Raw genomic sequence first — 57,671 nt, forward strand, 5'->3', positions numbered from 1 at the left:
GTTACCGTTGTCGGTTCCATCGTTACCGTTGTCGGTTCCATCGTTACCGTTGTCGGTTCCATCGTTACCGTTGTCGGTTCCATCGTTACCGTTGTCGGTTCCATCGTTACCGTTGTCGGTTCCATCGTTACCGTTGTCGATTCCGCTGTTACCGTTGTCGGTTCCGCTGTTACCGTTGCCGGTTCCGCTGTTACCGTTGTCGGTTCCGCCGTTACCGTTGTCGGTTCCACCGTTACCGTTGCCGGAGTTGCCGCCAGAACGGATCGGTTTCATTGGCACGTCGTATTTTATTATGTCATAATCGACAGAAATCGTATCGCTCCTGTGCGTCTCATATCCGTCCTTCGTTACGATCAGATAGTAATCCGCTTCAGGAAACACCATGTACGCATAGAAGCCATTGGCGTCGCTATCCTGCTCCGGGCTCGCGTTGTCGTGCGGCGGAAAATTCGGAACTCGAGGAAGCGTTACTTTCGTATCCGGAATGCGGCCGTTATCTCTATTCCGCTTCGTATCCGCATAATACAGGGTAACTTTGGCTCCGTCAATTTTCTTGCCAGTGATGGCATCTCCTGTCGTTTCATCATAAACCGTACCGTAAGGGTCGACCAATTCCTCGGAAATATTCAGCTCTCCGTTAGCTTTCACGTCCAGTTGTGTCACTTTGAGGAGCAGTTCCTCGCCGGTCTCAGCTTTATAGCGAACTTCCATTGTGTACTTCTGCTCGCTTAGCCCTTCCACGGAGAAAGTTCCGTTCGAAGCCATCGGGAACGCCTTGGGACGACCGTTCTCCTTAATATAATTGCCGTCCTTGTCCTTCAAATAGATATGCATCTGGCTGGTAAACGAATCGTTGAATAGCGCTTTTGTTCCATTCAGCTGCTTGAACAGAACGATCCCTACCGCCGTAATGTCCGCCGGAACGGTCTCGTCCGTCACGCTGACGTCCACAGTGGCCTTCTGCGTGAATTCGACAGGGAAATCCTTCCCGCCTACCTGATACACCTTCGTATACGTGATCGTATAGTCGGTATCCGCTACGGCAGGGAATGAATATTCACCCTTCTCATTTGTCCAAATCGTCTTCTGTTCGTTGTTCTTCTTGTTCGTCACGATGATTTCCGCGTTCGGAATGACTTCGCCTGTGTTGTTGTCACGCAGCACGCCTTCCAGATACGGGCGGGTATTGACAAAGTGCGCTTCGGCCACTTTTTTCTCCGGAATGGTGCCTGTGCGAACGAGACTTTCAGGATCCGTCACATAGCCGTCTTTCGTATAATCATCCTGGGCCACCTCATACTGGAGATACGTCGGAAGTCCTTGCACAACGAACGTCTGGCCATCTATAAGCTCGAAGGTCTCTCCGCTCTTAATCATGCCCTTGCTGCCGTCCGACTTCTCATAGGAGTAGGATTTGTTATCTCCCTTACCTGTGAAGGTGATTGTGTACTTGAACAGCTTTTTCTTGTCGTCGTCTTTACCTTTAACCGTGTTGCTGATGAGCAGGCCGCCCTTTATGACTCGCACGTTCGTGAACGGGGCATTTTCATCTTTGCCCTCCATGACTCCGGTATAATACCGTTCCTCAGGGTTTGTCACGTATTCGTCGGCTGTGTAGTCCTTCTGGGTAACTTTGTATTTCAGATCCTTAGGCAAACCCACAATTTCCAATGTCTCTCCATGCTTGAGTGTGAAGGATTCGCCAGACTTGATCGTGCCCGGTGTACTTGTCGCGCCATCCGACTTCGTATACGCGTAGCTTCCATCCTTGCCTGCTTCTTCAAAGATGACGGTGTACTCGAACTCCTTCGTCTTGTCGCCGCCGTTGCCCATGACCGTATTGCTGATCGTCAGCTTGTTGACGGTCCGATCATTGGTGAAGTCCGCTTCGCGATCGACGCCCGCCATGACTCCCTCATCAGACAATCCTGCAGGGGTGGTCGCGTAGCCGTCGTTCTTGTAACTGTCCTGGGTGATCGTATACTTCAAATTGTCGGGAAGATCCTTAATTTTAAAGGTCTCACCATGCTTGAGCTCAAAGGAAACGCCGGATGTGATCGTGCCCGTCGTGCCGTCTGAATGCTCATAATCGTAGGCTTGATCCTTTCCCGCACCGTCAAAGGTCACCGTGTACTTGAACGGCTTGTCCAGTTCTGCGCCGTCCCCCGTTACGGTATTGCTGATGGTCAGATCGTTAACGTATCGCTTGTTGACAAAATCTGCCATGTGGTCGCCTTTATTCTCGATTGTGCCGAACAGCTCTCTCGTTTCCGGCATGGTCGTGTAACCGTCTGGAGTATAATCTGTCTGGATTACTGTATAGCCCAGATCTGCAGGCAGAGCCGGAAATACAACAGATTCTCCGTCCTTGAGGAAGATCTTGTCTCCGCTCTTGATCGTGCCAGACGTATTATCCGGCTTCTTATAGGTGTACTCCCCGTCCTTGCCTTCGCCGGTGAAGGTCACGGTATATTCAAAATCCTTGGAAGAATCGCTGCCGTTGCCTTCCACCTTATTGCTGATGGTCAGCTTACCTTGGGCCGGCGTAGGCACGACCAGCGGATTATCAGAGGTTGCTTTTACGCCATCTACCCAGATAGGCTTGCCTGGCGTATTTCCTACATACACCTGATACACATGGGTGATCGGCAGCCAGGTATTCAGATCAATGTAGGTTTCCTTCAGCTCGTAATAGCCCGGATCCGGGAACAGCAGATTAAGTTTCCCTCCGCTATCGGTTGTTCCTTTTGCAACTTCCGTTCCATCGCTCTTCTTATACAGTGTAAACTGTACACCCTGCAGCGGCTTACCTTCAGGATCAACCTTTTTCAATGGTAATAGAGCATTCGAACTTGAACTGCCGGCTACGTCTGAACTGTCCAGCGTGCTTTCGCTACTGGCACTGACAGATTTCAGCTTATCATCGCCCTCCAGCTTTACCTCGTTGCCCATCTTGTCTCCGGCTTTCGCTTTAGATGGATCAACCTCTGTTTGGTACACAAACTGGTAAAACTTATTAGGGTCGTTCATTTTGAATTTTAGAACTGTGGTACCTCCCGCGCCTGGTGCAGCTTCAACCTGAACTTCGGCATTCGGGTCACTTAGGTCCAGTGCTGGGCCCTCTCGTTCCAGAGCACCGCCGGCAGTCAGTTTAGCAGGATAAACTGCCATACTAGGCGATGTCAGCACAAGCTTTCCGTTTTCTTCATAGCGCAGGTTCATGTTAGCACCTATCGTATCCTGCAAAAACACGCCCTGCTCCATGTTGAATGGCGGGGTATAGTTCACTGTCCATTCCAGCACCCCTGGAACTGGCTTCGTTACCGACTTGCCCAGGGTCTGAATAGGTACAATAACTTTGCGCTGTTCGGTGAGGACCTTTTCCACACCGCCCCATGTCATATGTAGGTCGGCTTTGTTATACAGCACCTGCCTGTCTGTACCGTTTGTAGTGTATTCCTCCAAATATTTCTCCAGAGCTGCATTGGAAGGTCTCGCCTTCACCAGAATGACATAAGGACTTTCCAATTTAGAGAAGGTGAACGTTCCTACGTTTCCGCTATGGGAGAAGTTTACTACATGAGCATTAGTGCCTGGTTCAATAATTGTTCTGGCATCATTTCTAATACCATATTCGGTACCACTACCATTGTCCGAATAACCTTTCCAAAGCTCAAAATCTTTGCCTTCAGAAAACGGCACGAATTCCCAGCCTTCAGGTAGTGTATCCACTAGCTTGATGTTGCTGATTATCCGGCTACCGCTGTCTTTAGCCATTTCTTCTGTGTTATATCCAGGCATATTTACCCCTAAACGGAATGTGACCGTCTTGGTTGTCCTGTCATAGCCAGAAATTGTCCACGCTTCATTGCTGTCGTTTCTAATGTAGCTACCAACATTATTTGGGGTTACATTTTCAGGTGTACCATCTGCCTTCAAGGGCTTCGAAGCAAAGAGCATATCCTTGTTCAGCATACGCACATGAAGATTATTTCCACCGTCCGCTGTCTTCACTGTTCCGCCGTCGAACAGCAAGGCCCGGTTAGTTTGCCCCTTGGATACGTTAATATCTTGTCTGAACAGAATATCCGGATTTGTTACGACAGAGCGGAAGCTGAAAGAAGCCGGCTGATCCGTGTATCCTGTTACCTTGATCAAGTCGGCTACGGTCTTGCCGTCAACGGTTAAAGGAATCGCCTTCAAAGTCAGATCTTTATTTGCGCTATTAAGCGTATCCTTTCGATATTGCTTCCATAGCTGGTTGGCCGTCACATTCGCTTTAATCTTGGCAATCGTTGCTGCGTCAACCTCGCCCGTTGCATCCACTGCACGGTCCAGGACGTTCAGATCTCCGCCATGAACGAGTACATCGTAAACTACCGCGTCCGGCAGCGCATACTGTGGATTTAAATTAACGGTCCATGTGACGCCGCCTAGGTTATAATCCTCCATCGAAATTGAGATTGATTTAGTAAAATTATGCGCGCCGATGTTGACAATTGCCTCATCCGTCACTGCGTTAGGTCTTGTACCGGTCATGACATCGTTGTTCTGTATGCCATCTGGCGTATCCAAATTCCAGTTGGCACGTGGGTCGATTCTAAAGTTGGAACCGCTTTGTACTTTGGACTTAATGATTAGTTCCACTTTACCGTCAACATCGCCAAAGGTATAAACGCCGTTCGTATCTGGTTTAATTGATGTTTCTCCAGATGCAACGCCATCCACCCATGTCTGCCATGTAGCTGATTCAAACTCCAGCCCAGCAGGTAATTCATTTGTGATAGTAAAGTTCTTTAACCCTTTTTTGTTATATTGGTTCACAACGACTGTCCATGTGATTGTTTCATTAGGATGGTCATAAGAAGCGCTAGCTTGAATCCAGTCTGGAGCAAAAGAAATCTCCTGACCTGCATCCACTAACTTATCATCACCCTGATTCAATTGCACTTTACCATGCATGTCCCGATAGCTACGACCAAGATTGCCTGGTGGATTCTTATGCTCGTAATAATAGCCTTCCTTTGGAATCCATGTTTTATATTCGACTTGCGGATTTTCACCTGTTCCATTTGGGAAAGTATAGGTCAGCGATCCGTCTGCCCCAATGTCTGGAGTTACATTTTGACCATTTACTTTGAATGAATCCTCCATATAGATACCGCGGACATTTCCAAAGCCTGTATTATAGGATGCAGGGTTCGTATAAAACGTCTTCCCGTCCAGCCCCAGTTTGATTGTATTATCAAACTGATCAAAAGCAGATACGGTTGACTGCCAAGTAATTGCCCCCTCAACAAATTGCTCGCGTTGAATTCCACGATAACTATACTGATCCCACCTAATCATTCCCGGCGAGCTTAAAGTAATGCTATACGCTGCTGTAACATCTGGGTTATTTAGCTGATAAGTTGTCCCAAAGATGTCGATAGGCTTTGTTTTGCCATAGTCTATTCCCGTTACATCGGCATCGGCAGTAGTTTCAAAGCTGAAGTTAATACCACGTCCGACACCGTTGAAAAAGTTGTCATCACCGTTAAATGCAATCTTGATGCTATTCGGCGTGAAATAGGCGGTACCGAGCTGTTTCATACCTGAATCAGTCTGTGCATTCAGGGTTTTAGTAGCTGTCGGCAGCACCACTTCCTTGAAGTAGTCTTCTTTTTTCAGCTCAATCCAGTCACCCTTCTGAATGTATAGGTCTGGATTCGCATTTGTCGGATTAGCGTCATCACCATTCACTGGTACCTTGAGACCTTCCGACTTGAGCGTGAATTGCTGTCTACCCTGAATAATACCGTTTGGATCAATAACAGCATTTCCCTGTGTCACCTTCAGTGGAAAGTTTGAATTAGCATTCATAAACACCGCTGTTTTGTCCGACGGGGCTGCCGCCATCACTATGTAATTGTTCGGCACGTCGTACACCGCCTTGGTTACTGGCGGCGGTTCGTCCACGCTCGGCGAATCGGCTTCGATAACAGCCTCCGCCCCGGAATCGCTTAGAGCGCCATCCGCATATCCAGTTACAGAGAACGCCACCGTCTGCAAGACAAGCATAATTGCCAGACAGAAAGAGAGTATTGCTTTACCTATGCTGCGTTTTCGTTTCAAGACACATTTCTCCTCCATTCCCGAAACTACTGAAATTTTTAGCGACAGTAAGATCATCGACCCGATAACGCTCAACCGAATAGACATCTTCTATTTGCTTGATCCCAGCAGCCCTTTGCATCATCGAAATCTTGTAAATTCCCTCCTTTTCACCTCCTCCATAGATACTGATTGACTTGTTAGTACATGTAGTAGGGCTCTCTACCTGTTATCATAGTTTTGCTGTGATTTATCTCACAAAATCTACTCAGGTGTAGGACACCGATAATAGGATATCTACATATGACCAGCCTGTTTTAGTTCTATTTATAATATTTATAATTGAGAAGATTTACCTGATTAGTGTACGTTATAAGTCTCTACAAAATCTCTACAAAATCTCTACAACGTGAAGAATTGCCTTCTCCTTGTAAATCTCAATAAAAAACAACCACCGACAGACTTCAAAGCAAAGCGTTATATATAGTTCGCAATAATGGCTGCCTAACATCGCAGTAATTTTGAGACACTCCCCGAAAAAATGGCGCCTAACGATTTGAGGATCTGATTTAATAGAATAAAGATATTCTCCTACGTAAGTATTTTCCTTTGTTGCATAGATTGGGGGAAATCGTTATTTGATGTACTTCCGAAGAGAAAGCACCTTTCACCGCTGCCTCCTTCTGCCGATATCATTTGTTCAGCTTACGCTCCGTTTCGTTCGGCCACCTGCAGATCGGCGACGCATGGATAAAGAAATAATAGCCGGGATGAGTCCAATTGCGACGCCGACTCCGCCAAACCAACCAACTGCTGCAAGAGAGATGCTGTCTACAACGATACCCCCAATTACAGCCCCTACGGCCATTCCCAACTGCACGATAGAATTGTTCAAACTCAGGATGATCCCCGAAGCCTGAGGAGCCATGCCGATTAAATAAACTTGTTGAACCGGCCCCGTCGACCAAGCGAAAAAGGACCATAACATAAGCAAAGGCAACACGACCATGGACGAATGGGAGAACGCCGTCAGCAACAATAATATTCCCGAGTGAAAGAGCAAGCCTCCAATCATCGTACGGGGGATACCCCATTTATCTGCACCGTAGCCGCCAACTTGGGAGCCTATGAGACTGGCCAGCCCAAACGCAAACAGCCCGACGTTTACCATCCCTTCGCTCATTCCTGTAATGTCCAGAAGAAACGGCGTTACATAGGTGTACAGCATCGTATAACCCAATATCCAGAAAAAACTGATGGAAAGCGCGACAGTGATTCGTGGGCTTTTTAATAAGGCGAGCTGTTCCCGAATAGGAACGGGAGCCTCTCCTTCCGATTTCGGAATTGTCAGCAAAAGGACCAACATCGCGACCAAGCTCAGGGCTCCGACTCCCGTGAAGATGATTTTCCAATCATGTGAGCCCGCAATGATCCTCCCAAGCGGGACCCCTAGAATAAGTGCGAGGTTAAAGCCCACCAGAACTGTGGCGATAGCGCTACCCTGTTTTCCAGGATGAGATATTTTGGCGGCAACCGTCAGGGCGACGACCATAAATACCCCCGTGCTGATCGCCAAAATAATTCTTGCTCCGAGCAGCATGGCGTAGCCTGTAGTTGTGACCGTGATCAAATTCCCAACGAAAAATAATCCCAAAGCCGACAGCATAAGCTTTCTTCGATCCATTTTTGCCGTGAGTGCAATAAGAATCGGGGTGCCGATGGCATAAGCAAGCGAGTAGACCGTAATCAACTGCCCGGCCGCCGCTACCGACACTCCAATATCACTTGCAAGCATATCCAAAATGCCAGCAATCACAAACTCCGAAGTTCCGACTAAAAAGCTGACAATGGCCAGAATATAAATTTTCCATGAATTCCCCATCTATTTCTCCTCTTTTCATTTCAACAGATCTAAATCTATAGAAATAATATTTAAAAAATAATGCTCAATTCGCCGACTTCATTTCTCGGCTCAATCAAGACTCCTCGTTCCAAGCATTGGTACTCTGCTTTAAGCGTTATAGCCCTACGTCTGACGGGCGAGCTCCTTACGGACAATCGGCGCTACTTTGGTGCCGAGAAGCTCAATCGTCCGCAGCAAGTCGCGATGCGGCAATGAACTGAAATCGTTGTACATCATGAATCGAGTCAAGCCTAGGTTCTTATGCAGCAGCACGATTTTCTCTGCGACATATTCGGGATCTCCGACATAAAGAGCGCCGTGCAGGCTGCGGGCTGAATCGTACGAGTCACGTGTATAGGTAGACCAGCCTCGTTCCCGTCCAATGTGGTTCATTTGGCCAGCCATGACAGGGTAATACCGCTTGGCTGCCTCTTGTGTCGTATCCGAAATAAAGCCATGCGAATGCGAAGCAATTTGCAGCTTATTCGGATCGTGACCGGCTTTCACGGCGGCTTCTTTATAAAGCTCCACCAAGGGTGCAAATCTCTGCGGCGCTCCACCCAGGATAGAGAAGACAATCGGAAGTCCCAGCAAACCGGCCCGAACAGCCGATTCCGGGCTACCCCCCGTACCGATCCAGACAGGCAAAGGCTCCTGCTGTGCACGCGGGTAGACGCCCATGTTGTCAATCGCCGGGCGATGGCCACCGCGCCAGGTCACCTTTTCGGAAGCACGAATCTTCAACAGCAGTTCCAGTTTCTCTTCATACAATTCCTCATAATCTTTCAGGTCATAGCCGAATAGTGGGAACGATTCGATGAACGAACCCCGTCCCGCCATGATCTCTGCTCGCCCGTTTGACAAACCGTCCAGCGTTGCAAAGTCCTCATATACCCGCACCGGATCGTCCGAAGATAGCACCGTCACTGCGCTCGAGAGCCGAATCCGCTTCGTTGTAGCGGCAGCGGCGGCCAGAATGACAGCTGGCGACGAGCTTGTATAGTCGATGCGATGATGCTCGCCGACGGCATAGACGTCGAGGCCGACTTGATCTGCTAATTGCACCTCTTCGATTGCCTGGCGCAGCCTCTCGGCATGCGAGACACCGCCATTTCCGGGATTCGCATGGAGAAAGGTGCTCATTCCAATCTCCATCGTATTCGTTTGACCGCTCATAGTCATTCTCTCCTTTTTAATCTACTCGTTCGCTAAAACTTCATTCAAGTATAAGTTCTATCAATTCTATCGTTCTAGATATATAGAAATGATTTTTAAAAAAATTACGCCAACAAAAAGGGCGCAAATTTTTCCGCTATTTCTCGATTGACGTTATAGTGAATAAACGATCCATTCTTGCGAGAATCAATCAAGCCAGAGTCCGTCAATTGCTTTAAATGATGCGATAGCGTCGAGCCTGCAACCGACTCAAGCCTTTCACCGACGGCGGTAAAGCATAAATTGCTCTCTTTCGCGAGCAGTAGAGCGATTTTCAGCCGGGTTGGTTCCCCCAAAGCTTTATACACTTTAACCGCTTGCCCGATATCTTCTTGATTTTCTCCCATGATAATCACCTCCCCGTATCCCTTCTGCAGTTCTATAACTATCGAAACCAATATTAGCACCGCTTCGTTCAAAAGTAAAGGGGGAGACATTGATTTTGCGCCCGATCAGCGCCGATAGATCGTAACCAGCCCAGGCCGCGATCCTGCTCATGGTAAATAAGTGCATAAAACGGATGATGGTTTGGTGACTTCACCATTATACCTCTAAACAATCTTCTCGAATTAAATATTGGATAATAAAGCCATCCCTTTCTTTGATACGTCTAATTAGATATATGAACTAATAAGTAGGTGAGGAGAATCGAAAATCTCGTACATAAAGCACGATCAGGTGATCACCATGCGTACATCACGCTATTTCAGCAATATGAGCAGCAATTGTATCGAACAGCCTTCGTGTACGTGAACAATCAACAGGACGCTTTGGATGTCATCCAGGAAACGGCCTATCGCTCATTCAAGCTAATTGCGACCCTGAGGGAACCAAAATATTTTAAAACGTGGTTAATCCGAATTTGTATAACTTGTGCAATCGATCTGCTTCGTAAGCGGAAAGAAGTCGTTCATCTAAAGCCCGAACACATCGATTTCGCTGTCAGTAATGAGGATTACGATGTGCCGCTTTCGATTTCATTAAAACAATTAATTGAACAGTTGGATGAGGATGAACGAAGCGTAGTCCTGCTGAGATTCTATCATGATTTCACGATCAAGGAGATTGCCAAAGTCCTGCAAATCCCTCTCGGTACCAGCAAAACGATACTATACCGCGCCTTGCATAAGCTAAGGAAGGTAGTTAAGGAGGAGTCTGTATATGAGCAATAATATAAAACAAGCCATTGAGGAAATCCCTATTCCTGCAATGCTTCATGAACGAAGTTTAATGGGCATTCATCAAGCGAAAGAAGAATGGGATGCGGCATTAGCTGCTCCAAAAAAGAGGAAGCGGGTTATGAATCGAGTTGTTGCTGCTTTCTTGATCGGCGTACTCTCCATTAGCGCAGCAGTTACATTCAATCCGCATCTTTCAGCGGCAATTCAAAGGGCTCTTCAATTCATTCCAGGAATCGGTGTGGTTCAAGAGAGTAGCACAGATTCTTATATGCTGACAGAACCAGTTGATATTAAACTTAGCAATCATGACGTTACCATAACTTCTATGTTGGTTCAAAAGGATATGACGACAATTGAATTGAACGCATATACAGAGAGTTCTTTTAAGATTAATATCATAAGCGAGTCTGGTGAGGTGTACGAAAGCTCATCTGTTTCAACATATGGTAGCGGTGGCTTTTCAAAAATCACACATAAGTTCTATGGTCATGTTGATATTAAAGATTATGCACAGTTGTCTTTTGATGATTACAAGAAGGAGTTATTTACCATTCCACTTAGCAAGGTGGATAGCATTGACAGCCTAAACGCTATCGGTGATTCCATGGAAATCCATGATCTCGAGATTACGGCTATTCCAACTCCTGCAGGTCATAAGGGCAGAATATTTTTAAGTACGGAACACTCAAATGCATTCAGATATTTTAATCATTTTCCCGAGAAAGGCGATCTTATACTGAATGATAATATCAGCATTGCAGATGAATTTAGTAATGACTATCCAATTGATAACAAGGGTATACAGACGCCTTTTAAAGACATTTATTTCAACTTGGGAAGCTCAGATGTTAGGAAATACACGTTAACCATCCCGCAATTGATGAGTGTCGGTCATGAGGAAGCCAATTTCTCGATCAACGTTCCGGACAGACAAGAAGGACAATTAAACCAATCCTTCGACATAGCTGGTTACTCAGTAGAACTGACTAAATTCAAAAAATTCAAGTCGCCAGATAACAGAGACCTGATAGAGATATATGTAGAGATGCCAAACACGCAACAGTTGAATCGTTCTTTAAAGGATTTCGATGTTTCCATAGATACTACACTTGGATCGTACAAGGCACGTGATGCAACAACTGGCGTGTTGAAATCTTTCTCGGTTAGTTATGATCCTAACGACTCGGGAAAACTGGATGTTACTGTATCCAAACCGATTATTGATATGAAGGGGCCATGGAAATTTGAAATAGCAGCAGATAAATTTAAGAGCAAACAGGTCGTCGAACACGAATAAGAGCAGAGATCTCTGGTCTAAATGATCATGGCGACTGTATGTACTAAAATGGAAGTTTGAATTCCCGTCGTTAAGAAGCCTAGTATTTAGAAAAGAGAGCAACACGAGTGACTGCCACTACGTGTTGCTCTCTCTGTTTTGTTTGTACGAAAAGCTTCCTTACATGACGATTCAGTCGGCCGATCGGGACACCTCACGGGACTCTTGGCGCGAGGTGCTCGATCATACGTCGGCCGGACTTATTCCCGTTCTCCTGCCGCATATTCGCCCGGACTGACGTCCATCACTTCTCTGGAAGGCTGGATCAGCGACATTTCGAACCTGCAGGGCCAATACACGTCCGGCGCCATCTCCCCATTCAGCAAGCCGGCGATCGTTTCGCCGTCGCTCACCGGCACATCCGCTTCAAACAAGTAGGCTGCGACATTGAATGCATGCCGTGACACGTCATTCGGATCCAATGTATGAAAGTGGTACTGGACATCCGGAAGGCCGAGCGCAAAGAGACCGAGTGAATCGATCAAGCTGTCTTCGGTCCCATGAATGGTAAAATAGCGGATATTCATGCCGAACTGCAAGAACCGCGCAGCTCCTTCGTACGGATTATCCGCAATTTCGGCCGTATGCAGCAATTTCCCACTTGATGGAATCCAGATCGCTTTGCAGGTGGGGAATAGACTTACGGCAGCCTCCAGCCAATCCGCCAATAAGGCGCTGCGCGATTTATAGTCCAGCCCCGCCGCCATGAAGTCGCTGATCAGCAGCTTATAGCGGCATTTTTCCAGAACGTCCTCGGCATCCGGCATCGTCCAAAACTGGGTGCGCTCCAAGTCGGTAATCGTCTCCGGTTGAAAAGGAGTAACGTCTGCCATCATCACCTGAGCTGGCAAGTTCCCCTCCTGGTAGGCTACTTTATAGGCCTCTACGGCAAACGACGACAATGCGCCATCTGCCGACACGGTATCCGTTTTCCCGCATCGGGTTTCTAACGCATTCCGGACGGCTTCCACATTCGGCCGTTCCACTTTCTCCTCAAACAGCAGATACATTTGAAATAACCGCTGAAACTCACTTTTTTCATTCAAATCTTGCTGAAGCACGTGTTCGCTCTCCATTTCTCCTCTACCTCTCCGTTCGTATGTCGTTCCCCTATACTATAGAGATTGCCGCATGATTCACGCAAGTCCGAAATTGATTCCAAAGTCGGATCTATGGGGGTTACAGCCTTTCCCAAATCCGAAATTCCATTTCCGCTTTACGCCTATCAAAGCATTCGGGTGAAACTGGACCTTCTGTAGCCCCGTCAACAAATAGCGAAAAACATGGGAGAGAGGACGAACACCATTTATTACAATGCGGAATATACAAATGAATAGGCACTTATCCCAATCATGCTTATTCTGTAAACTTTGCGAATCGGAATAGGCACAAAGGAGTGTTTCAGGTTGGTAGTAAAATCATCTCACTATTTTGCCCACGGCAACACTGCGCACGGAGCTCATTTCTTGTATACATCCGCATTTGAAGGGCTGAACAAGATATTTGTCCTTACGGGACCCCAAGGTACGGGGAAATCGACGGTCATTCAAAGCTTGGCGGATAGCCTGCTGGATAAAGGCTTGCATGTGCAATGCTTCCACTCCCCTCTTCGTCCCGACGAACTGGATGGCATCATTTTAACGGAATTGAAGGTTGGTATTGTCGACGGGCGAGTCTGTAAGGGGATTTCGGATAGCGGGGCCGGTGAAATTGTCTTTATCCACTTCGAGGAAGCGTTTGATAACAGCCTTGTTTTACCGGAACACTTCATAACGATAGAAGATCTTAGAGGCAAGCTTGAGAGCGCCTATTCAAAAGCGTATGAAACGTTCGCAACTGCATTGCGGATTCATGACGAGTGGGAAAAATATTATATCGAAAATATGGATTTCTCGAAGGCTGACCAAATTGCGCAGGATTTGATTCAAGAATTATACGCCGGTCATGAAAGCGATACGCCAACCGCTTCGCGCCACTTATTTTTCGGAGCTGCGACTCCGAGGGGGGCATTCGATTTTATTCAAAGCTTGACCGCTCAGCTGGAAAAACGGATTTTCATCAAAGGAAGGGCGGGATCCGGCAAATCGACGCTGCTGAAAAAGCTTGCCTCCGCTGCCGAACAGAAAGGAATCGAAGTCCAAGTGTTTCATTGCGGCTTTGATCCGAACAGTTTGGATATGTTGATATTCCCGAAGCTTCGAACAGCTATCTTTGACAGCACCCCTCCGCATGAATACTTTCCGGATCGGGACGGGGATGAGATCCTAGATATGTATACACGGACTGTAGCTCCTGGAACAGATGAAGCTCATGCTGCCGAAATAGCCGGTATTAAAGCACGCTATTCGGCAAAAATGAAAGAGGCCACCTCCCATCTGGCGGAAGCCGAAGCCATCGATTCTCAAATTAAGGCCTACTATGTTGCAGCCACAGATTATTCGATCGTAGAGAAACTCCATCTGCAATTACAGTCCGAATTGAATGAACTGATCAACTCAATTCAGCTTTCAAAATAAACATACAACCCAAAAGCGTTCTATTTCTGGCGGGGCTCAGCAGTCGAATGCAAGCTGAGCCCCGTTTGAAATTGAATCTGCTTCCACTTCTCCTATGGCCTTCTCCAAAACGACTGTGCGTATGGGACTGCAACGAAGGGCTCTCCCTTTATCATGAATACATCTCTATTATATGCGTGTACATTCGCCATTTTCTCGTAGATGCGAGACACACTATAACGTTTGTCGTATATGGTTACCGATTTGCATCCAAATTTCGACCTACTTATGGTACGGTTCCCCGTATCATCTATAGGGCGAATTTTGGTGCGACTAAACGGTAAGCCTTTCGAAACCGCCCATCCGATCACCGGATGGGCGGTTCTTACTTCCTACTTCTCCTGCTCCTTTATCACCTGCTCAATCCCGAGCAGAATCAGCTTCAAGCCGAACTCGAACGCCTTGTCGGTCCCCATCAGTTCGAACAGCCCGTTCGTGAACATTCTCCGGAACAGTCCCGCATCCGTCTCGCTCATGGAATCCAGAAGGCGAGTCATTTCCTCACCCGGAAGCGCTCCCGCTCCATGGTCCTTAAGAATCGCGGAGACATTGCGCTGGTGCTCATAATCGTCCAGAACGAAGTTGTAGACATAATTCATAATCGTAAGAACCGCTTGTATTTTTTGCTCTTGCTCAAGAGGCGTCGATTCCACGCAGAGCAGCATACGGTTGGTGAACCGGATGATGTCCGGTTCGTGGGGCAGCGTCGACATCATGAGCTGCGTGGAGCAAGGATACCGGCTGAGCACGCTTCGGACCGTTACCGCAAGTCCCTTCAGCTGCTCCTTCCAGTCCCCCTCGGAGTGGTACTCCTCCAGAATGATTTTCGATACCTGGTTGGCCAGACGCTGGTAGAGATTCTGCTTGCTCTTAAAGTACCAGTATATAGAGGGAGCCTGAATCCCTAGCCTAACGGCCAATCGTCTCATGCTGAATTTCTCGATCCCCTCCTCACCAAGTAACTCCCACGAGGCTTCCAAAATCCTATCCTCCGAAATCTGAGGTTGCTGTTTTTTCATCGTTATCCGCCCTTTTATCTAACAGTGTAAGTTTATGCTTTACAGGTTCATAGGTTCATGATATCATCTAACACTGTAAGGTTCAAACTAACACTGTAAGATTGGACTCAAAATAAATAAAGAAAGTAGTGACCCGCATGGATGCAGAAAACCTCTATTACTTTGAAAAAGCCCCGGTCGGAAAAGCCGTAGCTCACTTCGCTGTACCTATGATGCTAGGCACGTCATTGAGTGTCATCTATTCCATCTTGAATGCCTATTTCCTTGGTACACTTCACAATACCGCCATGTTAACCGCACTCGCGCTAACCTTGCCGCTATTCGCAATTATCATGGCGCTAGGCAACTTGATTGGCATCGGTAGCGGTACATTCATCTCTCGATTGCTGGGAGAGAAAAAATATGATGACGTAAAGCAAGTATCGTCATTCGCTTTTTACAGCAGTTTGGTTCTCGGTCTGATTGTGATGGCCGTCGGTCTCCCGTTGATCGATCCCATCGTTTATGGCCTCGGGGCAACGCCTGACTCCTTCGGATTCACGAAGGACTATGTCACGATTATGCTTATCGGTTCACCAATCGTCGTATTATTCTTCACGTTGGAGAATATCGTGCGCTCGGAGGGTGCAGCCATCACATCGATGATCGGTATGATTCTCAGTGTGGTTGTCAATATTATTCTCGATGCGTTCGTCATCTTCGTGTTCCATTGGGATGTGATCGGCGTTGCGTCTGCTACGGTCATTTCCAACTTGGTTGCGAGTGCATTCTACGCCCTCCATATTAGATACAAGAGCCAATTCTTAACCGTCTCCGTAAAATGGTTCAAAGCTTCCAAGGAGATTCTGAGCAATGTATTCAAAATCGGAGTTCCCGTCTTTATTATGAGTATCTTTTTGGGTGCAATGTCGCTTATCTTAAATCGTTTTCTTGTTGAATATGGAGAGCCGGCCGTAGCGGCTTACGGAATTTCATCACGTTTATTGCAATTTCCTGAGTTTATTCTGATGGGCTTGTGCGAGGGAGTCGTGCCGCTCATTGCCTTTTCCTTTACAGCGAATAAATTACGGATGAAGCAAACTATTGGATTTACGATCAAAGCGATTGTGGCGTTAGCCGTCGTGTTCGGTGTCATCGTCTATCTGATTTCCGATCACTTAATCGGTTTATTTACGAATGACCCGCAATTAATAGAAATGGGCAGCTACATTTTGCATGTGACGTTCTTATCCTTGTTCATTACAGGAATGACCACGTTGTTTACGGGGATCTTCCAAGCAACAGCGCAAGGAACGGCCGCGTTTATTATGTCCGTTATTCAAGGAGTTACTCTGATTCCTGTGCTCTATATCGCCAATCGGATGAACGGCTTCCACGGGGTGGTCTGGTCGCTCGTCATTGCGGATGCCGTCGCATTCCTTGTCGGTGCCATCATGCTGTATGTTTTGCGGAACAAATTGCAGCCGGATTTTGATAGTTTAGTACAGTAGAAACCTAAAACACGTAAGAAGGCAGGATAAGGGAACCCCCTGCCTTTTTTATATACGGTGAAGCCAAAAATTTCACCGAATACAAGAAATATCTGATCATTTGATTTATTTTTATTTACATTGATGCGGTTTGGAAACTATCACGAACAATTCATTCATTCACGGCAAGTAACTGCGCATCGAATTGTTGAATCACTTCATTCTTTTTTGATTTTATTAAAAGAAGAGAAGTATTCAAGCCCAAAACAATTTTACTGAATTTGAAAATGATTTGAATAAAATAGTCACTGAAACCTATGTTGATTGGAAGCAATATAGCTTAAATGGTGATTTACAGGAATATCGAGTGAAAGATGGTTTTTTTTATCCCAGCCCTCAAATGGGATACAGTGATACAATAATAAAAATAGAGACAAAAGGTTTGAAGCGGTATCTCTAACGGGCAAGGCCAACCAAACCGGTCGTCTATTTATTTCTTCATCGCTTCGATTGCATACTCCAACTCGACGTCTTGCCCGTCCATCATGCTTGCTTTGAACGTTTCTTCATTTAGGGGGATTTTGATATCGGGAACCGCGCCCCCCACTCCGGTTTGGTCGGCGTCTCCCTGGACCTTCTTGTTCTGATTGAGCGACCTTCCATCGGGGAACTGGATGACGTAGCCTTCCGGCATCTTGATCTCGATCGGGCTGCTCATAAGTCCGAACGAACCGGCCGTTGAGGTGAACCCTACGATTTTGACATTGGGTACGCCTTTTAGAACAAGAGGCATCCCTTCTCCCGAGCTTCCGGTCCTGCTGTTGATCAAGATGGCCACCTTCCCGTCGAAATAGGGCTTTACGGGCTTGACCTTGACGACTTCATTCCGATTCAGTTCAAATTTCCCCGTGTATCTGTTGTAATAACTGACATATTCGTAGTGTTTCATCTCCTTGACGAAGAAACCGGCCAGATTGGCGGCAAGCTGATCGTCCCCGCCGGGATTGTTCCGCAGATCGATGATCAAGCCTTTTGCGTGCCTGTCCTGGAACATTTTCAATAGGTCCGCCAGGCTTTTTTCCGGTGAGGTGGCGTTTGAGTCGGGGAGAAAATGCTTGATTTTCACATATCCATAGCCGTTGCCAAGAATTCTCCCTTCGATGGGGGAAGCATCCAGATCGGCTTGGGTGAGTTGGATTCTCGTCTTCTTCAACGTCTCGAATTGATCGTCATAAGCCGTCAGCTTCGTACGGATATGCTCGGACTCCCCCCAATTGCGAAATTCGACCTGTACTTCCTTGCCGATCGGCGCGCGCACCATAAATCGCCCCTGATTGAACCTCTTCACCTCATCCGTAGCCATGTTGTTCTCGTTCCAAGTCGTCTGGTCGAACGCTTCCTTCCCCGTTTTTCCGTCCCACGCGACGATTTCCGCACCTAGCTTTATTCCGCTCTTGGCCGCGGGGCTGTTCTCCAAAACCAGACTTACGACAACTTTGCCGTTATCCAATTGAACGGTGCTTAGTCCAAAGCCGCCGCCAACTTCCTTTTTAAATACCGTATTCCCATCGTACACATTATCGTTAATAATTTTGATATGTCCGTCCCGCAGCGAAAACAGATATTCTCTTAACGTTTTATAGTACAAATCGAAGTTTTCGTCTTTCTCGGCCTGTTTGAATATAGGCTCATACTTGCTTTGGCGCTCATTCCATTCGATCTTCTTCCATTCCCCGAACGGATATTCCCGCGATAATCTTTCATTCATGGCCACGAACGCCTTGGAGTAGCTCATGCCGCTAAAATCGCTAACCGGGTTGTACCGTAATACTCCCGCGTTTGCTAACGCAAACACAATGGGGACAACTCCGCATACGCAGATTACGCTCCTAACGATCCTGAATGCTTTCTTCTTTGGAGCCGTCCAGACTTTGGGCTTTAACAGTCTCCTTATTGTGCATAAAAACACGATTAGCGTCAGCGACTCGATGATCAGAGCCAAAAGGGTCATATCCCCGGACAGGATACTTGCAATGGCTGCGAGCACACCCACACTGGGTAAAAAATCAAACCATCTGGAATATTTCTTGATAGGTACCGCGTAAACCGTCAATACGAATAAACTGATGATGCACATAACCAACTCATAAACCGTCAGCCATTTTACCGAATCGATCGTGCCAATAACGCTCATTTTCCGTCTCCTCCAATTCCTTTTCTCCTGTAGTCGTTGCGATACATTCGGAAGAGTATGGGAGAAATATGAACGGAGCGTGAACTGGTTTACGCTTTGACAGGCGGAATGGCGGGTAGATGAACGACGACTTTCGTGCCTTGTCCGACTTTGCTTTCCATATTAATATCACCCCGGTGAAGAACGACAATTTTTTTGACGATAGCCAGTCCAAGGCCGTTGCCACCACCACTGCGATTCCGGGACCTGTCCGTCATGTAAAAACGCTCAAAAACGCGGTCCAGTTGTTCAGGTGCAATACCGATCCCGGAATCGGATAAAGTCACGGTATATCCGTCCATGCGAGTCCTTAATTGAAAATGGATAAGTCCGCCTTCCGGCGTAAACTTGATGCTGTTGCCGAGCAGATTCGTCCATATTTGATTGAGCTGATCCTTATCGGCCGTTATTGCAGCAGCCTGAGGCAAATCCAGATCAATATCCATGTTTTTCTCTGACCATAGAGGTTCGCAGTTCACGACAACCTGCCTGATTTGTTCGTCAAGATGAAACGTGGCGTACTCCAAAGGATGGTGATTGGAATCGAGGGACGCGAGCTTGAGTAAATTATCGCTGAGCCTGGATAATCGGCCACTTTCGGCCAAGATGATATCAAGATACTGAATGCGCTCGTCTTCGGCAATTGCTTTTATGTCCTTCAGCGCTTTCGCAAAACCGGAAATGGACGTTAAAGGGGACTGAATCTCGTGCGACACATTCGAGACAAAGTCCTGACGCATCTGCTCCAATTGTTTAAGCCCAACCGCCATCTCGTTAAAGCTCTGAGCCAAAGTTCCCAGCTCGTCCTTGCGCTTCACTCCCAATTCCACGTCGAAATCGCCCTTCGCAAGTCGTCTAGTCGCGGCAGTAAACGTCTTTATCGGTTTTACAACATAGATGGCGGCTATGAGAATGCAGGCGCTTCCCGTAATCAGAACAAATAAAAGGATGGTAAACATCAAGTGAATGAGGGTCGATTCGTTCCTGGATGAGGGCCGCAAAAATAAAGCTTGGCGCTCACCGCCGATTTGGAAAGGCAGCCCGATGAACGTCTCCTTATCCTTGGAGGAAGACCGGTATATCTCGCCTTCCCTTACTTTCCGAATGGATTCCTGCGAAATCGGAAGATCTTTCGAGTCGGAGCTGTACTTGAAGGATCTCATGGCTCCAGAGTCGGCGTATAGTTGAACGGAGTAGGAGGTCAGCTTCACCATGCTATCCATAAACCGATCCAAATTTGCCGGCCCCGTCTGTTCGTAGACGCGAATGATTTCCTCGCCCGCGGCTATCAAATCGTTCTGCCCGATTCGGTCTATTTTTTTCTCGAATAGGGCGAGCCCCGCCAGAACGGAGACAATCAGGCCTATTCCCATGGCAGCCAAAAACGTTAGCACGACGCGGATGTATAAAGACCTTGTCATTTCTTCACCTCTAGCCGGTATCCGAGACTGCGGACCGTCTCGATTCTGAAATGCTCGGAATCCTCGGTGAAGCGCTCCCTAATTCTCTTAATATGGACATCGACGGTTCGGTCGTCGCCTTCGTAATCCATCCCCCATATTTGCATGATTAGCTGTTCTCTGGTTAATATCTGTCCAGGGTGACAGGCCAGTTTGAACAGAAGCTCAAACTCTTTTAACGGCAATATGAGCTCTTCGCCTTGTCGAATCACTTTGAAGGCCCGCCGGTCCAACACGATTCCACCTAATTGAACGATCTGGGAGGAAACGATTCGATAACGCTTTAGCAGCGCTTTTACTCTCATCACAAGCTCCAAGGGATCGAAAGGCTTGGTCACATAATCATCCGTGCCGAGCTGGAAGCCTTTCACCTTTTGCCCCGATTCTCCTTTGGCTGTTACCATAAGCAGCGGAATTTCCGGATATAGACGACGGATCTCCCTGCACAACTCCCATCCGTCCATATGCGGCATCATAATATCGAGAATAACGATATCGACAGTCGAATTCTCCATGATGGATAGCGCCTCGACACCGTCTGCTGCCTCGACAGTATCGAACCCTTCGTTCCGCAAATACAAGGCTATGAGCTTGCGAATATGGGCATCGTCGTCTGCGACAAGAATTCTGGTCATTTTCCTATGGGCCTCCTTTGAAATTCACCTAAATTCACGTGAGATGACGGGCTTTTGATGGAATTATAGCTCTTCCGCATTAAAGGGTAAATCGCCCAAACTGTCATTGCCTACGGAGGAAGGATTAAAAGGTGTAATACAGCTTATCAATGACGTTGATAATTTGATACATATTTACTCCGATAATAAAGCAACGTTTACTCTGCTTTAGAATTATGTCCCTTATATCCTTTATTTCGAGTTTGGTGAAATTAACGATTTGGTGGATTACTTGAAAGGCCTTTTCTGCTCATTAATACTCTTGCCTCGAAGCCTATCCACGGTTTCTGATAGTGTAGACTCGCTTCCCTCTCCGCTCACTGGTTGGATATAACTAAAGAACTCTACCATATTCTCCACTTTAAAACGCGATGTTTCCAAAGGCTTGGCCGCAAACGCAATATCGCGTTCTTTCAAAATGCGGTTCACATAATCAAGGCTCTCTTGACTCTCGCTGGCGGGTGCAACCGTAAATTCATGCTTGTATTTGTTCATAAAGTAGCGAGCTTCATTAGCACGTAAACCAGAAAGCGCTTCTGCTACAGGCGAAGACTCTAAACCAATCGTAGCACATTGATGGCGCAGAAATGTGTGTAAAGTAAACTTGACAAATGATCTGGTTTTAATTACATTATGTATAGTTTAGTTTACATTTTGGAAATAATTCCTTTAATGAGGAGGTCAATATGTCCTATCAAGAAAAAAAAATTTTTGTTTCCATCATCAGCAGTTTACTCATCTTCACGCTCTACACTTTATACGCTGTAAACAAGGCCGAGGAAGGCAGCATCACTTCGGCCAGCGACTTCAGTTTTTGGGGTTCCTTCATTCTGGTGCTGCTCCCGGTGTCGATTGTAGCTAAGATTATTATTCATGTCGTGTTTGTCATCATCAATAAAATCGCCACGAATGAAGATGGGCCTTCTTTTGAAGATGAGTTGGATAAGATCATCGAGTTGAAGGCAGACCGGATTTCGCTTTATGTGTTTTTCTTCGGGTTTATATTATCCATGATTCCGCTCGTTACGGATCTTCCAACTTACTTAACGTTTCTTGTGTTGATCTTCTTCGGTTTTTTATCCGATCTACTGGGACGTATCGTTCAATTCTACTTTTATAGAAAGGGAGTCTAACATGGGAAAGGATGCGATCAGCAATCATATACGGAATCTTCGCTTTCATCATAACGAGATGACCCAGCAGCAATTAGCTGATAAGGCCGGGGTCACCAGACAAACGATTGTTGCTATCGAGAAGGGGAATTATTCACCTTCATTGGAGCTGGCTTTTCGCATCGCGCGTGTCTTCGAAAAGACCATCGAAGAGGTCTTTCAATATGATGATAAGGGCAGGTAAGGATGAGGAGGCTCATGGATGATGAGGAAGAATACAAATTCAGGCAGAAGGTCTGCAGTAATTACCGGGGTGTTATTATTAGCCGGGTTGGTTACAGGTATATTTAGTGTTGTTCCAGTTATAGATGGAGCAGACTACCTTGTTCAGGCTTCTACAAATGGAAATCAGGTACTGATAGGAGCGTTTTCCCAGTTGTTAATGGTTGTTGCATATGTGGGTATTCCTATTGCGTTGTATCCGGTTCTAAGTAAGCATAATAAAGGTTTAGCTCTTGGATCTGCTGCTTTCGGCATCATTGCGGGTGTGTTCATTATTATTGGTGTAATCATTCTTCTGTTGCTATTGACATTAAGCCACGAATTTACAAAAGTTGGAACTCTGGATGACTCGTATTTTCAGACCTTGGGTGGATTGTTACGGGAAGGACGTGATTTGGTGAATCATGTAGCCACGACACTGACATCTGTTTTGGCGATGTTCTTGTTTAACTGCATATTTTACCAAACAAAATTCGTCCCACGCTGGTTGTCCGTTTCGGGTCTTATTGGATCTATATTGTCCATATTGGCGAGCTTATTATTTATGATTCGCTTCATCGGTCTCGATGCAACCTACATGACGTTGAACGTTCCAATAGCCTCTCAACAATTGGTTTTGGCTATATGGCTAATCCTTAAAGGATTCAACCGGGCGGATGCTCTAGAAAAGAAGGTGTAACGGAAATGAATGCATCAGAACGTTTCTGGGACAAAACAGCAAGTCAATATGATCAAATCGAGATGAAGGATGAACAGACTTACATCAATATAATAAAAAGAACGAAAACGCATCTTAAAATAAGCAGCATTGTTTTGGATTTCGGCTGTGGCACTGGGTTGATAGCAAATGAAATTGCCGAATATGTGAAAGGGATTCATGCGATTGATATATCTTCGAATATGATCGCAATTGCAGAAAAAAAGGCAAAAGAGCGAAACATCGCAAATATAAACTACGCTCATGCGACCATTTTCGATGAAAGGTATAAGAAAGGCTCATTTGATGCCATCTTGGCCTTCCATGTTCTGCATTTGTTGGAAGATGAACATATCGTTCTGCAACGAATGAATGAACTGTTGAAACCGGGAGGATTATTGATTTCTGCAATACCATGCATGGGAGAAAAGAAATTTCTAAGCAGCTTGTTATTCATTGCAGGTAGAGTTGGTCTAACGCCGAATATAAGATCATTTAAAATACGAAATTTAATCGATACAATTGAGAAAGGGAGTTTTTCAATTGTCGAATCGGATTGCTTGAAGAAAAGCTCTCAGGAATATTTCATTGTTGCTAGGAAGATTTGATATGTTACGAAAGAGCCATTTCACCAAATATTTCGCCGTTACTTATGATACGGTTCAGCTTAACGGAGCTATCGACGAAAAAACAACCATCGACGATCGTAACTCGTCAATGGTTGTTCGGGTAACTTGTTTACTTGTCTATCAAATTGGTTGTTTTAAGCAATCTTGCAATCAATGCCGTCGTTTCGGCACGTGTCATATTCGATTGCGGACTGAGCAGTTGCGGCCCGTTGCCCTGAACGATTCCCGCTTCGATCAGCCGGGCGACTTCCGCTCTCGCCCAAGCGGATACGCTTGCCGCGTCTTTATAATTCGCCAGCAGTTCAGCAATGCGATTCTCGCTGAGCGAGGTTTGCGGGTCGATCAGATTGTATGCCCGCGCGACCATCGCGATTCCCTGTTCTCTCGTAATCTGTTGGTCACCATAGAAGTTACCGTCGTCATAGCCTCGGACGATATCGAATTCAGTAGCAATCGCAACGGAGTTTCGATACCAAGCGGAAGCCGGAACGTCAGGGAACATGTTTTCTGGTGCGTTCTGCCGCATCAAGCCCAAACCGAGCCCAACAATTTCCGAAAACTCGGAGCGTGTCACGTTCCGATCCGGCGAGAACGTATTGTTCCCGGTACCCGCAAGATCAAGCCTTGCGGCAATATTGTTCACGTCCGCTTTGCCCCAGTGGTTCTTCACGTCGTCGAAATCCTGCGGATTCCAGATGACCGAGTAGGAACCGCTGCTGCGCAAATCGTTGATCATCGCATAGTAGCGATTGTTGATCTTCGTCACGACCGTCGGAACGTGGAACACGCTGCCGTCCGGATTGACGATAACGCCTGTCGTAATGCGGTTCGGATCGATGTCTTCCGGCAGAGCGATGTATTTCGCCGCATATCCGTTCAATTGTTCCGATCTGACCGTCTTGCTGCCATGCGAGAAGGTGAGATCCAGATCGACCGGGTTGACCAGAAGTTCGTAACCTTCCGCTGACGCTTTGTTCTTTGCGTTATTGATCAAAGTATCCGAAGAACGCTTTATGTCGATATGAACCGCTATATCGCCGAGCGCCGCGTTGTCCAATTGCTTGGACACCCCGTTGAAGTCCATTTTTCCGCCAGGAACCGGATAGATCGCTAGCGGATTGCTGATCTCTAGGGTTGCGCCCTTATCGGCGATTTGCTTCACGGTCTCTGCCGTCAATCCGTCAACCTTTAAATCGCTGTCTTGCGGAGAAAGAATCTCAAGCTTTTGTCCGTTGCCTTGATTCAAAGCATTGTTCAGCTTGTCCAGATCGACTTGAACCGACGTTATCGTGCGGTCTCCCGAAGTTGACGTTTTGCCGGTTGCAAACGAATACTCCTTCCCGTTCACGGATGTACGAATGTCCGAGCCATCCGACGGTACAGGTGCAGTCGCGCTTCCCCCTTCATTGCCGCCATTACCGCCATTACCGCCATTGCCGCCACCACCGCCATCGCCAGGCGTAGGTGCACTGGCTCTGGTTACGATAACGGTATACAACCTTTCAACGCCATCCTGATCCGTCACCTTAAAGACGACCGTGTTGTCGCCGACTTGAAGCGAATGAAGCGGAGTTGCGGTTCCGCTGGCGACCCCTGCGTATGCCCCGCCATTTACGCTGAACTCGATCGTAGCGGTCGAATCCAAGGTTACCGGCGTCCAATGAAGCTGATAGACGCTGTTCGTAACGCTCATCTTATAATTTTCCGTTAGCGGATCGAATGCAGGCTCCAAGACACCGGTAGAAGGCGTCAGCGATATGAGCTTGTTGGAAACACGATAAACTTCAACCCGATACACATTCGTATTGCCATTCGGATTGGTCACTTCTACCTTGATGGTATTGAGGCCTTCCTGGAGCGGCAGGCGATCCCATTCGGCGGCGTCGACCTCTTGTCCATTGAATGTCACTTTGACTGTACTGTTCGGATTCAATGCTTTCAGTTCAATGCCGACTCCATAGACGGAATTCGAAACCGTCGTATAATTCAAGTATCGATCACCGTCGAACGGCGGTTCGAAGTCAAGCGGGCTTCTGTCGTCGGCATTGAAGACGTTCAGCGATTCAAGCTCCGCTCCCGCCATTACGAGGTTTCCGCGCGCGGTCTCAAGCGCCTTTAATGCCGCATCGATCTCCGCCTTCGTTGCGTTCGGATTGTCCAGAACGGTTTGGGCTTCGCCCAACTTGTTCTGCAACTCGGTCCAGCTCGCCGGCGTATAATCCGTTTCCTTCAACGTTCCGCCGGTAATTTCGCCGTTAATCTCATCCACTTTCTCCTGAAGTGCCGCTATGCTTACTAGCGCTGCACGAGCATCCTCAAGAGCCTTCAAGGCTGCATTCACTTCATCTTGCGTTTTATTCGCATCCGTAAGAATGCTATTAGAATCAGCTAATGCTTGCTGAAATGCCTGCCAGCTGGCTTCGGTATAATCGGCCTCAGCCAGGGTTCCGGCATCAATAACATGAGACTCCAACGACCTCTTATCCACATACTCCACAAATGTAAAATAGCTGCCGTCAGACAATACGCTGCTGTTCAGCGTGATTTGACCCGTCGAAGCATCCAGCGGCAGCGCGGTTACATCCGACGAGAATGCGCTATCCGGACTTACGAATAAGAACACTTGATTCTCGCTTGCATCCGCGCCGTCCACTTTTAAGGTAATCGGAGCATCGCTCCAATCGGCGCTTTTGTCGACCTTGTATGCGCGATTCATCATCTTGGCCGACGTTACGCTGGTTGCGAGCTGTAATTGATGGCTTGCGGGAAGATCGTCATTATCGATGACTTTGGCGTACACGGTCGACAAGTTATTGTCGCTGAAAACGAAGAAGCTTTTATCGTTTGCAATCGGGTTCGTATTAGCATCGTTAGTCGCTGTGATCGCATCACCCAGCGCAATCGTTACATTGGCGCCAGCAGCCTGCGATTTCGATTGTTTCTGATACAAAGTGCCGTCATCATCACGACCAATTCCCGTAATGCGCTGAACATAGCCAACGTTGTTATTTCTGGTCCACATTCTGGTCGAGCCGTCGCTGGCCAAATAATCGTCGGTGCCTTTCATCGTAATTCCGTATTTGAGGGCCAGATAGCTATTAACCTGTTGCCGCTCCGTAGGAGTCAGTTTGCGATTATATACAAGTACTTCCGCAATGCTCCCACCTTTAAAAGGTTTTTCTTTAGTTCCTCCGATCGCATGGTACCCGTCACCTGCCCCGGTCGTCGCCCAATTCACTATATTACCCGTCTGGTTATTACCTGACGCCCCGTTCCAGGAAATCGTCCAACTATCCGCGCTTGAGACATTCAAGATGCTAGGAGCTAATAGTACTGTTCTATCGAGAACATCCGCCCCCCTCACTCCAGCAGAACCGAAACCTGATGACCATCTACTTCCGTTACCGGTTTTTAGGCCACAATAATCCGAACCAGAGCTCCCCCCCATTGCCCAAGGAAAGCCGCTATTGTTTGACGTGTCAAGAGGAGGCTTTACGCACGTTGCATCCGGATCTTTTGTCTGAACGGAGAATACTTCCCGTGCATTTGAAGCTGGATCGGCAAATGGCGAATTTGTCTTATATTGTACGGCAGCATCGGAACTTTCGGGAACGGTCACGAGGTGGAAGTTGATCATTTTATTGCCGATATTCTCCACCTTCTGTTCCTTTGTTGCAAAAGGGGTCCATTTCCTTCCTTCATCCGCCAAGTCTTGCAATTCGGTAACAAGGCCGTTTTCAATTTCCCCCTGCTCCATGCTCTTCTCGAACTCTACCCAGGAGATCAAATCTCCGCTAACCCCGCCTGGAGCAGGAGCAGCCGCTTTCGCCGTTTGTGGCGCAAGCATAGTGAAAAATCCTTCCGCTACTAGCATAAAAACAAGCAGCAGGATCAGTTGTTTATTCCAATAATTCCTGGATCCATGGACGCGCATATAAAATCATTCCTCCAATTCATTGCGATTTTAAAGAAGTGGGTTAAGCCCCCATCCTCATAGCTGACTTTTTCGATCCTCCTTTACGATATAATAAAAAAACTTCCGTCCTTTAAGCGGCATGCGCTAATAGACGGAAGTTTCCGTCGTATTCGGCGGCTGGCTGGCATTGACATTTGCGTTTTCAGCAAATCCTTTAGCCCCTCTAGCTTTGCGTCCCCGTCTTTCAACGGGTTTGCCATTATCGTACGAGTATGTATACAGTATTGAATTTAAACACTTGCGTAATTAGGATTATACTTCGAAAAAAATGGACGGTTAGGCCCGATACTCCAACTTTGTTGAAACCTACTTTTATTTGCAGAATTTTAGGAAAAGTGATCACCACTATTTTTTTTATTCGGGACGATCATGTCGGATCCGCCAAAAATCTACTTATTTCTTCATTAACTTATAGTCTACTAGCTGCTCCTATACATTTTCTATACAACCTTATCTGACTTGCAGCGGTTACGGCCTTGAGGGGCTGTTTGTCAACTTTCTTAATGCTTTTTTTCTTCTTAGGAGGGATAGTCCTGCAAGCAGCATGATGCATCTCGCCAGCAAATAGCTGTACATATTCGTAGCTGTGTTCGGCAACTTGATACCTGTGCCTTTACTGTCTCAGGACTCTACATTCACCGAATCATTCGAAGTATCGGATGGACCAGGTTTATCAGATACACCTAATATATCCGTTTCATCGGACCCACTTAATCCGCCGGGTTGGCTGAAGTCTGGGGATTCAACATCCGAATCTTCCCCTCCTGGATTGTTCGGCTTAACCGAAGAAGATCCATCACTTTTTGATATGTATTACGGGAAGTTTAGGGTCGGTATTTGAGCTATTTTAAATGCATAAATTTCCCCCAAATCGAGTATTCACCCCCACATTAGGATAGTCCCCCCCAGTATCAGGGGCCGATCATGTCCGCCAATCAACTCTTACATCGCCGGACCCGAACTCATCTGATCTATAGACAAGGTTTATAGTGGTAAAATATAGATATGAAATATTGGGGTGAAGTTGTGTATGGCTGAGTACAAAGATAATAGGAAGTTGAACTTTCTATTACGGCACCTAGAATATCATAACACCTACAAAAAACGTTCAATAATGAGGAAGAAAAAGGAAAGAAACTCCTCCATTTTATAGTTGATCGTCCCGGCCGCGACGTGGGGAATCCCCCTCCGCCGCTCAGGGTGCGAGTATCTTCCTCGGGAGGGCGATGTCGATGAGGGATGCTGCGGAGGGTCAGCAGAAGCACGGGCAGCAAGAACATATCGAGACGCTGCCGCTGTTCTCCACCACGGATAAGAACGGACGAATGACTATGCTCCGGCCGGGACATCGCGTCGGACGCGCGGCTCCGCTGATACCGTGGCTGCTTTCAGTCGCTGCACTGTGGGCGCTGACAGGCTCCGTGCCGTTCGGCGCACTGCTCGGCATGGCGCCGACACCGGCGATCAGCATGCTCCTCGGTCATCCGGTCACAGTGGGCGTCGCCGTTTTGCTGCTGTTCGTCGCGATCGGTACGACCGGTGGAGTGTACTCGCGATCGATTGAGCATTTCGGACAGACCAGGGTGGCGGGCCTGTTCGCGACGCTATCGGTAGCAGGAGGGCTGGGAGAAAGGATGTACGCGCGGAAAATGGTCGGCCTACTGCTCGGCTTCGGCGGAGTCGCCTCGATGAGCATCGGTGGATTGGAGGCATCTCCATCTTCGGCATTCTGCTCGCCTTGGGATCCGCACTAAGCTGGGCGCTTGGCACAGTCTATATCAAACGGCAGGCGGCCAAGGTCGATTCGCTGTGGATGACCGCTATGCAGATCGTGATTGGAGGCATCGTCATGACGGCTTACGGCTCGACTGTCGAGAGCTGGTCAGAGGTGCGCTGGACGGCAGCCTTCTTGTACGATACGCTGTTCATCTCCGTATTCGTCATTGCGCTCGGTTGGCTCGTATACTTCAAGCTAATTGGTTCAGACGAGGCATCGAAGGTCGGCTCGTACACGTTCCTCATCCCGGTCGGCTCAATCATCTGCAGCATTTTGTTCCTGAATGAACATTTGACGATGAACCTTATCGTGGGCATGGTGCTTATCGTTGCCAGCATATTGCTTGTAAATGTAAGGCCAAGACAGGTCTAACGTGACTTAATCGTAAAATACCGCACGCTCAACGCAGCCAAAATCAGCGTCGCGAAGATTTCAGTTCTGCCCTTAAAAGTACTCTAATTCGTTGCCTCCATCCACCACGGATGGTCCCTACATCTGGTGTTTTCGTGCAAATTTCGCCCTACTTATGATACGGTTCAGCTTAACGGGGCTATCAGCGAAAATTAAGAAAGGAGCAGCCAAGGATGCTCCTCATGCAATCACTTATTTATCACCTAGCTTTATCCCCGCTATTCAACCTGTTATGTACATGAAAAGTTACCTTTGTCCCTGTACCTAACGTACTTGTGATATGAAGTCCTGTTCCGAAGTGCCGTTTTAATCGCTGATCCGTATTAATCAATCCGACACCTGAACGACTATCCGCTTTTCTTTCTAATATTCGTTGCAATTGAACCTCGTCTATTCCGTCCCCATCGTCTTCAACGGTTATCTCTGCATGCGTCTCATAGACAAAAATCCGAATAAGAATCGTTCCTCCACGATTGCGCTTCATTATGCCATGTCTTATCGCATTTTCAACGAGAGGCTGGATCGTAAGAAATGGGACTTTTAAGTCCCCGTAGCCATCTATCTCCCAAATAACCTGTAACCTTTCTTCAAACCGAGCCTTTTCAATATATAGATAAGAACGCACTAGACTTAACTCCTCTTCGATCGGAACAAGCCTATCCATATTTTGAAATTTAAATTTATTCCTCAAAAAATTGCTGAATTCATCGAGCAAATTACGCATCTTATCCAAATCAATATCGCTTAAAGCTGCTACAGCATTCAACGCATTAAATATAAAATGAGGCTGGATTTGCGCTTGCAGCCATGCAGCTTCTAATCGCAGTTGTTCCCGAACGGATTGTTTAATCGTAGTTAACGCCTCGATCCGCGATTTTATTTCTATTGCTTCCACTGGCTTCGTCACATAATCGTTTGCCCCCGCTATAAAACCGCTCTGAATATCTTTCGGTTGGCTTCTTGCGGTAAGGAGCAATACAGGGAGCTCCGTGAGTGTAAACCGCTCACGAATCATTCGTGTCAGCTCATAACCGGACATCTGTGGCATCATGATATCGGAGATGACCAGATCCCATTCCTTTGTATCTAGTACAGCCAACGCTTCTTTACCGCTCGTTACCATCATTACCTCATATTCGTCCGGTGGTAGTATGGCTTCAAGAACTTGAAGGTTGATAGGATCATCATCAACAATTAATAGGATCGGACGGTCACGATTCATTTCTAATAAAGTTGTTGGTTTCGCAGCCATCGGGATATCTGCCTTTTCCGCTTTTATCGAAACATTTTCTTGAATCGGCATGAATTGTAATGGTAAAGAATCAAATGAGTTCGTCACATCATTCTCTTCCACCGCTTTCAAGTCTGCTAGCTTTAATGAAAATGTAAATGTTGAGCCTTCTCCTAAAGTAGAGGACACATCTAACGTACCCCCATGAAGCTCAACCAGTTGCTTGCTTATGCTTAAACCCAACCCAAAGCCACCATCAATCATAGTCTCACTCGTGCTGGCTTGCTCGTACGGACGGAATAGGCGCTTAAGCATGTTCTCATCCATTCCGATCCCGGTATCAGCAATAACGATATAGGCTCGTACATCCTTTACAAAAGCTTGAATCGAAATGACCCCATCATTCGTATATTTCACAGCATTATGAAGTAAATTGAAAACGATTTGAACAACCCGGTTCTCATCCGCATTTACTGGAGGAAAATCTTCAGGAATTTGATTTGCAATTTTTACAGACTTCACTTCTGCATTTAATTGCAGCATATCAAGTACTCCGGTCACAATTGGCTGAATAAATATGACTCTTTTCTGTATACGCGGATTGCCTTCCCGTAAACTCATCACATCAATCAAATCGTTTAATATCAATGTCATTCGACGTCCTACAGATAAAACCGTTTCAAGCTCCTTGATGCTCCGTTCCTGCAATAAATGCTGCTCCCTTTTTAAAACGGATTGTGACATGTTAAGCATGCTATGCAGCGGATTTTTAAATTCATGCGAAGTGTTTGCCAGAAATTGATCCTTATGGTCATTCATTCTTTGCAAGGTTGCAGCAAGCTCTTTGGTGTTCGCATGCATGATAAAGTAACCCTTAAACCATTCAGAGGCTAAACAACCCATCGCAATAATCATATCGAACGGATAGTAGACAAGACTTAATCCGCTATCCAGCAAGATTAACGACCAAAGAAAATGGTTCATCAACGCAAGAAAAGAGAAAAGCAGTAAAAGATTGCTCTTTAAACCTTTGATTACTTTTTTAAACATTGTAATCAACGTGATAACTGCAGCAATACCAACCAATAGATAATAAACCGGAAAGAGCATAATCACTTGAGGTGGATCTAAAAACAAAGTGATGCCGGCAGTCCCTAGATTCAATACTTTATAGACAGGGTACATCCTACGCCAATATGGAAGCTCGCGATGATTCGTACACTGGAGCAAAGCATAGGCTGCCATAACGAGGGCAATGTTCGCTATCCGGAAATCCCAAACACTTCCAATATAAAATATTTGGTGGAACAACTTCTCATCAACACTAAATACACTCATGATTGTTACACATAATGCAAGCAAACTGAAATAGAGCAGCTTCTTTTCCTTATTTCCTAGTAAATACAAAATAAGTGCATAGACAGCATGCATAATAAATATAATCGCTGCCAAAAACTGCATATAAACGGAAGCTTTCATCTCTTTGGCAATGGCTTCTTCTGAACCAAATTTAATGGATCGGACAAGGCCCCCGCTTCGACTATCCACATAATTTGCCGCCTGAATGACGAGTTCGATTACACCGTTTTCGTCTGCTGTAAAGGTTGTAGAATAAGGTAGGTCCTTCGAAATATATTCACCCTTTGTTGTCGCCACCTGTCCTGATTTAGTAAGCAATCGACCGTTTACATATAATTCTGATGCAGTGCGTACGCTGAGTACACGAATACTATAATTAAGGTTCTTTGCCGGGTCTACATAAAGACGCAAACGATACGAGCCATACCCGTATGGAGATGGCTTGTCAGCATGCAAAGCTTCATTCCATCCTCCCGGTACCTGAATATGCCTTGGCGCAATATCGCCTAACAATTGTTGCCGACTACCATCTATCAACCATTGCGAAGGATAAAACTCCCATTCCCCGTCAAGTAATAGAATGCTGCCATCTTCTGCATTCCAATTGCGCAAATCGAATTGCCCATTATGAATTGACGCCTGTTTGGGATCATGAAACGTTTCCATCCATAAAATACGCAAACTAGTTAAAACAACTAATATGGACACTAGCAATAATATAATATAGCTCTTTTTCATTTGATATTTGGATGAGTGAGTTTCCAAGAAGTATTTCTCCCCTAGTCATTTTCTTCTAAGACATTTAAATAAGCTCTCTCCATAATTTACCACAGTTAATATAGCAGAGAAACGGACGATAGAGATATCTTTATGTCTATTATATAGAAATATCTACTTGGAATTTCGCGAGTTTGTTGTTCAAAGGTACTTTCAAGGTGCCGTCAAGCCGAGGCCCTCGAGCACGCAAGCGAGTCTCCCGAAAACCATACTGCACACTCCTTTTTACTACTAATGAAGTTCCTTATCGAGTATATGTTGTGACTTCCTTTGTACAAAACCCATCCGAGCATAGATATGAAGAGCGACAGCCTTGCAATCTCTCCTGCATCACTCACTACTGCTGTTATGATAAGAATAACCACACACCTTGGGGGATTAAGCCAATTAATTCGCCCTACTTGTGATATGGTTCCCCCCGATTAATCTTCACCGCTCGGTAAATCTGCTCTACCAGCACCAGGCGCATCAGTTGGTGCGGCAGGGTCATCCGCCCGAAGCTGAGCTTCGTTTGGGCGCGCTTCAGTACGTCCTCGGAGAGGCCGTTAGAGCCGCCAATGACAAAGGCGACGTTGCTGGTGCCGTACGTCCCCAGCTTGTCGATGTGGGCCGCCAGGTCCTCGCTGGACCACAGCTGGCCGCCGATCGCGAGGGCGATGACGTGGGTGTCCGGCTTGATGTGGCCGAGAATTCCGACGCCCTCCTTCTCCTGCACTTGCCGCATTTCAGCTTCGCTCATGTTCTCTGGGGCCTTCTCATCCGGTACCTCGTGCACGGACAAGCGCACGTAAGGCGCAAGACGCTTACTGTACTCCGCAATGCCCTGCACCAGGTACTTCTCCTTCAACTTGCCTACGCATACTATCTGTATATTCATAGCGTTTTTCGCTCCTTAAACTCTGCTGTTATGACGTTCATTCTAACATTGTACCGCTGCCAATTAAAGGACATACCCAGACCTGACCCGCCTTCCTACAGCAAGCTCCCTTATTTCCTTGTCAACGCAAAAGCCAGTAGAGCATTAGAGTTTGAGATTGCCAACTCATTTACTTCTAAGCTTGTTCGACTGTGTTTGACCAACTTACAGCGATTATCGAAAAAAAGAGCCGCTCTCTGAGAGTGACTCTTCTCTTCGTGTCTATTTTAAAAAGACCGGCAGCTCCTTCAGCGCAAACATCATCGTGCTATCCATCCGTTTCAGCTCTACGGAGCGATCACGGCGATATTCGGGGTAACGATCCAGCAGGGTCTGGAGGGCAATCCGGGACTCCATCCGCGCCAGCTGTGAGCCCATACAGTAGTGGATGCCGCTTCCGAGGCCCAGATGCGGGTTCGGATTCCGGTGGATGTTGAATACGTCCGGCTGCTCGAACACATCCTCGTCATGATTGGCCGAAGCCATCCAGATATAAACGAACTGTCCCTGCTTCAGCTCCTGCCCGCGCAGCACGGTGTCCTGCTTCACGCTGCGGAACATCAATTGAACAGGTGAGAAGTAACGGAAGACTTCTTCGATTGCCCCTGGAAGCAGCGTTGAATCTCCAAGTACCTCTGCACGGACCTCAGGCAGGCTATCAAAAGCAAGCACCGCCGATGAGATCAGATTGGTTGTCGTTTCATTACCCGCTACGAGAAGGAGAATACAGAACCCGATAATCTCCAGGTCGGTGAGATGTTCATTGTCGATACGCGCCTCCACCAGTTTCGTAATCAGATCGTCCTGGGGATGACGACGGCGATTCTCCGCGATTTCGGAGAAGTATTCGCTCATCTCACGCTGACACTGATAATAAGCATCCCCATTGTTACCTACCAGGGCGTCCGACCACGCCTTAAATCGCTCCCGGTCCTCCATCGATACGCCGAGCATCTCGGCAATCACCGTGATCGGCAGCGGACTTGCGAGATCGGCAACGATATCCATCTTCCCCTTCTTCTCCGCTTCGTCCAGCAGGGATGTCGTGATCTCCTGGATCTTGGGGGCAAGCGATTCTATGATACGAGGCGTAAAAGCATGGGATACCAGCTTACGCAGCTGACGGTGCTTCGGCGGATCCTGCCGCAAGATGCTGGATTCAATCGGATCATCGGAAGAAGAGGACCCTTGAGAAGAGAACAATTCGTAATTCGTGAAGACGGCTTTAACATCCACGTATTTATAAACGTTCCAGCCTCCATTACCCTCAATTGCCTCCACCGGAGATTCCGTCCGCATCTGGCGGAACCATTCCAGCGGAAGTAAACCGTTCTTATTCCATTCCATGCTTAACACCTTCGCTTTCCATCGCTAATTTGAACTGACTGGTCAGTTATACATACTTAAAAAAAGAAGGCCTTGCTTATTCAAGCGATATAAACAGGCCTTGGGTAATCATCGTGAAGGCAAACCGCTCCAGATCCTCGCGTGAATACGTATCCTGATGATTCAGGTAATAATTACATGTGCTCTCCAGCGTTCCGACAATACTGGCAGCGGCCAGATTAGGATCAACGGCACGGCACAGGTTCTCTTCGCACTGACCTTCCTCGATGATGCTTGCCAGGAAGCTTAAATACTTCCGTTTCAGCTCCTTCAACTCGTCCAGAACATCCTGCTCGATGCCGTTCGAAATCTCATTAAATACGATGTGCGAGAAATGGCGGGATTCGAGAAACAGATCCAGATGATGGCGAATCGTGCGCTCAATCTTCTCCTTCATTGGCAGGGAGGAATTCAGGTCTGCCTCCGTCCGCTGCATAATATCTTCGAAGCCCTGCTTCACCACCGTCTTGAAGAGCTGGGATTTGCCCGGGAAGTTATAGTACAGAGTCCCCTTGGCAACCTGTGCGCGGGCGGCAATCTCGTCCATGCTTGCGCGGTGATATCCGTTCTCGGAGAATACTTCAACGGCTGCTTGGATAATTTTATCTTTGCTCACAATCGAATCGGCCCTTTCACAACTAAATTTCAGATCACCGTTCTTATTCTGACTGGTCAGTTCAAAAATAAGATACCATGCTGGCAAAAATTAGTCAACCGAAGACATGCCTCTACTTATACCGAAATCTCAATCTCCATATAATTCGATTCTTATGCTGATTTCCGTGGTATCCTATACATATGGCCTAATACAGTGTATATTTCAACAGTGCTGGTAAACAATCAGCATATAGGGACAAGAATATACCGTAACGGAGTGATGGGTTGAGTAAATCCAAGGGCAAGGGCGGAACAGGCAGAGGCACAGGCAAGAAGGGCTGGAGCCGCTGGGATGCAAGTGCGAGAAGAGCGAAGAGTAAACCCAAACCTTATACCAGTAAAGGGGCCAAGCAGGCAGACGGTACATCGGAAGCCGAGAATCATAAAGGTACCCCGAAATGAACATATGGTACAGATCGACCTGATACATCATATTGAAGGAGATGAACAGATTGGACAGTCAAGAATTAATAACGGACATGCCCGAGAATTACGAGGAGCTCAAAAGCTCCGCCAACCGGAATGCCAATTGGAGAGAACGGTTAGACGCGGTGGAAGCGTTGGGAAATTGGAAAAATCAGAAATCCATTGATATTTTGCTGCATAGACTGAATACGGATGCGGTTTATCAAGTGCGAGAGGCAGCCTATCGTAAACTCCTGGCCTTTGGTGAGGACGTGCAGATGCCGGAAAGACCCAAAGGCGAACTGATGAAGGACGTTTCGAAGGTGTTGCTCCGCATTAAAAAAAGCCTTCCCCGTGACCACACGTATGAAGACTTCAAAGAGAAATTAAAAAAGATGAGAATCGACATCTACGATACGTACGAAGGTGACAAAGGCGATGACTTTGATCACTGGCTGGAACAGACTTGGTCTTCATTATTAAGAAGATAACAAGGCGTCAAGCCTTCCGGAGCTGACTCTGTATATGAGAAATCCGGTTATGTTATACTGAACACAAATATTAGTTATAGGAGTGGTACTCTGAGAAAGCAAAAGCCCATGTCGTTTGATGATCTGTTGAAGGAATTACAAGGCCAAAAATCGGTACAGGAGGATCCGGATAACATCTCTCTGGAAAAGCTGTTCAATGAATCGTTTATGCGTAAACATTCATCGCACAGCAGTTTTGGAGATTTTGTGGTAAAAGGTAACTTCCAAGTGGAAACGCACGAAGATATCGATAACATTCCGGATGAACTGTTTGACCGTCATGTTTCAAGAGAAACCGATTTCCCAGATTGGAAATCGATGCTGGAGCAGGCAAAAGCCGATCACGCTGCGGCCATTAAGTAAATCATGATAATGTCGCTGCAAATGACGCAGCTATGATCAGGGGCCGATGGCCCCTTTTTCTATTTCCATCCGTTAGATATGGTATGCATTCGACATCGTCTTCCTTACTTCGACTCGGACTTGTATTCCGATTCCGATTCCGTCTCCGCCCTCTCCCTGAACCTCTTGTAGAGCTTCGTAATATTCGCCGTATTGATCTCGATGTTGTGCTCGTAAGCGTATTTCACCGCATATCCCAGTGCCAGGGTAGTGGCACCCGCTACCGTTGCTCCGGCGACCGACCCCGCTCCAGGGAAGACCTTCACAATCTGCCGAAAAATACTCTTGCCGATATTCCCGAATATCGTGGCAATGACCAGCTCCTTCGCCGTCTCCTTGCTGATCGGCCTATTGTACAGCACCGCAAGCCTGGTGAGCAGACTCACCTGAATGCCGGTAATCGGAATGATATCCGACCCCGGAATGGGTGATGCGCCTACCGCTCCTGCCGAGATCGAGGCTCCGATGATCCATCCGTTGGCAGTCGCTGACTTCTCCTTGATACTTTTGGCAAAGAGAATGTCTTTAGACTTTTTTTTAAGCATCTCCAGAATGCTGCTCCGCAGCCAGTCAATGTTTTCTCCCGTCCGTGAAGATACCGGCGCAACCTCATAATGCCCACCGGTCTCCTTCTTAATCCGTGCTACCAGGCGGTCGATTTCATCTGCAGCGTCTATTTTGTTCAGCACGATCAAGATGTTCGAGTTCACGTCCCGAATCTTCTCGAAGGACTTCTTCTCCGCCTCGGAGAAGACCGTACCCGCAGCGTTCAGGAAGAATAGAACGATATCCGCTTGTTTAAAGTATTTCAAGGTGATCTCCGAGTTCGCGGTGTTCACATCATTCAACCCGGGTGTATCCATGAAGTAAATATGCTCCTTGTACTTATGCGGTTTAATTTCCGTCGTTTCTCCAGGCTCTGCCCCGACACCAGCGACCTCTTCACCGACGATCCGGTTCATGGTGGAGGACTTGCCTGTATTCACATCACCAATCAGAGCGATGAGAATTTCCTGCTTCAGCTGTCGGTTGATGCCATCCATTTCCTTCTCATAGGCCTCATCGGCTGCCCGACTGATCTCGTCTTCCCATGATCTTCTGTAGTCACCCATTTCTGATCGTCTCCATTCACGCTAGGTTACCCGCGCCTCCGTGTAATCTATACATCCATCATACACTACGGAGGACTGTCCATCGAAGCTTTGTTTCTTCTATTCACTTCAACATCTCTTTAAACAAAAAAAGCGTGAATTCATCACGCTTTCTCATTTGGATTATTTATTTAATTTAAATATTCACGTTACACAACTAAAAACTCAGCATGCTTCTCGCACTCCGCGCACTTCACCGGTGGGTCCCAGTCCGAAAACTCGGTCTCCTTCAGATCAACAATATCCGGGGCATCCTCATATTCATCCACGAAATTTTCGATCGCTAGTTCCACATGTTCCTTGCATACGACGTACATTCTATGCATCCTTTCTATCTTTCGCCTCATGTTGTGTTTTTCTTCAAACCAGTATAGCCACTCTTCTGTTCTACCACACTCTACGAGAAAAAGAAATGTTTTTAACCCATTTGCTCATCCCGGCCGTTTTTCAATCCACAAAAGCTTCCTATCTATCCATGGATTTCACATCCAAAGTCCTTATACCCACCATCATTTCGATGCAGACAGCAAAAAAAGAGCGTAATCCACGCTCTTCTTCGCGGCCGTTTCACGGCTCATATCTAACCCTTTTCAATCTCTCTATATTGGATATTATTCAACGCTAACCTTAATATATACCCATGAACCTACTGCATTAAACAATGGACAAGCACATTTACTCCAAAAAATCCGCAGTGACTTGGGCCAAGCAAGTCAGCCAATATCCAGCCGGCATTATTCTCCAGGCTTCTCTTCCAGCATCACCTTCAGCGACTGCAGCTTGCCGTCACGATAGAAGGTCACGTCCAGGTCTTTGCCCACCTTTGTGTTAAGGTAGAGATGCTTACGCAGTTCCAGCGTTGTCGTGATCGGTTTGCCGTCCAATTTGATGATCACGTCGTTCAGCTGCAGGCCGGCATCCAGCGCAGGTCCAAGCGCATCCAGCACGACCACGCCTTCGGTTACCGTCTTCGGCAGCTTGAGGTTCTCCTTCTCCTTCTTGCTTAGTGGAGCATATGGGTTGCCCAAGTCCACGGTGTATACGCCAAGATAAGGGCGTGCAATATGCCCCTTCAGCATTAACTCGGTTACAACCTCCGTAATTTCATTGACCGGAATTGCAAACCCAAGCCCTTCTACGCCGGTGTCCGCAATTTTCATCGTGTTGATGCCGATAACTTTACCGTTCAAATCCACCAAAGCGCCCCCGCTATTCCCCTCATTAATGGCAGCGTCGGTCTGAATGACCGCCTGCTCCCAATCGTAGATGCCGTCCTGGTTCAGGGATACCGGTATCACACGGTTCGTGTAGCTGACAATCCCGGACGTGAGCGTGTCGCCCAGGCCCAGCGGGTTGCCGATAGCAATGACCGTTTCGCCGAGTCGAAGCTTGGAGGAATCCCCAAACTCTGCGACCTCTCCGATGCCTTTACTGTCAATCGACAGAACAGCAATATCGCTAACTTTGTCTGTTCCGACCAACGTCGCCTTCTTCTTCTCGCCACCTACCAGCACAACCTCAAGGGAAACGGCACCTTGAACCACATGGTTATTCGTAATCACGAAGGCTTTGCCTTCAAGTTTCTTGAAGATAACGCCAGAGCCCAGGGTGTCTTCCTGTGAACTGCCGAAATCATTTCCGAAATCAAAATCCTCACCGAAGTCGAATCCCTCCGGAAGCTCAAAGTCTCCCTCTTCCTCTGGCAGGGTACCGAAATCCTCTTCCAACCCTTCTCCCCCAGGGCCTTCCTCTTCAGGCACCGCGCTCTCTTTATGTGTCAGCACACTGACAACAACCGGTCGCACCTTCTGAGCAACGCTAATAATCCGTTCATAGGGATCCCCATCGGACGTGGACAGCTGATGGCTGCCATTAATCAGGGTAATCGGTGAAGAGGTTGCAGGATGGCCCGTTATGAAGCTGAACAGCATCACCGCAATCAGAGCACTGCACACCGAACTGATCGCGGAAATCTGGAATGTCGATAAACCCTTTTTACGGCGGGTCGTCCGCCACTTCGTTCGCTCAGGTCGGTCCTCGCTGGTATTTTTGCTCCGTCTGGAAATTTTAGTTGAATAGAAATCATCGTCAAATAATCCCATTGCGATCCCTCTCTCCCCTTGGTTGCTACGCGTCAAGATACTTTACCAGCTTCAGACCCTCCGCCATTACCGACTGACCTATGAAATCATCTTGTCGTCATAACAACCTGCCCTGTACCGAGTGTATCTAGTTTCCTATGAAATCGGCAGCGTATCACCTGTTAAATATCTCTCTATTGTAAAGACTCTTCAGCAGCTAAAAAAGTTGCATTTTTGAGCATTCTGCTTGAACTTTTATCGAAATATGGCTTTACATTGAATATTTCAATCCATAGCCTGAAATGTAGTTCCAAAAAAGGTATGTATTGCCACCCAACAGTTCAAAAAAAACCCTGTATTCTTCTATTACCACAAACAGGGCGACTTAAGCGCAAAACATCTGTTTTTTCTAAAAAAAGATGGGAAAACCTGGGCTGGCCGCATTTTAGAAATGCAAACTCCCTGGTACTTATTCGATGCAAGTGCTTAACAGAAGCATTCAGACCTTCTAGGTTTCTATTGTACCACACGAACAGAGGTTCACGTCAGCTTTCTTTAATAAAAACAAATGCCATATTGATGGCAATTTTGAGAGTCAGTACAATGAGAGATTCTTCATTTCATAACAACGAATTGCCCGAATGAACCTGTTAACCTTGTATACGTGCAGACAACCAAATGGTTCCATTATGCAGGGATTTTCTTCAATCCAACTCTTCTCTTCCGGCATATCCTCTATTCCTAACAGCCTGCAACCCTCATTCGCGCATTTCCCCCTTAAACAGGATACCGGACAATTATGTAAAGAAAATGGCAATATTGTCAGTCTCTCATGTCAAATCGATCCAGTCCAGAACACAACGTTGAAGGGGACTTCGGCGACCCACACATCATTCCTATATGGATTCCCCGCAACTTATTCTTCCTAAGCCACCCCTTGGAAAAATTCTTCATGCTCCCCTCCGCTTGACCCCTGTAGACAAGATCGGCTTATCTTGTTTCCCTATTAAAAAGACCAGAAACCCTATCACATATGGTAGGGTTTCTGGTTGAAGATCAATCTAGCTTATGCGCCCACTACTGACAAGATAATAGGCTCTCCCCGCAATTAAGCGAGCACGGTATCCATCACCATTCGTAAGAAACGGCGGTAGTCCGCTTCATAGGCCACATTGATCTCGGGCAAATGTTCCCAAGTATGGTGATGGCGCGTATCCAAAATCGTCATGCCCAGGGTTAATTCCCCCTTCGTCTCGATCCCGACCTTGCCCTTCACGTATTGAATCAAGGAAGGCTCGATTACTGCGGCGACAGCCATCGAATCGATGAGCACGCAATACGATTCAAAGCCGCGTCCCAGCACGAATTGAATCATGTTATGCAGGAAATCCGCCTCGCGGTTTTGAGACTGCTTCAGCTCGGCAAGCTCACTCTCCGTAAAGTTCACGTCAAAATGAGTAGCAACGTCCAATCCGATGGCATACAGCGGCACGCCTGAGTTAAATACGATCTCTGCAGCTTCCGGATCCACGTACACATTCCACTCACTCTGCGGATTATCGCCGGTAGCGTTAGCTGTTGCATATCTATTAAGACCATAGGAACCGGCAATCGCCGTGATCGAGCTGATCATCGGTTTGATCTCCGGTGCAATCATCATGGCCAGCGCCACATTGGTCAGGGGACCCAGCGCCAGAATATGAATATCTCCCTCATTCTTCTTGACCATCTCTATAATCATGTCAGCGCCATGCAGGCTTGACAGCTCCAGCTTCGGCGCCGGCAGATGATATTCAGCTTGTCCGTCCGAACCATGACTGAACGGATCGGAAGCCAGTGCCCGCACCAGCGGTTTCCCCATGCCTTTAGCCACAGGGATATCGATCTTCCCAAGCAGCTCCATGACTTTCAGGGCATTCGTGCTAGTCACATCGATCGGATAGTTACCGGCTACCGTCGTAACGGCCTCTACCTGAAGGGCAGGGGATTTGATCGCCAAGATCAGGGCCAGGGAATCGTCCATCCCCGGATCACAGTCAATAATTACCTTTTTCATTGAATTCTTCCTCTCTCCATTCGAAAAATATTACTTTACACTTCCCTGGGTGAGACCGCTCACCAAATAGCGCTGGAACACAATCGTTAGTACAATAACAGGCAGGCTAGATATCAAGCCGCTGGCCGACATCAGCCCCCGGTCCAGTCCGCGTTCGCTCACGAAGGTGCTGGTCAGAACCGGCATCGTCTTCGTATGGGCGCCCGACAGCGTCACCGCGAACAGGAACTCATTCCAGCAGAAGATGAAGCAGATCAGCCCCGCTGCCGCAATGCCCGGCATGACCACCGGCAGCACGATGCGGAAGAACAATCCGATGCGGGAACAGCCGTCAATCATCGCCGCCTCCTCCATCTCCACAGGCAGCTGGGCGAAGAAGGAACGGAGCAGCCATATGATTAGCGCCATATTCAGCGCAGAATAGGTAATGATTAAAAGAACATACGTATCCAGCAGATTTACGCGGTAAGCCAGCAGGAAGATCGGCACAATAACGACAACGGGCGGAATCATCCGCGTCATCAAGAGCAGATTCGGCAGCAGCGGGCCCCCGGTACGGAAGCGTTCAATCGAATAAGCCGCAATCGCACCGATAACCACGGTGATCAACGTGGCAATGCCGGAAATCAGCAGGCTGTTCACCAGGCTTGTCACAAAATCCGGATTCTGAAACAGGGTCAGGTAACTGTCAAAGACCGGCTGCTCCGGGAACCAGACCGGCGGAATGGCCATCTGGTCAACAGGGCGTTTAATCGATGTCAGCGCCACCCATACGATCGGCAGCATGAAGAAGAGGAAGAACAGGAGAAGTATCCCTGTTTTGAATCCCGTAAACAGATGGTCTTTCAGTTTTCGGCTATTCATCGCTTCTTCCCTCCCCGGCTAAGCATATAAAGCGCGCCGAATATGACCACGGCCAGCAGTATCATCACGGCAGTGGAGACAGCCGACGCATATCCCATGTCATAGCGGCTAAATGCGATTTTATAGTTGTATACAGACACCAGCTCGGTTGCCGTGCCCGGTCCGCCACTGGTTAGAATGTAGACCAAGTCGAAGGTCCGGACGGCGTCCATCGCCCGCAGCACGGCTACGGACAGCAAAGCCGGGGCAACCAATGGCAGGGTCATCGACCAGAAGGTCTTCCATCTGGAAGCCCCGTCCATCTGGGCGGCCTCGTACACATCGTCCGGGATCCCTTGAAGGTTAGCGAGTATCATAATCATGACAAACGGACTCCACTGCCACACGTCCGCCAGAATGACCGAGAACATCGCCCAGCCCGGATCGGTCAGCAGCTTCGATGTATCGAAGGGAATATGCAGAAATTTAAAGATGGGTCCTAGCGGCGTAAATTCCGGAAGCAGGAACAGCCTCCAGGCTACCCCGACAACAACCGGAACCATCATCATAGGGACCATAAAGGCAACTTTGAAGAATGACTTCCCCCACACATGACCCTTCAGCAGCAGGGCCAGCATCGTTCCCACGATCATTTCCGCGGCAACGGCACCTACCGTGAACTGGACACTTCTCCATAATGAATTCATGAAGGTGGTGTCCGCCAGAAGCCTTTTGAAATTATCGAGTCCAATAAATTGGATGCCCAAATCCGGTCGCTGTAGCGGGTAGGAGAAAAAACTGAGTCCCAGTGCTGCCAGAATCGGAATCAGCAGAACCAGAACGATGATCAGAATGCCCGGCAAAACGAACCATAGTCTTTCACGTGGTTGAGATGGCATTGTTCATTAACCGCCTTACGTTAGAGAATATAGAGAAAGGAAGGGTGCCCCTTCCTTTCTCTTAGCAGCGAACTGCTGTCATTCCTGGATGATCCTTAGTATCCTCGCGATTTCATCAATTCATTGAATTCGGTTTCCGCCTCTTTCAGGGCATCCTCGGCAGCTCGTTCGCCGAACAAATATTTCACGACGGCATTCGGCAGAATTTCGCCTGTAATCGTCGAACCTTCCGGAATGAGCGGCAGCGTCTCCAAGCGGAAGGAATTCATGATGTCCGCATGCGGCTCATAGAAGCTGTATTCCGAAGCCAAACTTCCAGTAAGCGCCGAAGTACGGGCAGGAATGTTTCCTACCGGCGCCGCTTTCTCCATCATTTCCTGGCTGGTTGCGAACTCCATCCATTGGAAAGCGGCTTCCTGATTGTCGGAATGCTTGGTCATGACAAAACCGTATGGCAGATAGAAACGTTTAATGTCGCTGGTGTTGTCATCATTTGCCGGAATTGCAGTGAATCCGACTTTCCCGGCAATAGTGGACTGATTCGGATCCTGCGCCATTTGCGCAACCGTAGTGGCCATCTCCGCCATCGCGCTGCGTCCTTGCAGGAACTCGGAGGAAGCATCCGACCAACCATACTGTCTGGCCGCAGGAGAAGCATACTGGAACAATTCCTTGAAGTCATTCAGCGCTTTGATACCCGCTTCATTGTTAAATTGCTGTTTATAATTGTTGTCGTATAAGTCGCCGCCGTAGTTAAACAGACGGTTGTAGAACGCAAAACCGGACAGAATGCTATTCTCGCCCATCAGAGTCACACCGTACAGGTTCTCGTCCGGACGGTTGAAGAATGCCGCGATATCCTTGTACTGCTGCATCGTCTGCGGCGGCTGAAGCTCATAGCCATACTTGTCCTGAAACGCTTTCTTCTCGGCCGCATCTTCAAACAGGTCGGTCCGATACAGAATGCCGTGCGTTTCATTCATATAAGGAAGGAAATACAGCTGTTTGTCGGCACCGAAATAAGCGTTGTCGATTCCCGGAAAATCATCCAATTCCAGCTCGTCCAGTTTGGCCTGCTCCGTGGCAATCGGAACGATATAGTTCGCCAGTTGGAATTCAGGCACCCAGCCGATCGGGATGTACGCCAAATCGAAATCGACCTGTTCGGATACAAATTTTAATTTAAGCTGTTGTTGATACTGGTCGTAAGGAAGTTCCACGACATTCACTTTCACGCCGTACTTTTCCTCGAAGTCAGGGATGATGCTCTTGAACGCATCCGCATGGGAACTGGTTTCCGCCATAATCGTCAGGGTCTTCGAACCTGATTTCTCCCCCGATCCACCCGTACTGCTTCCAGCTCCAGACCCGGAACATGCGGAGAGCAATAGTGAAACCATGAGTAATGCCGCTAACATTGTAAAACTTCTCTTTTTAGAAAATACCATGATAAGCCGACTCCCCCGTTTTTCTCTATAGTTTGTTGGTTCCTAACCCATAACCTGTAACGAAAATAACAAAAATACCGACAATAGAATAGAAACGTCCCCCTAAAGCATAAGATGACACGCCTTGTCGAATTGTCATAATAGGAACTAACTGATAGGATAATAACAATAAAACAAGCGGGATATCACCCGAATTCGGTCATCTTTTTATAATAATCGGCTAATATTTAGCCACAAGGAGGGGAATTATGAACCGGTTGCTGTTTCTTTTCCATACTCACCATAAAAAAGACACCTACATTCAGCTGCATCAGCATAAATGCTATGAACTTGTTTATTACTTTGGCGGAAGCGGAAATACGCGGATCGGAACGACCAATTTCACCTTCAAACCGCATACCTTCGCCCTCGTCTCTCCGCATACCCTGCACGATGAGAAGCATACCTCCGATTCGGAGCTGCTCTTTATCGGCTTTCTCTGCGAACAGGAAGAGGTCATCCGCAATTTGAACAAAGTCATTGAGGATGACGATAAACATACGATCCAGCAGCTGATTCTGAGGATGGAATATGAGTTTACCTCCCAGCAGGAGGGATATTATGAGATGCTCAATCTGCTCGTCAGCGAGTTGACCACGCAAATTCAGCGTCTGGTAGGTCTGAACAAACATCTCCAGCCGGTTGAAGGACGGCTTAAATACGCCATCAATTATATGGACGAGCATTTTCAGCAAAAAATTTCCGGCGAATCATTAGCCAGCATGTCCGGGTACAGTTACGAGCGCTTCCGCCATTTGTTTAAGGAAACAACCGGCGTCTCTCCCCAGCACTATTTGCTGCGCAAACGGCTGGATCATGCCAAGTCCCTGCTGCTGCACACGGAAATGACCATCTCGCAAGTGGCTAACGATTCGGGATTCGTCAAGGACTCCCAGTTCTGTGCTGTATTTAAGCGGGAAACCGGGGTTACCCCGATGACCTTCCGTAAACAACCCAGCCTCTAATACGAAGTACATCTGAGGTATATCTCTATGATTATATGGTGGGTAAGATTTCGTCAGATAATGAATGCAAGCGATGCTCTGATTCTGTCTTATGTGCAGAATTTTCCACCTCTCCCACAACCCCATTCTCTTCAGCTCTTCCCATAGTTGAACTGGTTAGGTTATCCATTCATCTGTAGGTGACCTGCAGGGAATGTTATGAAGGGGAAACCATACTGTAAGGAGGGGTTATGGAATGACTAGAAGATCAAGGCGGCGCCGGAGTCCCGAAATGCAGCAGTTCATGACCAACGTCATGCGGGAGGAAGGCTATCAAGTAGACCCGCAGAGACAGCAGGACGTCAAATATGAGGTGGCCAAGTCACTTGGTGTTCCGCTGAAGCCGGGCGACAACAGAGATCTGACCACCGAGCAGGCCGGTAAAGTCGGTGGTGCGATTGGCGGTTCCATGGTCCGGGAGATGGTTCGTATGGCGCAAGAGAGCCTCAGCAAGCGTTAGAACGAGCCTTGTTTCTTGGAATATGGTATTCCTTAAACAGCAAAAACAGCTCCATATCATAGATCCCTATGACGGTGGGGCTGTTTTTGTAATGCCTGTATAATGATAAATAATATATGATGGCTTCGAAAATAAATTTCCTACGGTAAACCTGTCGTTGCCGAAACCTATTCCCCCACCTTATCCCAAGGGGTCGGACGGTCATAATACGTATCGCACAATTTAAACTCGCTATCCTTAAAGAAGCAGCCGCGGTCCTCCATCGTATCGCGTACGGTCATTCTCGCCAGCTCCATCATGTTATGATCGAGACTGAGATGAGCAAGATATGTACGTTTGGTATCTCCCGTCAGCAGCTCGCTTAAGGCATCGCCTGCCGAATTATTCGATAAATGCCCCATGTCGCCGAGAATTCGGCGTTTGGTATTCCACGGATAGCGTCCCATCCGGAGCATCTCAATATCGTGATTGGCTTCCAGGACCAGGACATCCGATCCATCCAGCGCTTTCTTCACCTTATCACTGACATAACCGAGGTCCGTAGCGACGCCCAGCTTCTCGTCGCCGTCATAGAAGCAATAACCGACCGGTGCCGCAGCGTCATGGGATATTTCAAACGGCTCCACCCGAAGCGTGCCAAAATCCTTGACCTCATGACTCTCCAGCACAATCCGGTTCTCTTCCGCAATCTTGCCCAGCGACTTGCTCATCGCTTCCCACGTCTTCTCATTCGCATAGATCGGCAGATTGTATTTGCGTGCCACTGCGCCAAGCCCACGGATATGATCCGAATGCTCATGCGTGACCAGAATCCCGTCGATTTCTTCTCCCATCATTTCGCGTTCCTTCAACAGCTCATCAATGCGCTTTGCACTTAAGCCCGCATCAATCAGCAGTGTCGTATCCTCATTGCGGACAATGGTCGCATTGCCCGTTGAGCCGCTCGACAGCACGGAAAATGAAATCCCCATAGTCTTGTTACTCCTTTGTCGTATCGCTTTTTGGCGTCAGCACGTCTCCGCTGATGCCTTGTACATAGATCATCTCGCCATGATCCAATGTAAACCGCCAGGTTGGTGCTGCTAACTGATCCTCCGTATTAAACAACTGTCCATAATAGCCAAGCTGAATGTCCCTTACCGCCGAATCAGGCGGGATGAAATTACGTTCAATAAGTGTCTCCAATGCCTTCGATGCGGGCAGAACCTTCTGCTCCACCATATCGCTGCTTGGCAGAATCTCAAACACGGGTACGCGAAACGCATGGATCTTCTGGGATTCATGGATAAACTCCAATTCCACATTAAACAGCGGCCATTCCTTCTGCACCAACGGTCGGAATACGAAGACGTTCTCCTTATCCGATGGCTCATCATGGCGATAGTTCCCAAGATCCGCGATCTTGCCTTCCAGCGCATTCCGCAATTCCTTCTCATCGGCATAAATCAGCTTGGTATCCACCGGCTGCTCCAGCCCTACCGGCTCTCCCTGGGCTTCCGCGCTGTAGATATAATTAATCTTGGGCAGCTGCGGCGTTTCTGTTGGAATCGGACTCAGTAATTGAATCCCATTCTTCTCCATCACCTGCTGGGTGCTCTCGGAAAGCGAGGTGAAAGCCAGATTGGAGCCGACCTGCTCGCGGTAATCCATCCAGAGCTGATAGCCCAGCACCAGATTCAGCAGCAAAAACGCGTAAATCAATACATTTTTGGCACGGCCCCAATCCATGATTTTCCCTCCTTGTGATTCAATTATATCTAAATCATTTATTCGAGTGTGATAACTGACCCGTTCTGGAGCTCCAAGGCCCATACCGGCTTCAACAGCAGCCCTTCTCCCGTCAGCACCGGTAAATAAGCAGGATCCAGACCCATAACCATATTCTTCTCCTCGATATAAGGCTTCAGCTTCGCTTCCAAGGCCTCGCCCCCTGTCAGCTTCACCATCTGCTTCTTCAAGGCAGCAGACTCAAGATATAAGAGCGAGCGCTCATACGAGGTGACTGTTCCCTGCTGTAAATCCAATTCCATGACGCCATACTGAAAGCCTGGTGTATTCAGGATCGGGTATCCGCCATAGTACTGCTGGAATTTGACCAGCGTCCGATCCTCGGATTCACTCGCCTTAGCCAGCCTGTACGTGCCATTCCAGCCCCCGTGCTGATTCACGAAATCGATGGCGGACAGCACGTCCTTGCCGGGGCTGCTCTCACCGGATGGCGGCGCAGCCGGATCGGTATAACTGATCCATTTCTGCCCCTGATCTACCTGCAGGCTCCGCTTACTGTCCGTATAAATCTCGGACCCGTCTTTTTCCCGGATGTTGCGGGTGATACTAGGGTCAAAGAACAGACTTCGCTGCATCTGCTCTACCGTATATTCGCCAATCGGCAGTTCAATGCTGACCATATTCAGTTCCTTCTCCGGGGTATAATACCGGCCATTCACCATCTTATACGGTGTCCAGCTCAGCCCGAAGTCCACCAGTTGATCCACGTCCTGTACGGTCAAATCCGCCTGCGCAGCTTCATAAACGACATCGCCCTTCGTACTGAAAAACATCACATGAATCTTCGCTTCGCCTTCCACGCTGTACAGCCATATTTTATTGATGCTCTCCCCTTCAAACAGGGAATCCGGAACGATCTGCATCACTCTCTGGAGCAGGGTAACCGGAATGCCGGAATCAAAGCTCAGCTCAATGCCCCGATTCTCGGAGCGAACCTTGGCCCAATCGATGTTACTGACCATCCGTCGCTGGAAATTATCAAAGGTTCGGCCTTTAAGCCGGTTATATACGAGATTGTAGAACGTATCATTCGGATAGAACACCGTATGTTGGTCTTCGCCCAGATGAATAATCATCTTGTCGGGAAAGAGCAGATTCTCAGCCTTTTCCTCCGGGCCCATTTCCTCGGTTCGGATATAGGCGTTCTTAGATTGCACAACCGAATCACTGCCTGGAAAGCGGAAAATCAAAACGTAACTCTGCAGCAAACTGCCAACGACCAACACAACCAATAGAATGGTCTTTAATCGTTCCTTCACGTTAACGCCCTCCCCTCATAATCCAGGGGCAAGGTGAAGGTCACCGTGGTGCCTTTCTCCAGCTCGGAATGAAGCGTAATAAAACCTCCATGTGCCCTGACAATTTCCCGGGCAATGGATAGACCGAGCCCCGTTCCGCCTAAATTGCGAGTCCGGGCCTTATCTACCCGGTAGAAGCGCTCAAAGATTCGGTCAAGATCCTTCTTCGGAATGCCGATCCCGGTATCCTTTACCGATAAGGACAGCATGCCTTCCTCCGTAATGCTTGCATCCATGGTGATTGTGCCTCCGTCTGGCGTATATTTAAGAGCATTAGATATCAGGTTGTCGAGAACCTGATCAATGCCATCCCGGTCCAGCATAGCTGTCGATACGCCCGGTTTCACCTCAATAATGGTACGGATATGCTTTTGCTTCATTTGGAAAGAGAAACGGTCCTCTACGTCCTCCAGCATCTCCACAATGTCCGTTGGCTCCTTATGCAGCGCAGCCTCCTTGGAATCAAGCCGTGACAGATGCAGCAGGTCCGTTACCAGCCGGATCATCCGGCCGGTCTCATTCTGAATGACGCCGACAAATCGTGGCCCCATCTGTTTATCCTCCAGCGCCCCATCCTCGAGCGCCTCGGTATAACTCTTGATGGTTGTCAGCGGCGTGCGCAGCTCATGGGATACATTCGCCACGAACTCCCGCCGGGATGCTTCCAATTTTTCTTGCTCTGTAACGTCTTGCAGCACCGCAATCGTACCGGTGATGCCGATCTCCCGCCGGTGAATCGGAGTAAAGGTCACACGCATCATGAACGGTTCGCTGCCCTCGTGCGGCACAATCTCCAGCAGTTTGGAATTATGACCTTCGCTGAGCGCCAGCGCCTCCGACTCGGACTCCTCAAGACCCAGTAGGGACACGATATCGTGTCCTGCCAGCTCTTCCCCCTCCACGCCCAGCATTTCGCCGGCGCGCCGGTTCATCAGAATGACGCGTCCCGCTTCATCGGTTGCGATAACACCGTCGCTCATATTGGTCAGAATCGAAGCAAGCTTCTCTTTCTCTTCTTCGTTCTGCGAGAGGGCTTCGCGCAGACGGCTGGTCATATAGTTGAACGCCTGGCTGAGCTGGCCGATCTCATCGCTGCCGAACACTGGCGTTTTCTCGGTAAACCGGCCATCCGCGACAGCCCGGGCATGCTTGGTCAGCTCCTTGATCGGATGGGTAATCGTATGTGACAGGATTACGCCAAGCACCGCCGTCAAACCAAGGGCCAAGAGAATGCCCGATATAAAAATATTGTTGATCCGCTGCATCGTGCTGTACAACTCGCTCATGCTGGCTACGATATAAATCGCACCGACGATTTTCTCGTTGTACATGACGGGCTTGGCCACCACTTTTTTGCGGATATTATCATCATCGATGATATACTCTTCATTATCCTGTATTCCCTGCAAGGCCCGGCTGACAACCGTCTGCGTGTTCTTGGTGTTCACATAATCAGCGTGGGAGGGCAGCGAAGTCGTCAGTACCCGCCCGGTGGGATCCAGCACCTGGATCTCGGCTCCGTTCAGATTGAACAAATTGTTCACCATGACACGCAGGCTCTCATACGGGTCCTCCTCCGTATCATTCTCGCCACCAAGAGTTTTGGCTGCCAGAACCGACATCAGCTCTGCGCGCTCCTGCAAATCCTTCGTGAAGTTGCTGGTCAGCGAGTTCTTCATCGCACTAACAAAATACACCCCGATCAGCTGCATCGCGATCAGAATGAGAAGGACATAGATGATGATGACCTTCGCCTGAATGGTGCGGAAGAAGGACAACCACTTCATTACAGGCCTCCGTTTTTAGCGCTGCGCATCAGGTAGCCTAGTCCGCGCCGAGTCAGGATATATTCCGGCTTGCTCGGATTCTCTTCAATCTTCTCGCGAAGTCGGCGAATGGTAACATCCACAGTCCGCACATCGCCAAAGTATTCAAAACCCCATACCGCCTGCAACAAATGTTCACGAGTCATCACTTTGCCGGCATTACGGGCCAAATAATACACCAATTCATATTCGCGGTGCGTCAGATCAAGCGCTTCCCCGCTTTTGTATACCATGTACATATCGGTATCAATAAACAGCTCAAACAGCCGCAGGCCTTGTCCGCCTGCACTTGTGTCGCCTGTGTTATCCGCTGAGTTGTCCGGCTTCTGCTGACGGCGCAGATGCGCCTTCACGCGTGCCAGTATTTCTCTGGTGCTGAACGGCTTCGTCACGTAATCATCCGCGCCAAGCTCAAGTCCAAGCACCTTGTCGATCTCCCCGTCCTTCGCCGTCAGCATGATAATCGGGATCTGCAGGTTCGCGGCACGTACCTCGCGGCACACATCCATTCCGTCTTTTCCGGGCAGCATCAAATCAAGCAGCATTAAATCCGGCCGCTTCGTGAGTGCAATCTCTACCGCGCTAATGCCATCAAAAGCGCAGATGACATCATAGCCCTCTTTTTCCAAGTTAAACTTTAAAATATCGGCGATGGGTTGTTCGTCATCCACCACCAGAATGGTTCCCTGCATTGTCCTGTTCACCTCATACCTTCACTTAAAGTGGATGTTCAAAAAGCCCCCCTTTGATCACGAAGCAGCACCAGTAGCCCACTCGACATCGAATCTTGAATTCAGCCGGGCTTTCCGGTGCTCACGTACCCAAAACGTACGCTCCGCTCCTCAATCCCTAGCTTCATCCAACCTTCTCGGTGCTGAAAGTTTGACTTTTTGAACTCACCACTTAAACGGTCTTCCTCCCATTTTACCACACCTGCCGCCGCTACACACCCACAGCTCCTAACAGCTCACCTGATTCAGGGGGCGGCTACTTTAATGATAATCTTGAATGAATAACAGAACAGGCGTAAGAGAAGAGGACTCCTTTCGCTTTATGAGTGCGCGGATTAAAATGATGAAGATCGTGCTCTTGTAAAACCGTCTCGATAGTTGAAATTCATAACTTTTCTGGATTATGATGGAATCATCCTTTAAGGGAGTTTCACCCGTTTTATTTAAGTTAAGAATGAGAGCTCAATCTATAAATATAGGAAGGAGTTATATGGATGGAAAGTACAAATATAGTTACTCATTTTAGACCCATATATATTCTGTTTATCCTCATTCTGATCATCTCATTGTTCATCATGATTTTTCGGAATCGCCATAAAATAATCAATGGCTTTACAATCGCAATAATTACCCTTATTAGTTTGGCAGTATCGGCTCATCTGACCTATCAAATAGGTTACCTTGCAGATGAATTAGGAACCAGCGGCGACGCTGTTTCCTTTATGATGTTTTTTGCAGTGGTGATACTATCGTTGGTTAATCTCCTAGTCTACGCCTACAAAAGAGAATAATTCTTATCGAGGGACACCACTGCAGACTTATTTCCCGTTCTGCCCCGCCCACACCGCCTCCCTACGGCCGCCCCGATTCAGGGGGCGGCCACCCGCTTCGCAGCCTGGCCGAAATACGGGGATGGATTCGACAGATAAGGGAAAATATCTTGGAAGACGCCTTTGGGAGTCCTTTGTCCCCTCATAAAATTCAATTCAGACAAAGGGCGGACAACAGCGGCTGGAAAGATATTTCCCGTTCTGCCCCACATCCCCACTCCGACTGGCAAGACGCAAAGATGGCCGCCCCCGTTAAGGAGCGGCCATCTTCACTATTATGATATATGAACCAATAATGGCTTATGTCGCATTGGTTTACCTAGTATAACACAGAACTACAGATAATTCATCGGATTTTGGGCAACTCCATTTTTTTGCACTTCGAAATGGAGATGAGTTCCAGTAGAACGGCCCGTATTACCCATCACACCCAGCTTGGAGCCTTGTCCAACGGATTGTCCGCTGCTCACGGAAATCCTGCTCATATGCCCATATAGGGTGCGGTATCCATTGCCATGATCGACAATGACGACATTGCCGTAACCGCTCTGCTGACCAGCGAAGACCACGGTTCCCGAGGCGGCTGCCATAATCGTGCTTCCGCCAACCATATCGACACCCTCATGGCTTCTTCCCCAGCGATGACCGTAGGCACTCGTAATGCGTGCCCCGCTGACCGGCCATGCGAACATGCTGCCATCGGACTTTTGGCTCACTGTCACCGCTTTTTTCTTAGGTGCTACCTTGGTGCCTTTATACACGACTTCCGGCAGCGATTCCTGAACCACTTGTTGGCCTGTCCATTGCTTGGAGACAACCTTGCCATTCTCTTTGGTCACGATATAATCCACCATTTTGACGCCATCACGCCCGGGCCGAACGACCTTTCGTTTCCCAAGTGGAAGCTCGCTGCTCTTGCGGACAATCGTTTCCGGTTTGCTCGGCTGCTTCAACGACACCGTCTCCACCGTTCTTACCGTCAGCGGCGCTTCCGGCCTCGTTACCTGCAACTCGGCCCCGATCTGAACATATTTCTCCTCCAGTCCGGGATTCAGCGCCATGACGTCCGCAGACTTCATACCGAAATGCTGTGCAATTGAGGAGATCGTATCCCCCTCTTTCACTGTGTACACCACCGGCTTGTCCTTCGTGCCGGTCAGCACCTTGACCGCTTCTTCCACGTCCAGCACCTTGTTCGGATCGGCCTTCGTATTAGCAAGCGAGATCTTCTCCTTGATATCCACGGACTGGAGCCCGCTTCCGTCATCGCTCTTCTTGCCCGATGCCGATGCGGACGTTTTCGTGAAAGCAACCCTCTGCGTCTTCTCCTTCTGGGCAGCCGCTGGTGCGAACTTCAGCTTAGCCGCTTCAACGACGACCTTGGCCGTCTGTTGATCCTTTACGATCGCCACAGTCTTGCCGTTCACCTTCAGCTCCACGCCGCGGGCATATGCCTTCAGCATGTTATCCAGCTTATGGAGTGTCTCCTCGCTGTTCACCTCGGGTTTAAAGGAACGATCGGCCTTTGTTGTAATGCCGTCGGTATGAAGCACCATAAGTACATCAGGATACTCCTCCTGATACTCCTTCTGCTTCTCGTTGAGCAGCTGGTCAAGCTGGGCATCATCTTGAATGGTACCGATTGCTTTTCCATCTACATACACATGATAGAACGGAACCGTATTCGCGTTCACATACGCTTTTCCGCCCGTATATATCGATCCTGCTATGAGCATTGCCCCTGCCGAAATCCAAATCCACCTGCGCGGTGAGGTCCATCCCCGTTCTTGTGGATTCGACGGCTCAGAGGGCTCACGATTCGAGTTGTTGTTGTGGGCAGAATGATCGGCTGCTTGCTTGCGCAAGAGGCTGTCTATCCACCGTTTCCCCTTAGAACCTTTCATGTCTCTCTCCTTTAAGCCTTGTTCATATGTAAGAATCCATTCATCTGAACATGCTGACTTAGCATTGAATGTGACACAACCTGTCAAAAGGTATCAAAATTTTAACCTTTTCGATCTTCGTATACTTTAACATAGCCTTTACAATCATTTCAAGTTTACAAAAACAGCGAAAAACCCGCGCCCAGCGCGGGTTTCCTCATTTTTCCTAATATATATCCTTAGCAAGTCAGTGACAAAACAGTGACAGAACAAGCCTGAACGCCGTCATACCGTTATTCTTTGAGCATGGTAATCAGTTTATCGAATTCCTCTGCATTCAAATATTTGGATATGCCCTGTTCGATGTTCGCAAGTTCCGCTGCGGTCAGACCATCCTCCATCGCCTCGGAGATCTTCTGCATTTCCGATTGAGGCAGCTTATTCATCAGCATGGTAAAAATTTCTTCCTTCTCCTCTGTTGGCAGACTGTCCTTCCGATCCACAATTTCCCCCGGTGTCATTACAATCTCCTGATCTTCCAGCGAGGAATTGTCAGGCTGCTCTGTCGTGTTTGTGCCCATCACTGGCAAAGAATTATCCGGTGCCTCTTCTTCATTCGGCGGCCCCCCTGACGTTCCCGATGATCCCGAACTGGTCTCCTTGTCCTCTTTTGCCTCACCTTTCGTCTCTGATCTGGCTCCTGATGCCGGTTCTTTGGACTCGGTACCTTTATCTTCTGCCGATTCGTTATCCTTCACGGCGTTGACGCTGCCAACATCCGACTTTGTGCCGGAGCCCATGCCCAGCATCGACTTCATAATACCTCCAACCCCGATCGACTCTGTCTCCAGCTGAATGTTAAAACTGGACAACACCGATTGAATATAGGCATTGACCACGATGCCTGTTGTCACAATCGTGAGCGTGCTCACCAGGATGGCGGTCAGGCTGACTTTCAGCAGCCATTTCATCCACTTCATCCATATTCCTCCTTCGCTCATGCATGCTCTGAAATGACATGGCCATAATTGCTTTCTTTTTCCAGTATTGACGGCTCGGAATCGCTTCAATCCCATATCATCCATTTTTTCTACTTCCATTTGATATATTTCATGATTCAGGTGATTTTAGGCCACACTACTTCCGTGCTATGAAGGCTGCAATCGACCGCACAGGGGTATTTATGATACATATATAGTCATCGGAACTACACATGAAGGAGGTTCATTCTAGTAATGATTCATATATTAATCGCGGATGACGACGCGCATATTCGGGAACTGCTGCAATATCATCTTCAATCCGAAGGGTACACGGTCTTTACTGCTGCTGATGGGGAGGAAGCTTCTGCTTGCTTAGCGGAGGAACAGGTTCACCTGGCTGTCGTGGATGTCATGATGCCGAACAAGGACGGTTATCAGCTCTGCGAAGAAATTCGGCGTTATTATGATTTTCCCGTTATTCTGCTGACGGCCAAGGATCAGCTCGTGGATAAGGAGAAAGGCTTTGCTGTTGGAACGGATGACTACTTAACCAAACCATTTGAACCAAGGGAGCTGCTGTTTCGAATCAAGGCGCTTTTGCGGCGGTATCAGATGGTCAGCGCGGATAAGATCCATCTGAACGAAACCATCATCGACCGCAAAAGC

General features: G+C 47.9%; 44 protein-coding genes, 2 pseudogenes and 1 riboswitch (1 of these 47 running past the window's edge). Of the genes and pseudogenes, 16 read left to right on the top strand and 30 right to left on the bottom strand.

Going from position 1 to position 57,671, the window contains the following annotated elements; all coding sequences use genetic code 11:
- The 4 genes from AB4124_RS29230 to AB4124_RS29245 all read right to left on the bottom strand — a co-directional run.
- The coding region (locus tag AB4124_RS29230; RefSeq protein WP_441975013.1) for a DUF7601 domain-containing protein at positions 1-6,114 on the bottom strand (6,114 nt) is incomplete at its 3' end.
- Positions 6,115-6,793: 679 nt separating this feature from the next.
- Positions 6,794-7,975 carry an MFS transporter gene (locus AB4124_RS29235; protein WP_441975014.1) on the bottom strand — a complete coding sequence of 394 codons (1,182 nt, stop codon included), beginning with the start codon at positions 7,973-7,975 and terminating at the stop codon, positions 6,794-6,796.
- 144 nt (positions 7,976-8,119) lie between these two features.
- Positions 8,120-9,172 carry an LLM class flavin-dependent oxidoreductase gene (locus tag AB4124_RS29240; RefSeq protein WP_441975015.1) on the bottom strand — a complete coding sequence of 351 codons (1,053 nt, stop codon included), beginning with the start codon at positions 9,170-9,172 and terminating at the stop codon, positions 8,120-8,122.
- 104 nt (positions 9,173-9,276) lie between these two features.
- Positions 9,277-9,558, bottom strand: a complete 282-nt coding sequence (locus AB4124_RS29245; protein ID WP_113057782.1) for an ArsR/SmtB family transcription factor — start codon at positions 9,556-9,558, stop codon at positions 9,277-9,279.
- Positions 9,559-9,849: 291 nt separating this feature from the next.
- On the opposite strand from AB4124_RS29245, the gene AB4124_RS29250 reads away from it, so the two are divergent.
- Together AB4124_RS29250 and AB4124_RS29255 are read left to right on the top strand one after the other, a co-directional pair.
- Positions 9,850-10,383 carry a sigma-70 family RNA polymerase sigma factor gene (locus AB4124_RS29250; RefSeq protein ID WP_430184604.1) on the top strand — a complete coding sequence of 178 codons (534 nt, stop codon included), beginning with the start codon at positions 9,850-9,852 and terminating at the stop codon, positions 10,381-10,383.
- Positions 10,373-11,689 (top strand): hypothetical protein, encoded by a 1,317-nt coding sequence (locus AB4124_RS29255; RefSeq protein WP_441975016.1) that lies wholly within the window; start codon positions 10,373-10,375, stop codon positions 11,687-11,689. The genes AB4124_RS29250 and AB4124_RS29255 overlap by 11 nt, the downstream gene beginning before the upstream one ends.
- A 239-nt stretch (positions 11,690-11,928) precedes the next feature.
- Here AB4124_RS29255 and AB4124_RS29260 read toward each other — a convergent pair whose 3' ends face one another.
- Complete coding sequence (locus AB4124_RS29260; protein WP_441975017.1) at positions 11,929-12,804, bottom strand: DUF4261 domain-containing protein; 876 nt, start codon at positions 12,802-12,804, stop codon at positions 11,929-11,931.
- A 330-nt stretch (positions 12,805-13,134) separates the two neighbouring features.
- Here AB4124_RS29260 and AB4124_RS29265 point away from each other — a divergent pair, with 330 nt between their 5' ends.
- Positions 13,135-14,244, top strand: a complete 1,110-nt coding sequence (locus AB4124_RS29265; protein WP_441975018.1) for a PRK06851 family protein — start codon at positions 13,135-13,137, stop codon at positions 14,242-14,244.
- 371 nt (positions 14,245-14,615) lie between these two features.
- Here AB4124_RS29265 and AB4124_RS29270 read toward each other — a convergent pair whose 3' ends face one another.
- Positions 14,616-15,302: a TetR/AcrR family transcriptional regulator gene (locus AB4124_RS29270; RefSeq protein ID WP_430201748.1), complete on the bottom strand. Its 687-nt coding sequence runs from the start codon at positions 15,300-15,302 to the stop codon at positions 14,616-14,618.
- A gap of 137 nt (positions 15,303-15,439) precedes the next feature.
- Between AB4124_RS29270 and AB4124_RS29275 the strand changes: the two genes are divergently transcribed.
- Positions 15,440-16,792, top strand: a complete 1,353-nt coding sequence (locus AB4124_RS29275; RefSeq protein WP_379411803.1) for an MATE family efflux transporter — start codon at positions 15,440-15,442, stop codon at positions 16,790-16,792.
- 469 nt (positions 16,793-17,261) lie between these two features.
- On the opposite strand, the gene AB4124_RS29280 is transcribed toward AB4124_RS29275, so the two are convergent.
- From AB4124_RS29280 to AB4124_RS29295, 4 genes and pseudogenes are all read right to left on the bottom strand, one after another.
- The gene (locus AB4124_RS29280; protein WP_441975019.1) at positions 17,262-18,965 is read right to left on the bottom strand and encodes a S41 family peptidase; all 1,704 of its coding nucleotides are present in this window, start codon (positions 18,963-18,965) and stop codon (positions 17,262-17,264) included.
- A gap of 89 nt (positions 18,966-19,054) precedes the next feature.
- A complete protein-coding gene (locus tag AB4124_RS29285; RefSeq protein WP_441975020.1) occupies positions 19,055-20,425 on the bottom strand; it encodes an ATP-binding protein in 1,371 nt (456 codons plus the stop codon).
- Positions 20,422-21,099, bottom strand: a complete 678-nt coding sequence (locus AB4124_RS29290) for a response regulator transcription factor (RefSeq protein WP_379411811.1) — start codon at positions 21,097-21,099, stop codon at positions 20,422-20,424. Before AB4124_RS29290 ends, AB4124_RS29285 begins: the two co-directional genes overlap by 4 nt.
- Positions 21,100-21,485: 386 nt before the next feature.
- Positions 21,486-21,723: pseudogene (locus tag AB4124_RS29295) on the bottom strand (phage tail protein); the annotation flags it as partial.
- A 101-nt stretch (positions 21,724-21,824) separates the two neighbouring features.
- Here AB4124_RS29295 and AB4124_RS29300 point away from each other — a divergent pair.
- From AB4124_RS29300 to AB4124_RS29315, 4 genes are read left to right on the top strand one after another with little or no spacing between them, the layout of a single operon-like run.
- Complete coding sequence (locus AB4124_RS29300; protein WP_441975021.1) at positions 21,825-22,271, top strand: hypothetical protein; 447 nt, start codon at positions 21,825-21,827, stop codon at positions 22,269-22,271.
- A 1-nt stretch (position 22,272) separates the two neighbouring features.
- Positions 22,273-22,494: a helix-turn-helix transcriptional regulator gene (locus AB4124_RS29305; RefSeq protein WP_430108658.1), complete on the top strand. Its 222-nt coding sequence runs from the start codon at positions 22,273-22,275 to the stop codon at positions 22,492-22,494.
- Between the two features lie 18 nt (positions 22,495-22,512).
- On the top strand, positions 22,513-23,211 hold the full coding sequence (locus AB4124_RS29310) for a DUF4386 domain-containing protein (protein WP_441975022.1): 699 nt from the start codon (positions 22,513-22,515) through the stop codon (positions 23,209-23,211).
- 5 nt (positions 23,212-23,216) lie between these two features.
- The gene (locus AB4124_RS29315; protein ID WP_430108655.1) at positions 23,217-23,837 is read left to right on the top strand and encodes a class I SAM-dependent methyltransferase; all 621 of its coding nucleotides are present in this window, start codon (positions 23,217-23,219) and stop codon (positions 23,835-23,837) included.
- A 130-nt stretch (positions 23,838-23,967) separates the two neighbouring features.
- Here the strand turns inward: AB4124_RS29315 and AB4124_RS29320 are convergent, their stop codons facing one another.
- Positions 23,968-27,792 carry an S-layer homology domain-containing protein gene (locus AB4124_RS29320; RefSeq protein WP_441975023.1) on the bottom strand — a complete coding sequence of 1,275 codons (3,825 nt, stop codon included), beginning with the start codon at positions 27,790-27,792 and terminating at the stop codon, positions 23,968-23,970.
- A 151-nt stretch (positions 27,793-27,943) separates the two neighbouring features.
- Positions 27,944-28,042, bottom strand: a riboswitch (cyclic di-GMP riboswitch).
- 260 nt (positions 28,043-28,302) lie between these two features.
- A complete protein-coding gene (locus tag AB4124_RS29325) occupies positions 28,303-28,431 on the bottom strand; it encodes an LPXTG cell wall anchor domain-containing protein (RefSeq protein ID WP_441975024.1) in 129 nt (42 codons plus the stop codon).
- 635 nt (positions 28,432-29,066) lie between these two features.
- On the opposite strand from AB4124_RS29325, the pseudogene AB4124_RS29330 reads away from it, so the two are divergent.
- Positions 29,067-29,983 (top strand): annotated as a pseudogene (locus tag AB4124_RS29330) (DMT family transporter).
- Between the two features lie 238 nt (positions 29,984-30,221).
- On the opposite strand, the gene AB4124_RS29335 reads toward AB4124_RS29330, so the two are convergent.
- From AB4124_RS29335 to AB4124_RS29350, 4 genes are all read right to left on the bottom strand, one after another.
- On the bottom strand, positions 30,222-33,350 hold the full coding sequence (locus AB4124_RS29335; RefSeq protein ID WP_441975051.1) for an ATP-binding protein: 3,129 nt from the start codon (positions 33,348-33,350) through the stop codon (positions 30,222-30,224).
- Positions 33,351-33,786: 436 nt separating this feature from the next.
- Positions 33,787-34,266: a 23S rRNA (pseudouridine(1915)-N(3))-methyltransferase RlmH gene (rlmH, locus tag AB4124_RS29340; protein WP_441975025.1), complete on the bottom strand. Its 480-nt coding sequence runs from the start codon at positions 34,264-34,266 to the stop codon at positions 33,787-33,789.
- 261 nt (positions 34,267-34,527) lie between these two features.
- Positions 34,528-35,652, bottom strand: coding sequence for a cytochrome P450 (locus AB4124_RS29345; protein ID WP_441975026.1), 1,125 nt, complete (start codon positions 35,650-35,652; stop codon positions 34,528-34,530).
- Between the two features lie 76 nt (positions 35,653-35,728).
- Entirely contained in the window at positions 35,729-36,307 is a 579-nt protein-coding gene (locus AB4124_RS29350) for a TetR/AcrR family transcriptional regulator (RefSeq protein WP_430201781.1), read from the bottom strand.
- A gap of 266 nt (positions 36,308-36,573) precedes the next feature.
- Between AB4124_RS29350 and AB4124_RS29355 the strand changes: the two genes are divergently transcribed.
- The 3 genes from AB4124_RS29355 to AB4124_RS29365 all read left to right on the top strand — a co-directional run bounded on the left by AB4124_RS29355 (position 36,574) and on the right by AB4124_RS29365 (position 37,646).
- Positions 36,574-36,750 (top strand): DUF3934 family protein, encoded by a 177-nt coding sequence (locus tag AB4124_RS29355; RefSeq protein WP_076326604.1) that lies wholly within the window; start codon positions 36,574-36,576, stop codon positions 36,748-36,750.
- A 41-nt stretch (positions 36,751-36,791) separates the two neighbouring features.
- Positions 36,792-37,244 (top strand): HEAT repeat domain-containing protein, encoded by a 453-nt coding sequence (locus AB4124_RS29360; protein ID WP_076326603.1) that lies wholly within the window; start codon positions 36,792-36,794, stop codon positions 37,242-37,244.
- Positions 37,245-37,352: 108 nt separating this feature from the next.
- Complete coding sequence (locus AB4124_RS29365; RefSeq protein ID WP_076326602.1) at positions 37,353-37,646, top strand: hypothetical protein; 294 nt, start codon at positions 37,353-37,355, stop codon at positions 37,644-37,646.
- Between the two features lie 104 nt (positions 37,647-37,750).
- Here the strand turns inward: AB4124_RS29365 and AB4124_RS29370 are convergent, their stop codons facing one another.
- The 7 genes from AB4124_RS29370 to AB4124_RS29400 form a co-directional block, all read right to left on the bottom strand.
- Positions 37,751-38,797 (bottom strand): GTPase, encoded by a 1,047-nt coding sequence (locus AB4124_RS29370; RefSeq protein ID WP_441975027.1) that lies wholly within the window; start codon positions 38,795-38,797, stop codon positions 37,751-37,753.
- A 188-nt stretch (positions 38,798-38,985) separates the two neighbouring features.
- The gene (locus tag AB4124_RS29375; RefSeq protein ID WP_006207301.1) at positions 38,986-39,153 is read right to left on the bottom strand and encodes a CxxH/CxxC protein; all 168 of its coding nucleotides are present in this window, start codon (positions 39,151-39,153) and stop codon (positions 38,986-38,988) included.
- A 417-nt stretch (positions 39,154-39,570) separates the two neighbouring features.
- Positions 39,571-40,938, bottom strand: coding sequence for a S1C family serine protease (locus AB4124_RS29380; protein WP_430113313.1), 1,368 nt, complete (start codon positions 40,936-40,938; stop codon positions 39,571-39,573).
- A gap of 1,087 nt (positions 40,939-42,025) precedes the next feature.
- Positions 42,026-42,973 carry a nucleoside hydrolase gene (locus tag AB4124_RS29385; RefSeq protein ID WP_076326599.1) on the bottom strand — a complete coding sequence of 316 codons (948 nt, stop codon included), beginning with the start codon at positions 42,971-42,973 and terminating at the stop codon, positions 42,026-42,028.
- Between the two features lie 30 nt (positions 42,974-43,003).
- Positions 43,004-43,837, bottom strand: a complete 834-nt coding sequence (locus AB4124_RS29390) for a carbohydrate ABC transporter permease (RefSeq protein ID WP_076326598.1) — start codon at positions 43,835-43,837, stop codon at positions 43,004-43,006.
- On the bottom strand, positions 43,834-44,715 hold the full coding sequence (locus tag AB4124_RS29395; protein ID WP_430113294.1) for a carbohydrate ABC transporter permease: 882 nt from the start codon (positions 44,713-44,715) through the stop codon (positions 43,834-43,836). Before AB4124_RS29395 ends, AB4124_RS29390 begins: the two co-directional genes overlap by 4 nt.
- A 95-nt stretch (positions 44,716-44,810) precedes the next feature.
- Positions 44,811-46,133, bottom strand: coding sequence for an ABC transporter substrate-binding protein (locus tag AB4124_RS29400; RefSeq protein ID WP_441975028.1), 1,323 nt, complete (start codon positions 46,131-46,133; stop codon positions 44,811-44,813).
- 278 nt (positions 46,134-46,411) lie between these two features.
- Between AB4124_RS29400 and AB4124_RS29405 the strand changes: the two genes are divergently transcribed.
- Positions 46,412-47,167 (top strand): AraC family transcriptional regulator, encoded by a 756-nt coding sequence (locus tag AB4124_RS29405; RefSeq protein WP_339269104.1) that lies wholly within the window; start codon positions 46,412-46,414, stop codon positions 47,165-47,167.
- A 235-nt stretch (positions 47,168-47,402) separates the two neighbouring features.
- On the top strand, positions 47,403-47,666 hold the full coding sequence (locus tag AB4124_RS29410) for an alpha/beta-type small acid-soluble spore protein (protein ID WP_441975029.1): 264 nt from the start codon (positions 47,403-47,405) through the stop codon (positions 47,664-47,666).
- Between the two features lie 167 nt (positions 47,667-47,833).
- Here AB4124_RS29410 and AB4124_RS29415 read toward each other — a convergent pair whose 3' ends face one another.
- From AB4124_RS29415 to yycF, 5 genes are read right to left on the bottom strand one after another with little or no spacing between them, the layout of a single operon-like run.
- Positions 47,834-48,637: an MBL fold metallo-hydrolase gene (locus tag AB4124_RS29415; protein ID WP_379411856.1), complete on the bottom strand. Its 804-nt coding sequence runs from the start codon at positions 48,635-48,637 to the stop codon at positions 47,834-47,836.
- A 7-nt stretch (positions 48,638-48,644) separates the two neighbouring features.
- Positions 48,645-49,394, bottom strand: coding sequence for a two-component system regulatory protein YycI (gene yycI, locus AB4124_RS29420; protein ID WP_441975030.1), 750 nt, complete (start codon positions 49,392-49,394; stop codon positions 48,645-48,647).
- Positions 49,395-49,432: 38 nt separating this feature from the next.
- The gene (locus AB4124_RS29425) at positions 49,433-50,713 is read right to left on the bottom strand and encodes a YycH family regulatory protein (RefSeq protein WP_441975031.1); all 1,281 of its coding nucleotides are present in this window, start codon (positions 50,711-50,713) and stop codon (positions 49,433-49,435) included.
- Entirely contained in the window at positions 50,710-52,539 is a 1,830-nt protein-coding gene (gene walK, locus AB4124_RS29430) for a cell wall metabolism sensor histidine kinase WalK (protein ID WP_441975032.1), read from the bottom strand. Before walK ends, AB4124_RS29425 begins: the two co-directional genes overlap by 4 nt.
- Positions 52,539-53,270, bottom strand: coding sequence for a response regulator YycF (gene yycF / locus AB4124_RS29435; RefSeq protein ID WP_441975033.1), 732 nt, complete (start codon positions 53,268-53,270; stop codon positions 52,539-52,541). Before yycF ends, walK begins: the two co-directional genes overlap by 1 nt.
- Positions 53,271-53,803: 533 nt before the next feature.
- Between yycF and AB4124_RS29440 the strand changes: the two genes are divergently transcribed.
- Positions 53,804-54,100: a hypothetical protein gene (locus tag AB4124_RS29440; RefSeq protein ID WP_441975034.1), complete on the top strand. Its 297-nt coding sequence runs from the start codon at positions 53,804-53,806 to the stop codon at positions 54,098-54,100.
- Between the two features lie 374 nt (positions 54,101-54,474).
- Here the strand turns inward: AB4124_RS29440 and AB4124_RS29445 are convergent, their stop codons facing one another.
- Positions 54,475-56,043 (bottom strand): peptidoglycan DD-metalloendopeptidase family protein, encoded by a 1,569-nt coding sequence (locus tag AB4124_RS29445; RefSeq protein WP_441975035.1) that lies wholly within the window; start codon positions 56,041-56,043, stop codon positions 54,475-54,477.
- A gap of 272 nt (positions 56,044-56,315) precedes the next feature.
- A complete protein-coding gene (locus AB4124_RS29450) occupies positions 56,316-57,002 on the bottom strand; it encodes a hypothetical protein (RefSeq protein WP_441975036.1) in 687 nt (228 codons plus the stop codon).
- 255 nt (positions 57,003-57,257) lie between these two features.
- Between AB4124_RS29450 and AB4124_RS29455 the strand changes: the two genes are divergently transcribed.
- On the top strand, positions 57,258-57,671 hold the 5' portion of the coding sequence (locus AB4124_RS29455) for a response regulator transcription factor (RefSeq protein WP_441975037.1). Its footprint extends 264 nt past the window's final position; only the first 414 of its 678 coding nucleotides appear in the window; the start codon lies at positions 57,258-57,260; its stop codon lies beyond the right edge, outside the window.

Origin of the sequence: Paenibacillus sp. 2KB_20 (assembly GCF_052115765.1) — a bacterium.
Lineage (GTDB): Bacteria > Bacillota > Bacilli > Paenibacillales > Paenibacillaceae > Paenibacillus_AQ.

What these genes read in the sequence shown, in the direction of transcription:
- AB4124_RS29235 (WP_441975014.1), bottom strand. Translation starts at nt 7,975, where the DNA reads ATGGGGAATTCATGGAAAATTTATATTCTGGCCATTGTCAGCTTTTTA.
- AB4124_RS29240 (WP_441975015.1), bottom strand. Translation starts at nt 9,172, where the DNA reads ATGAGCGGTCAAACGAATACGATGGAGATTGGAATGAGCACCTTTCTC.
- AB4124_RS29245 (WP_113057782.1), bottom strand. Translation starts at nt 9,558, where the DNA reads ATGGGAGAAAATCAAGAAGATATCGGGCAAGCGGTTAAAGTGTATAAA.
- AB4124_RS29255 (WP_441975016.1), top strand. Translation starts at nt 10,373, where the DNA reads ATGAGCAATAATATAAAACAAGCCATTGAGGAAATCCCTATTCCTGCA.
- AB4124_RS29260 (WP_441975017.1), bottom strand. Translation starts at nt 12,804, where the DNA reads ATGGAGAGCGAACACGTGCTTCAGCAAGATTTGAATGAAAAAAGTGAG.
- AB4124_RS29270 (WP_430201748.1), bottom strand. Translation starts at nt 15,302, where the DNA reads ATGAAAAAACAGCAACCTCAGATTTCGGAGGATAGGATTTTGGAAGCC.
- AB4124_RS29275 (WP_379411803.1), top strand. Translation starts at nt 15,440, where the DNA reads ATGGATGCAGAAAACCTCTATTACTTTGAAAAAGCCCCGGTCGGAAAA.
- AB4124_RS29280 (WP_441975019.1), bottom strand. Translation starts at nt 18,965, where the DNA reads ATGAGCGTTATTGGCACGATCGATTCGGTAAAATGGCTGACGGTTTAT.
- AB4124_RS29285 (WP_441975020.1), bottom strand. Translation starts at nt 20,425, where the DNA reads ATGACAAGGTCTTTATACATCCGCGTCGTGCTAACGTTTTTGGCTGCC.
- AB4124_RS29290 (WP_379411811.1), bottom strand. Translation starts at nt 21,099, where the DNA reads ATGACCAGAATTCTTGTCGCAGACGACGATGCCCATATTCGCAAGCTC.
- AB4124_RS29300 (WP_441975021.1), top strand. Translation starts at nt 21,825, where the DNA reads ATGTCCTATCAAGAAAAAAAAATTTTTGTTTCCATCATCAGCAGTTTA.
- AB4124_RS29305 (WP_430108658.1), top strand. Translation starts at nt 22,273, where the DNA reads ATGGGAAAGGATGCGATCAGCAATCATATACGGAATCTTCGCTTTCAT.
- AB4124_RS29310 (WP_441975022.1), top strand. Translation starts at nt 22,513, where the DNA reads ATGATGAGGAAGAATACAAATTCAGGCAGAAGGTCTGCAGTAATTACC.
- AB4124_RS29315 (WP_430108655.1), top strand. Translation starts at nt 23,217, where the DNA reads ATGAATGCATCAGAACGTTTCTGGGACAAAACAGCAAGTCAATATGAT.
- AB4124_RS29320 (WP_441975023.1), bottom strand. Translation starts at nt 27,792, where the DNA reads ATGCGCGTCCATGGATCCAGGAATTATTGGAATAAACAACTGATCCTG.
- AB4124_RS29335 (WP_441975051.1), bottom strand. Translation starts at nt 33,350, where the DNA reads ATGAAAAAGAGCTATATTATATTATTGCTAGTGTCCATATTAGTTGTT.
- rlmH (WP_441975025.1), bottom strand. Translation starts at nt 34,266, where the DNA reads ATGAATATACAGATAGTATGCGTAGGCAAGTTGAAGGAGAAGTACCTG.
- AB4124_RS29345 (WP_441975026.1), bottom strand. Translation starts at nt 35,652, where the DNA reads ATGGAATGGAATAAGAACGGTTTACTTCCGCTGGAATGGTTCCGCCAG.
- AB4124_RS29360 (WP_076326603.1), top strand. Translation starts at nt 36,792, where the DNA reads ATGAACAGATTGGACAGTCAAGAATTAATAACGGACATGCCCGAGAAT.
- AB4124_RS29365 (WP_076326602.1), top strand. Translation starts at nt 37,353, where the DNA reads ATGTCGTTTGATGATCTGTTGAAGGAATTACAAGGCCAAAAATCGGTA.
- AB4124_RS29370 (WP_441975027.1), bottom strand. Translation starts at nt 38,797, where the DNA reads ATGGGTGACTACAGAAGATCATGGGAAGACGAGATCAGTCGGGCAGCC.
- AB4124_RS29375 (WP_006207301.1), bottom strand. Translation starts at nt 39,153, where the DNA reads ATGTACGTCGTATGCAAGGAACATGTGGAACTAGCGATCGAAAATTTC.
- AB4124_RS29380 (WP_430113313.1), bottom strand. Translation starts at nt 40,938, where the DNA reads ATGGGATTATTTGACGATGATTTCTATTCAACTAAAATTTCCAGACGG.
- AB4124_RS29385 (WP_076326599.1), bottom strand. Translation starts at nt 42,973, where the DNA reads ATGAAAAAGGTAATTATTGACTGTGATCCGGGGATGGACGATTCCCTG.
- AB4124_RS29390 (WP_076326598.1), bottom strand. Translation starts at nt 43,837, where the DNA reads ATGAATAGCCGAAAACTGAAAGACCATCTGTTTACGGGATTCAAAACA.
- AB4124_RS29395 (WP_430113294.1), bottom strand. Translation starts at nt 44,715, where the DNA reads ATGCCATCTCAACCACGTGAAAGACTATGGTTCGTTTTGCCGGGCATT.
- AB4124_RS29400 (WP_441975028.1), bottom strand. Translation starts at nt 46,133, where the DNA reads ATGTTAGCGGCATTACTCATGGTTTCACTATTGCTCTCCGCATGTTCC.
- AB4124_RS29405 (WP_339269104.1), top strand. Translation starts at nt 46,412, where the DNA reads ATGAACCGGTTGCTGTTTCTTTTCCATACTCACCATAAAAAAGACACC.
- AB4124_RS29410 (WP_441975029.1), top strand. Translation starts at nt 47,403, where the DNA reads ATGACTAGAAGATCAAGGCGGCGCCGGAGTCCCGAAATGCAGCAGTTC.
- AB4124_RS29415 (WP_379411856.1), bottom strand. Translation starts at nt 48,637, where the DNA reads ATGGGGATTTCATTTTCCGTGCTGTCGAGCGGCTCAACGGGCAATGCG.
- yycI (WP_441975030.1), bottom strand. Translation starts at nt 49,394, where the DNA reads ATGGATTGGGGCCGTGCCAAAAATGTATTGATTTACGCGTTTTTGCTG.
- walK (WP_441975032.1), bottom strand. Translation starts at nt 52,539, where the DNA reads ATGAAGTGGTTGTCCTTCTTCCGCACCATTCAGGCGAAGGTCATCATC.
- yycF (WP_441975033.1), bottom strand. Translation starts at nt 53,270, where the DNA reads ATGCAGGGAACCATTCTGGTGGTGGATGACGAACAACCCATCGCCGAT.
- AB4124_RS29440 (WP_441975034.1), top strand. Translation starts at nt 53,804, where the DNA reads ATGGAAAGTACAAATATAGTTACTCATTTTAGACCCATATATATTCTG.
- AB4124_RS29445 (WP_441975035.1), bottom strand. Translation starts at nt 56,043, where the DNA reads ATGAAAGGTTCTAAGGGGAAACGGTGGATAGACAGCCTCTTGCGCAAG.
- AB4124_RS29450 (WP_441975036.1), bottom strand. Translation starts at nt 57,002, where the DNA reads ATGAAGTGGATGAAATGGCTGCTGAAAGTCAGCCTGACCGCCATCCTG.